This window comes from Microbacterium luteolum, from assembly GCF_039533965.1.
In the GTDB taxonomy this organism is placed as follows: Bacteria; Actinomycetota; Actinomycetes; order Actinomycetales; family Microbacteriaceae; genus Microbacterium; species Microbacterium luteolum.
Genome location: NZ_BAAAUN010000001.1, coordinates 2543249 through 2598961, shown reverse-complemented (window position 1 = coordinate 2598961; position 55713 = coordinate 2543249). Strand labels below are relative to the sequence as shown.

At 68.6% G+C, this 55713-nt stretch carries 55 protein-coding genes and 1 tRNA gene (2 of these 56 only partly in view); 26 read left to right on the top strand and 30 right to left on the bottom strand.

The window, feature by feature from the left end; genetic code table 11:
• The 6 genes from ABD648_RS12535 to ABD648_RS12510 all read right to left on the bottom strand — a co-directional run.
• On the bottom strand, nucleotides 1-803 hold the 5' portion of the coding sequence (locus ABD648_RS12535; RefSeq protein ID WP_282215294.1) for a protein kinase domain-containing protein. The gene continues 940 nt to the left of window position 1, outside the view; only the first 803 of its 1743 coding nucleotides appear in the window; the start codon lies at nucleotides 801-803; its stop codon lies beyond the left edge, outside the window.
• Complete coding sequence (locus ABD648_RS12530) at nucleotides 800-2254, bottom strand: peptidoglycan D,D-transpeptidase FtsI family protein (RefSeq protein ID WP_282215293.1); 1455 nt, start codon at nucleotides 2252-2254, stop codon at nucleotides 800-802. Before ABD648_RS12530 ends, ABD648_RS12535 begins: the two co-directional genes overlap by 4 nt.
• 1 nt (nucleotide 2255) lies before the next feature.
• Nucleotides 2256-3641, bottom strand: coding sequence for an FtsW/RodA/SpoVE family cell cycle protein (locus tag ABD648_RS12525; RefSeq protein WP_282215292.1), 1386 nt, complete (start codon nucleotides 3639-3641; stop codon nucleotides 2256-2258).
• The gene (locus ABD648_RS12520; protein WP_282215291.1) at nucleotides 3638-4957 is read right to left on the bottom strand and encodes a PP2C family protein-serine/threonine phosphatase; all 1320 of its coding nucleotides are present in this window, start codon (nucleotides 4955-4957) and stop codon (nucleotides 3638-3640) included. The genes ABD648_RS12525 and ABD648_RS12520 overlap by 4 nt, the downstream gene beginning before the upstream one ends.
• Before the next feature lie 7 nt (nucleotides 4958-4964).
• Nucleotides 4965-5489: an FHA domain-containing protein FhaB/FipA gene (locus tag ABD648_RS12515; RefSeq protein WP_282215290.1), complete on the bottom strand. Its 525-nt coding sequence runs from the start codon at nucleotides 5487-5489 to the stop codon at nucleotides 4965-4967.
• 112 nt (nucleotides 5490-5601) lie between these two features.
• On the bottom strand, nucleotides 5602-6318 hold the full coding sequence (locus ABD648_RS12510) for an FHA domain-containing protein (protein ID WP_282215289.1): 717 nt from the start codon (nucleotides 6316-6318) through the stop codon (nucleotides 5602-5604).
• A 145-nt stretch (nucleotides 6319-6463) separates the two neighbouring features.
• Here ABD648_RS12510 and ABD648_RS12505 point away from each other — a divergent pair.
• Nucleotides 6464-6546: transfer RNA gene (locus tag ABD648_RS12505), tRNA-Leu, on the top strand.
• A 395-nt stretch (nucleotides 6547-6941) separates the two neighbouring features.
• Here the strand turns inward: ABD648_RS12505 and ABD648_RS12500 are convergent.
• Entirely contained in the window at nucleotides 6942-7883 is a 942-nt protein-coding gene (locus ABD648_RS12500) for a HEPN domain-containing protein (RefSeq protein WP_282215288.1), read from the bottom strand.
• 157 nt (nucleotides 7884-8040) lie between these two features.
• A complete protein-coding gene (locus ABD648_RS12495; RefSeq protein ID WP_282215287.1) occupies nucleotides 8041-8889 on the bottom strand; it encodes a hypothetical protein in 849 nt (282 codons plus the stop codon).
• A 248-nt stretch (nucleotides 8890-9137) separates the two neighbouring features.
• On the opposite strand from ABD648_RS12495, the gene ABD648_RS12490 reads away from it, so the two are divergent.
• The 9 genes from ABD648_RS12490 to ABD648_RS12450 all read left to right on the top strand — a co-directional run bounded on the left by ABD648_RS12490 (nucleotide 9138) and on the right by ABD648_RS12450 (nucleotide 17890).
• A complete protein-coding gene (locus tag ABD648_RS12490) occupies nucleotides 9138-10997 on the top strand; it encodes a patatin-like phospholipase family protein (protein WP_282215286.1) in 1860 nt (619 codons plus the stop codon).
• 23 nt (nucleotides 10998-11020) lie between these two features.
• Nucleotides 11021-11752, top strand: a complete 732-nt coding sequence (locus ABD648_RS12485) for an alpha/beta fold hydrolase (RefSeq protein ID WP_282215285.1) — start codon at nucleotides 11021-11023, stop codon at nucleotides 11750-11752.
• A gap of 98 nt (nucleotides 11753-11850) precedes the next feature.
• A complete protein-coding gene (locus ABD648_RS12480) occupies nucleotides 11851-12615 on the top strand; it encodes a DUF998 domain-containing protein (protein WP_282215284.1) in 765 nt (254 codons plus the stop codon).
• Between the two features lie 22 nt (nucleotides 12616-12637).
• The gene (locus ABD648_RS12475; protein ID WP_282215283.1) at nucleotides 12638-13861 is read left to right on the top strand and encodes a sensor histidine kinase; all 1224 of its coding nucleotides are present in this window, start codon (nucleotides 12638-12640) and stop codon (nucleotides 13859-13861) included.
• On the top strand, nucleotides 13851-14513 hold the full coding sequence (locus ABD648_RS12470) for a response regulator (protein ID WP_282215282.1): 663 nt from the start codon (nucleotides 13851-13853) through the stop codon (nucleotides 14511-14513). The genes ABD648_RS12475 and ABD648_RS12470 overlap by 11 nt, the downstream gene beginning before the upstream one ends.
• A 29-nt stretch (nucleotides 14514-14542) precedes the next feature.
• Nucleotides 14543-15010, top strand: coding sequence for a heme-degrading domain-containing protein (locus tag ABD648_RS12465; RefSeq protein WP_282215281.1), 468 nt, complete (start codon nucleotides 14543-14545; stop codon nucleotides 15008-15010).
• A 277-nt stretch (nucleotides 15011-15287) separates the two neighbouring features.
• Nucleotides 15288-16328: a Gfo/Idh/MocA family protein gene (locus ABD648_RS12460; protein WP_282215280.1), complete on the top strand. Its 1041-nt coding sequence runs from the start codon at nucleotides 15288-15290 to the stop codon at nucleotides 16326-16328.
• A 238-nt stretch (nucleotides 16329-16566) separates the two neighbouring features.
• A complete protein-coding gene (locus ABD648_RS12455) occupies nucleotides 16567-17004 on the top strand; it encodes a hypothetical protein (RefSeq protein WP_282215279.1) in 438 nt (145 codons plus the stop codon).
• 85 nt (nucleotides 17005-17089) lie between these two features.
• Nucleotides 17090-17890, top strand: coding sequence for a siderophore-interacting protein (locus ABD648_RS12450; protein ID WP_282215278.1), 801 nt, complete (start codon nucleotides 17090-17092; stop codon nucleotides 17888-17890).
• 128 nt (nucleotides 17891-18018) lie between these two features.
• On the opposite strand, the gene ABD648_RS12445 is transcribed toward ABD648_RS12450, so the two are convergent.
• Entirely contained in the window at nucleotides 18019-18507 is a 489-nt protein-coding gene (locus tag ABD648_RS12445; protein WP_282215277.1) for a MarR family winged helix-turn-helix transcriptional regulator, read from the bottom strand.
• A gap of 92 nt (nucleotides 18508-18599) precedes the next feature.
• On the opposite strand from ABD648_RS12445, the gene ABD648_RS12440 reads away from it, so the two are divergent.
• From ABD648_RS12440 to ABD648_RS12425, 4 genes are all read left to right on the top strand, one after another.
• Nucleotides 18600-19385 carry an SDR family NAD(P)-dependent oxidoreductase gene (locus tag ABD648_RS12440; RefSeq protein WP_282215276.1) on the top strand — a complete coding sequence of 262 codons (786 nt, stop codon included), beginning with the start codon at nucleotides 18600-18602 and terminating at the stop codon, nucleotides 19383-19385.
• 60 nt (nucleotides 19386-19445) lie between these two features.
• A complete protein-coding gene (locus ABD648_RS12435) occupies nucleotides 19446-20435 on the top strand; it encodes an aldo/keto reductase (RefSeq protein WP_282215275.1) in 990 nt (329 codons plus the stop codon).
• Nucleotides 20436-20528: 93 nt separating this feature from the next.
• Entirely contained in the window at nucleotides 20529-21545 is a 1017-nt protein-coding gene (locus tag ABD648_RS12430; protein ID WP_282215274.1) for a sugar-transfer associated ATP-grasp domain-containing protein, read from the top strand.
• A 39-nt stretch (nucleotides 21546-21584) separates the two neighbouring features.
• Entirely contained in the window at nucleotides 21585-23660 is a 2076-nt protein-coding gene (locus ABD648_RS12425; protein WP_282215273.1) for a bifunctional lysylphosphatidylglycerol flippase/synthetase MprF, read from the top strand.
• Nucleotides 23661-23681: 21 nt separating this feature from the next.
• Here ABD648_RS12425 and ABD648_RS12420 read toward each other — a convergent pair whose 3' ends face one another.
• From ABD648_RS12420 to ABD648_RS12395, 6 genes are all read right to left on the bottom strand, one after another.
• Nucleotides 23682-24803 (bottom strand): amidohydrolase family protein, encoded by a 1122-nt coding sequence (locus ABD648_RS12420; RefSeq protein ID WP_282215272.1) that lies wholly within the window; start codon nucleotides 24801-24803, stop codon nucleotides 23682-23684.
• Nucleotides 24804-24889: 86 nt separating this feature from the next.
• The gene (locus tag ABD648_RS12415; RefSeq protein WP_282215271.1) at nucleotides 24890-26125 is read right to left on the bottom strand and encodes a cation:proton antiporter domain-containing protein; all 1236 of its coding nucleotides are present in this window, start codon (nucleotides 26123-26125) and stop codon (nucleotides 24890-24892) included.
• A 57-nt stretch (nucleotides 26126-26182) separates the two neighbouring features.
• A complete protein-coding gene (locus tag ABD648_RS12410; RefSeq protein ID WP_282215270.1) occupies nucleotides 26183-27940 on the bottom strand; it encodes an alkaline phosphatase family protein in 1758 nt (585 codons plus the stop codon).
• Between the two features lie 27 nt (nucleotides 27941-27967).
• On the bottom strand, nucleotides 27968-28624 hold the full coding sequence (locus tag ABD648_RS12405) for a GCN5 family acetyltransferase (protein WP_282215269.1): 657 nt from the start codon (nucleotides 28622-28624) through the stop codon (nucleotides 27968-27970).
• On the bottom strand, nucleotides 28621-29784 hold the full coding sequence (locus tag ABD648_RS12400) for a glycosyltransferase (RefSeq protein ID WP_344709189.1): 1164 nt from the start codon (nucleotides 29782-29784) through the stop codon (nucleotides 28621-28623). The genes ABD648_RS12405 and ABD648_RS12400 overlap by 4 nt, the downstream gene beginning before the upstream one ends.
• A complete protein-coding gene (locus ABD648_RS12395; RefSeq protein ID WP_282215267.1) occupies nucleotides 29781-30203 on the bottom strand; it encodes a hypothetical protein in 423 nt (140 codons plus the stop codon). Before ABD648_RS12395 ends, ABD648_RS12400 begins: the two co-directional genes overlap by 4 nt.
• Before the next feature lie 182 nt (nucleotides 30204-30385).
• Here ABD648_RS12395 and ABD648_RS12390 point away from each other — a divergent pair, with 182 nt between their 5' ends.
• The 3 genes from ABD648_RS12390 to ABD648_RS12380 are packed head-to-tail and all read left to right on the top strand — an operon-like array spanning nucleotide 30386 to nucleotide 33056.
• The gene (locus ABD648_RS12390) at nucleotides 30386-30697 is read left to right on the top strand and encodes a hypothetical protein (RefSeq protein ID WP_282215266.1); all 312 of its coding nucleotides are present in this window, start codon (nucleotides 30386-30388) and stop codon (nucleotides 30695-30697) included.
• A gap of 11 nt (nucleotides 30698-30708) precedes the next feature.
• Nucleotides 30709-31779 carry an AraC family transcriptional regulator gene (locus tag ABD648_RS12385; protein WP_282215265.1) on the top strand — a complete coding sequence of 357 codons (1071 nt, stop codon included), beginning with the start codon at nucleotides 30709-30711 and terminating at the stop codon, nucleotides 31777-31779.
• The gene (locus ABD648_RS12380) at nucleotides 31776-33056 is read left to right on the top strand and encodes a low temperature requirement protein A (RefSeq protein ID WP_282215264.1); all 1281 of its coding nucleotides are present in this window, start codon (nucleotides 31776-31778) and stop codon (nucleotides 33054-33056) included. The genes ABD648_RS12385 and ABD648_RS12380 overlap by 4 nt, the downstream gene beginning before the upstream one ends.
• Before the next feature lie 3 nt (nucleotides 33057-33059).
• Here the strand turns inward: ABD648_RS12380 and ABD648_RS12375 are convergent, their stop codons facing one another.
• Genes ABD648_RS12375 through ABD648_RS12350 form a run of 6 tightly spaced genes read right to left on the bottom strand, consistent with a single transcriptional unit; the run spans nucleotide 33060 to nucleotide 39864 of the window.
• A complete protein-coding gene (locus ABD648_RS12375) occupies nucleotides 33060-34013 on the bottom strand; it encodes a sugar kinase (RefSeq protein ID WP_282215263.1) in 954 nt (317 codons plus the stop codon).
• On the bottom strand, nucleotides 34010-34654 hold the full coding sequence (locus tag ABD648_RS12370) for a bifunctional 4-hydroxy-2-oxoglutarate aldolase/2-dehydro-3-deoxy-phosphogluconate aldolase (protein ID WP_282215262.1): 645 nt from the start codon (nucleotides 34652-34654) through the stop codon (nucleotides 34010-34012). The genes ABD648_RS12375 and ABD648_RS12370 overlap by 4 nt, the downstream gene beginning before the upstream one ends.
• Entirely contained in the window at nucleotides 34644-35870 is a 1227-nt protein-coding gene (gene manD, locus ABD648_RS12365) for a D-mannonate dehydratase ManD (protein ID WP_282215261.1), read from the bottom strand. The genes ABD648_RS12370 and manD overlap by 11 nt, the downstream gene beginning before the upstream one ends.
• Nucleotides 35871-35929: 59 nt before the next feature.
• Nucleotides 35930-37324, bottom strand: a complete 1395-nt coding sequence (locus tag ABD648_RS12360) for an MFS transporter (protein ID WP_282215260.1) — start codon at nucleotides 37322-37324, stop codon at nucleotides 35930-35932.
• A gap of 42 nt (nucleotides 37325-37366) precedes the next feature.
• Nucleotides 37367-38371: an L-idonate 5-dehydrogenase gene (locus tag ABD648_RS12355; protein WP_282215259.1), complete on the bottom strand. Its 1005-nt coding sequence runs from the start codon at nucleotides 38369-38371 to the stop codon at nucleotides 37367-37369.
• Nucleotides 38368-39864: a mannitol dehydrogenase family protein gene (locus ABD648_RS12350; RefSeq protein WP_282215258.1), complete on the bottom strand. Its 1497-nt coding sequence runs from the start codon at nucleotides 39862-39864 to the stop codon at nucleotides 38368-38370. Before ABD648_RS12350 ends, ABD648_RS12355 begins: the two co-directional genes overlap by 4 nt.
• 92 nt (nucleotides 39865-39956) lie before the next feature.
• Here ABD648_RS12350 and ABD648_RS12345 point away from each other — a divergent pair, with 92 nt between their 5' ends.
• From ABD648_RS12345 to ABD648_RS12335, 3 genes are all read left to right on the top strand, one after another.
• The gene (locus ABD648_RS12345) at nucleotides 39957-40919 is read left to right on the top strand and encodes a LacI family DNA-binding transcriptional regulator (RefSeq protein WP_282215257.1); all 963 of its coding nucleotides are present in this window, start codon (nucleotides 39957-39959) and stop codon (nucleotides 40917-40919) included.
• Between the two features lie 216 nt (nucleotides 40920-41135).
• Nucleotides 41136-41342: a hypothetical protein gene (locus ABD648_RS12340; RefSeq protein WP_282215256.1), complete on the top strand. Its 207-nt coding sequence runs from the start codon at nucleotides 41136-41138 to the stop codon at nucleotides 41340-41342.
• Complete coding sequence (locus tag ABD648_RS12335) at nucleotides 41339-41611, top strand: hypothetical protein (RefSeq protein WP_282215255.1); 273 nt, start codon at nucleotides 41339-41341, stop codon at nucleotides 41609-41611. Before ABD648_RS12340 ends, ABD648_RS12335 begins: the two co-directional genes overlap by 4 nt.
• A gap of 78 nt (nucleotides 41612-41689) precedes the next feature.
• Here ABD648_RS12335 and ABD648_RS12330 read toward each other — a convergent pair whose 3' ends face one another.
• Nucleotides 41690-42874 carry a zinc-dependent alcohol dehydrogenase gene (locus ABD648_RS12330; protein WP_282215254.1) on the bottom strand — a complete coding sequence of 395 codons (1185 nt, stop codon included), beginning with the start codon at nucleotides 42872-42874 and terminating at the stop codon, nucleotides 41690-41692.
• A 168-nt stretch (nucleotides 42875-43042) separates the two neighbouring features.
• On the opposite strand from ABD648_RS12330, the gene ABD648_RS12325 reads away from it, so the two are divergent.
• Nucleotides 43043-43480 carry an SRPBCC family protein gene (locus ABD648_RS12325; protein ID WP_282215253.1) on the top strand — a complete coding sequence of 146 codons (438 nt, stop codon included), beginning with the start codon at nucleotides 43043-43045 and terminating at the stop codon, nucleotides 43478-43480.
• A 6-nt stretch (nucleotides 43481-43486) separates the two neighbouring features.
• Here the strand turns inward: ABD648_RS12325 and ABD648_RS12320 are convergent, their stop codons facing one another.
• From ABD648_RS12320 to ABD648_RS12310, 3 genes are all read right to left on the bottom strand, one after another.
• On the bottom strand, nucleotides 43487-44491 hold the full coding sequence (locus ABD648_RS12320) for a hypothetical protein (protein WP_282215252.1): 1005 nt from the start codon (nucleotides 44489-44491) through the stop codon (nucleotides 43487-43489).
• A 7-nt stretch (nucleotides 44492-44498) separates the two neighbouring features.
• Nucleotides 44499-46340: a substrate-binding and vWA domain-containing protein gene (locus ABD648_RS12315; protein ID WP_282215251.1), complete on the bottom strand. Its 1842-nt coding sequence runs from the start codon at nucleotides 46338-46340 to the stop codon at nucleotides 44499-44501.
• A 62-nt stretch (nucleotides 46341-46402) separates the two neighbouring features.
• Nucleotides 46403-47224 carry a shikimate 5-dehydrogenase gene (locus ABD648_RS12310; RefSeq protein WP_282215250.1) on the bottom strand — a complete coding sequence of 274 codons (822 nt, stop codon included), beginning with the start codon at nucleotides 47222-47224 and terminating at the stop codon, nucleotides 46403-46405.
• A gap of 528 nt (nucleotides 47225-47752) precedes the next feature.
• Here ABD648_RS12310 and ABD648_RS12305 point away from each other — a divergent pair.
• On the top strand, nucleotides 47753-47959 hold the full coding sequence (locus ABD648_RS12305; protein WP_046014597.1) for a cold-shock protein: 207 nt from the start codon (nucleotides 47753-47755) through the stop codon (nucleotides 47957-47959).
• A 93-nt stretch (nucleotides 47960-48052) separates the two neighbouring features.
• Here the strand turns inward: ABD648_RS12305 and ABD648_RS12300 are convergent, their stop codons facing one another.
• Nucleotides 48053-48721, bottom strand: a complete 669-nt coding sequence (locus ABD648_RS12300) for an HAD hydrolase-like protein (protein WP_282215249.1) — start codon at nucleotides 48719-48721, stop codon at nucleotides 48053-48055.
• 145 nt (nucleotides 48722-48866) lie between these two features.
• Here ABD648_RS12300 and ABD648_RS12295 point away from each other — a divergent pair, with 145 nt between their 5' ends.
• Entirely contained in the window at nucleotides 48867-49058 is a 192-nt protein-coding gene (locus ABD648_RS12295) for a hypothetical protein (RefSeq protein ID WP_282215248.1), read from the top strand.
• Nucleotides 49059-49325: 267 nt separating this feature from the next.
• On the opposite strand, the gene nucS is transcribed toward ABD648_RS12295, so the two are convergent.
• On the bottom strand, nucleotides 49326-50021 hold the full coding sequence (nucS, locus tag ABD648_RS12290; protein WP_282215247.1) for an endonuclease NucS: 696 nt from the start codon (nucleotides 50019-50021) through the stop codon (nucleotides 49326-49328).
• 61 nt (nucleotides 50022-50082) lie between these two features.
• A complete protein-coding gene (locus ABD648_RS12285; protein ID WP_282215246.1) occupies nucleotides 50083-50910 on the bottom strand; it encodes a GAP family protein in 828 nt (275 codons plus the stop codon).
• 117 nt (nucleotides 50911-51027) lie between these two features.
• Here ABD648_RS12285 and ABD648_RS12280 point away from each other — a divergent pair, with 117 nt between their 5' ends.
• Both ABD648_RS12280 and ABD648_RS12275 read left to right on the top strand, forming a co-directional pair.
• Complete coding sequence (locus ABD648_RS12280) at nucleotides 51028-52224, top strand: sensor histidine kinase (RefSeq protein WP_344709175.1); 1197 nt, start codon at nucleotides 51028-51030, stop codon at nucleotides 52222-52224.
• A complete protein-coding gene (locus ABD648_RS12275) occupies nucleotides 52221-52871 on the top strand; it encodes a response regulator (RefSeq protein WP_282215244.1) in 651 nt (216 codons plus the stop codon). The genes ABD648_RS12280 and ABD648_RS12275 overlap by 4 nt, the downstream gene beginning before the upstream one ends.
• Nucleotides 52872-52874: 3 nt before the next feature.
• Here ABD648_RS12275 and ABD648_RS12270 read toward each other — a convergent pair whose 3' ends face one another.
• Entirely contained in the window at nucleotides 52875-54110 is a 1236-nt protein-coding gene (locus ABD648_RS12270; RefSeq protein WP_282215243.1) for an MFS transporter, read from the bottom strand.
• Between the two features lie 60 nt (nucleotides 54111-54170).
• Here ABD648_RS12270 and ABD648_RS12265 point away from each other — a divergent pair, with 60 nt between their 5' ends.
• Complete coding sequence (locus tag ABD648_RS12265) at nucleotides 54171-55235, top strand: LacI family DNA-binding transcriptional regulator (RefSeq protein ID WP_282215242.1); 1065 nt, start codon at nucleotides 54171-54173, stop codon at nucleotides 55233-55235.
• Nucleotides 55236-55309: 74 nt separating this feature from the next.
• Here ABD648_RS12265 and ABD648_RS12260 read toward each other — a convergent pair whose 3' ends face one another.
• On the bottom strand, nucleotides 55310-55713 hold the final stretch of the coding sequence (locus ABD648_RS12260; protein ID WP_282215241.1) for a hypothetical protein. 1096 nt of this gene lie beyond the right edge of the window; the window shows 404 of its 1500 coding nt (coding positions 1097-1500); its start codon lies off the right edge, out of view; its stop codon occupies nucleotides 55310-55312.

The window sequence follows — 55713 nt, the reverse complement described above, 5'->3', positions numbered from 1 at the left end:
GCCTGCGCGGCACGGGCGACCGTCGCCGAGGACGACGGGCGATCCGACGGCTTCTTGGCGATCATCGCCATGACGAGGTTCTGCACCGGGATCGGCACGGTCGGCGGCAGCGGCGGAGGCTGCTCGTTGATCTGCGCCATCGCGATCGCGACCTGCGACTCGCCCGTGAACGGGCGCTTTCCGGCCAGGCACTCGTACGCGACGATGCCGAGCGAGTAGGTGTCGGTGGCGGGCGAAGCCGGGTGACCCGACGCCTGCTCGGGCGACAGGTACTGCACGGTTCCCATTACCTGACCGGTCGCGGTGAGTGGCACCTGGTCGGCGATGCGCGCGATGCCGAAGTCGGTGATCTTGACGCGGCCGTCGGGCGTGATCAGCAGGTTGCCCGGCTTGATGTCGCGGTGCACGAGGCCGGCGGCGTGCGCCGCCTGCAGAGCGGATGCCGTCTGCGCGACGATGTCGAGCGTCTTGTCGGCGCTCAGCGCGCCGTCGCGCTCGAGCACGGTCGACAGAGCCTCACCGGGCACGAGCTCCATGACGAGGTAGGCGCTGCCGTTCTCCTCGCCGTAGTCGAAGACGCTGGCGATGCCCTCGTGGTTGACGAGAGCAGCATGCCGCGCCTCGGCGCGGAATCGCTCGAGGAACCCGGGGTCCCCCATGTACTCGTCCTTGAGGATCTTGATCGCGACGGTACGTCCGATGACGTGATCCGTCGCCTCCCACACCTCGCCCATGCCGCCGATCGCGATTCGCGACTGCAGCTCGTAGCGACCACCGAACGACACACCCTGCGTCGGTCTCATCTGCCCAGCACCGCCTCTATGACCTTCTTCGCAATCGGAGCGGCGATGGTGTCGCCGCTTCCGGACTGCCCTTGTCCGCCGCCGTCTTCGACGACGACCGCTACTGCGACCGCGGGGTCGTCCGCCGGTGCGAAACCGGTGAACCACAACGTATGCGGCCTGTTTCCGTTCTCTGCCGTCCCGGTCTTACCCGCCACGTCGATCCCGTCTATTCTTGCACCCTGCGCGGCGCCCGTTGAGACGCTCGCGACCATGGATGCGGTGATCTGGTCGGCTGTCGTCGCTTCCATCGCCCGCCCGAACTCGCTGTTCTCGAAGGAGCGGATGACCGAGAGGTCGTTGCCGATCACGGCGTCGACCATCTGCGGGTTCATGACGACCCCGTCGTTGGCGATACCGGCGGCCAGCATGGCGATCTGCAGCGGCGTCGAGGTGACCTGCCCCTGCCCGAATCCGGAGAGCGCGGTCTGCGCGTCGTCGAGGGCCCGAGGGTAGCTCGACGGCGTGGACTCGAGCGGTGTCGAGAAGCTCTTGTTGAAGCCGAACTTCTCGGCCATCTCGCGGATCCGCTCGTCGCCCAGCTCGACGGCGAGCTCGGCCATCGGGATGTTGCAGCTCAGGCGGATGGCCTCGGCGATCGTGACCGTGTCGCCGGACCCGCAGGTTCCGCCCCAGGCGTTGGACACCGTGTTGGATGAGCCGGGGAGCGTGTAACGGGCGGGGTTCGGCAGGGTCGAGTCCGGGGTCCACTCGCCGCTCGCGTATGCCGCGGCGGCGGTGATGAGCTTGAACGTCGAGCCCGGAGGGTTCAGGTCGCCCCGGATCGCGCGGTTGGAGAGCGGCTTGGTGGGGTCGGACTCGAGCTGGTCGTAGGTCGCGTTGGCGGCATCCGCATCATGGGAGGCCAGCAGGTTCGTGTCGAAGCCCGGAGTCGAGACCATGGCCAGGATGCGGCCGGTCGCCGGTTCGATCGCGACGACCGCGCCCTGGTACCCCTGGAGCGCGTCGTAGGCGGCCTGCTGCGCGGCGGTGTTCAGAGACAGCTCGACGCTGAAGCCGCGCTGCGGCTGACCGGAGAGGATGCGCTCGACCTCGGCGAGGAACGCGTTCGATCCCGTTCCGGAGAGGTCGGCGTTCATCGCCTCCTCGATGCCGGTCGCGGAGCCGAGCGCCGGGTTGAACCATCCGGTCACCGGCTCCCACATCGGCGCGTCGGAGTAGACCCGCTGGAACTGGTACTGGTCGTCGCTCGGGACCGAGGTCGCGATCGCGACGCCGTCGACGATGATCGAGCCGCGCTGGATCTCGTAGCTGTCCAGGCGCGTGCGCTTGTTGTGGCTGTTCTGGGCAAGGCTGTCGGCCTCGACGACCTGGATCCAGCTGCTCGCCGCGAACAGGGCGATGAACATGAACAGCATCACGATGCTGAGGCGGCGGAGTTCCTTGGTCATGTCAGCCGATCACCACCCGCGGCTGGCGGCGCACGCCGTCGGAGATGCGCAGCAGGAGCGCGACGATGAGCCAGTTGGCCACGAGCGACGAGCCGCCGGCCGCGAGGAACGGCGTCGTGAGACCGGTCAGCGGGATGATGCGGGTCACGCCGCCGACCATGATGAACACCTGCAGCGCGATCGTGAACGACAGGCCCGTCGCGAGGAGCTTGCCGAAGTCGTCCTGACCCGCGAGTCCGATGCGCATGCCGCGGCTGACGAAGACCATGTAGAGGCAGAGGATCGCGAACAGGCCGATCAGGCCGAGTTCCTCGCCGAGGCTCGTGATGATGTAGTCGCTGTGCGCGAGGGGCGTGATCTCGGGTCGGCCCTGACCCCAGCCCGTGCCGATGAGGCCGCCGCGGGCGAGTCCGAACAGGCCCTGCATGGGCTGGTAGCCCGGACCGTCGGGGTCGACCTGGTCCGCATCGAACAGGAACAGCCAGTTGATGAAGCGTCCCTGCACGTAGCTGAGGATCTGCGTGGCGAGGGCGACTCCGGCGACCACCAGGGCCAGGCCGATGAGCACCCAGCTGGTCTTGCCGGTCGCGACGTACAGCATCGCGACGAACATGCCGAAGATGAGGGTTCCGGTGCCGAGGTCGCGCTGGAAGATGATGATGCCGAGCGAGATGACCCAGACGACGAGCACCGGTCCGAGCTCGCGCATGCGCGGCCAGGTGATGCCGAGCACGCGCTTGCCGACCGACGTGAGGCTCTCGCGGGTGCGCACCAGGTAGCCGGCGAAGAAGATCGCGAGGGCGATCTTGGCGAGCTCGCCGGGCTGGAACGCGAAGACGCCGCCGAGCGAGACCCACACGGCCGCGTTCGCGTCGTCGATGCGCAGGCCCGGCACGAAGGGGAGCAGGAGCAGCACGATGCCGGTGAGGCCGAAGATGTAGGTGTAGCGGAAGAGGATGCGGTAGTTGCGCAGCAGGATGACCACGGCGATCGCGCCGGCGAGCGAGATCGCCGTCCAGGCGAGCTGCTTGGTCGAGTAGGCGTCCCAGCCCGTGTTCGCTTTCGCGATGTCGATGCGGTAGATCATGGCGATGCCGACGCCGCTGAGCAGCGTCGCGATCGGAACCACGAACGGGTCGGCGTCGGCGGCCACGAACCGCAGCACGAAGTGCAGGGCGAAGGCGAGGACCGCGAGCCCGCCGCCGATGGCGAGCACGACGGGGTCGATCACGCCGAGGGCGCCGAGCTGGACGAGGGTCAGCGCCGCTCCGCTGATCGCGCACGCGAACAGCAGCAGCCAGAACTCGCGATTGCGCTGCGTCTGCGGCATCCGAAGCCGCTTGAGGGCCTTGATGACGCTGGTGTCGGCGGTGACGTCGGTGCTCATCCCTCACCTCCGCCGGCCGGGGTCTCTTCCGGCGTCGGGACGGGCGTGGGCAGCGGGGTCGGGAGGGGGGTCTGCTCGATCGCGTTCGCGTCGGCGCCGGCGCGCAGACGGTCGACGATCGCCATCGCATCGGCGAGGGAACGGGCCGTGATCGTGCGCTCGACGGACGCGCGCTGATACGGCGGCAGGTTCGCCAGGAGGATGTCGGTGTCTTCGAGAGGGGTCGACAGCGTGATCGGGCCGATGTTCTGCTGCACGCCCTGGAAGATCACGACGCTGTCGTCGTCGGCGCCGATGAAGTAGCGCGTCTGCGTCCAGCTGTAGGCCGCGAACGCGGCGACGCCGAGCATGACGAGGACCACGAGCACCCCGGCGATCCAGCCGAGCCGCCGGCGCTTGGCGCGACGACGATCCTCCTCGATGAGCTCCTCGAGGTACTCGGGGGCCGGCTCGAAGTGGCTGGGCTCGTTGGCGGCCTGACGCACCGGGTGCAGCCAGTTGCCGCGGGTCGGGCGCACGGGCGGCACGTACACGCCGGACGGGTTCGACGCCGATCCGACGACGGTCGCCGTTCCGGTGTGGATCGGATGCTGTCCGCCGACGTCGACGAGCACGATCGTGACGTTGTCGGGGGCGCCGCCGTCGAGGGCCTGCTTGAGCAGGTTGTCTGCCGTGCGGCCGGGGGCGAGGCCGAGCTGCATCGCCTTGAGGATGTGCGGCTCGTCGACCACGCCGGAGAGGCCGTCGGAGCAGAGCAGCCAGCGGTCGCCGGGCTGCGTGTGCATGACGAACATGTCGAGCTCGGGGTCCGAGTCCATGTCGCTGAGCACGCGCATGAGCACCGAGCGGCGCGGGTGGTAGCGCGCCTCTTCGGGGGTGATGCGGCCCGAGTCGACGAGGCGCTGCACGAAGGTGTGGTCGGCGGTGATCTGGGTCAGCGCGTCGTCGCGGTACAGGTAGATGCGCGAGTCGCCGATGTGGCCGATGACCGCGTACTCGTCGACCATGATGATCGCGCTGAGCGTGGTGCCGAGGCCGGCGAGCTCCGGTCGGTCCTTCGCGGCGCGGATGAGGTCGCCCGCTGCGGTGGTCGCCGCCGCCTGGAGGGAAGCCTGCGCGTCTTCCGTGGAGGCGTAGGGCTGGTCGAGGGGCTCGAGGCGGTGGATCGCGATGCTCGAGGCGACGTCGCCGCCGGCGTGGCCGCCCATGCCGTCGGCGACGACGAACAGGTTCGCTCCGGAATACCCGGAGTCCTGGTTGTTGGAGCGGACCTTCCCGGTGTGGGAGATCGCGACGCTCGAGCCTTCGAAGACCATGCCGGGGTCAGGCTCGCAGCTCGAAGGTCGTGGCGCCCACCTTGATCGGGGTGCCGAGCGAGAGGTTGACGGGTCCGCCGGTCACGCGCTGTCCGGCGACGAAGGTCCCGTTCGTGGAGTCGAGGTCCTGGATCGCCCAGGCGTCGCCGCGGAGCATGAGGCGGGCGTGATGGCTCGAGGTGTAGTCGTCGCGGATCACGAGCGCCGACTCGCTCGAACGGCCGATCGTCATCGAGTCGGCGCCGAGGGGGAGCTCGAGGCCCGTCTTCGGTCCGGAGGTGATCACGAGGCGCTTCGCCGTCGCGATCGTGGCGGGGCCCGTCGAGGCCTTCGCGGATGCCGGACGAGACGCGGCCGCGGGCTTCGCAGGGGCGGCCGGAGCGGATGCCGCGCCGGCGGTCGCCTCGGCGGGGAGCTTGCGCACCTTCACGCCGAACAGGTCGGCGCGCAACGAGTACACGACGCCGAACACGAAGAACCACATGACAATGAGGAACCCGACGCGCAGCAGGAGGAGGATCAGTTCACTCATCGCGGGCTCACCGCCGTGGGGTCCTGAGCCCGGGTGGGGTCCTGAGCCCGGGTGGGTGCCTGAGTTCGGGTGGGTGCCTGAGCGCGGGTGGGTCCCTGAGCTTGTCGAAGGGTCATCCGAAGCCTCCGAACGCGCGGGTGGCGTCGTCGGTCGGGCGCGACGGCATCGACACGGGGACGATCTTGAACACGAGGTCGGTGCGGCCGATGGTGATCGTGGTGTCGGAGGGGAGCGCGGCTTCGCGGAGCTTCTGGCCGTTGACCTTGGTGCCGTTCGTGGAGCCCAGGTCGCGCATCATGGCGCGCTCGCCGTCCCACAGGATCTCGACGTGCTTGCGGCTCGAACCGGCATCCGCGATCGTGATGTCGGCATCCGACCCGCGTCCGATCACGGTGCGGGCGCGCGAGATCGAGTGTCGACGACCGTCGACGTCGACGACCGCCTGCCAGCTGACGCGGCCCTCGACCGTGCCGGAGTCGACCCGGACCGTTCCGGTGGCGACCTTCTCGTCGGCCTCGAGGCTGATCGAGAGCGGGCCCGAGAAGCTGTAGCCCTGGGACTTGGCGTGCTTGGTCAGGAGTGCGTGGAGCTCTTCGGTCAGGGCGTTCCCGAGCCCGCGCATCCGCTCGGCGTCGTCGGTGCTCAGACGCACCACGAAGCTGTTGGGCGCGATGATGCGGTCGCGGCTGACGACCGCGGCTTTCGTGTCTGCTTCACGACGAACCGCCGAAGCGATCTCCACGGGCTGGATGCCGCTGCGGAAGGTCTTCGCGAACGCGCTGTTGACTGCGCGTTCGAGACCCTTCTCAAAGCTGTCAAGTAGTCCCACTGGGCTCCTCTGGCATGCCGACCGGTAGGGACATCGTAGCCAGGTGACCTGGGGGAACGCCGCCGATGACGCTTTCCGGGTGTGTGAGGAGGCCGAAATCGCGTGATATCCTCGGGAAGTTGAGTTCTTCGGAACGAGACCACTCGCGCGAGTGGCGGAATGGTAGACGCGCTGGCTTCAGGTGCCAGTATTCGCAAGGATGTGGGGGTTCGAGTCCCCCCTCGCGCACAGGACGAAAAAGAGAGCCGGACCCATTGGGTCCGGCTCTCTTTTCGTATCCGGGCACGCGAGAGGCCCCTCGATAACCGGGGCCCACCAGCGCGGAGGCTCCGCGCGTCGCCCGATGCTCCTGCGTTCGACGATGCCGGGAACGTGGCGGCGGGTGGAGTGCGCCGGAGGGACTCGAGTCCCCCTCGCGCACAGTTGGCCCTGTTCGTTTATTCAGGGAAATCTGTTCGTAAATTGAAGCGCCGGTCAGAGCAACTTCTGATCGGCGCTTTCGTATATCCGGCTCGCAAGGTCAGTCCTACGTGGCCGGTGAGGACGCACTACAAGGTCCTCTTGGTGCCAGCCCTTGCCCGCTGGGGCGGTCTCTGGCGAGATGGGGCAGTAGATCTCGATTCTCAGATGCTGTCGGCTGAGTCGGGCGACGTGAACTCGAGGTCGATGAGGTCGCGGGTGAATCGCCCGAGCTCGCTGCCCACGTCCCCGACGTCGCGCCACGATGGAGCATCGCCATGCGAAAGCCGGCTCCGCAACTCGTACACGCGGTCGAAGAAATTGGTCGCCTTCATTCCTCCGTACTCGCGAGGTTCCAGTCGACGGACCAACCGCTTAGCGCCCGCTCGGATCGTTTCGTTCTGTAGTCCCCGGACCCGGTTCGCAAGCGCTGCTCGTCGGTCAGAATCTTGAACGACGTCCGACTTCTCCACCTGCTGAGCGAGGAGCGCGACGAACTCTTGCTCACTCTTCGAGACCTTGGCGGGTACCACCAGCGCTTCAATGGCTGACACCAGTGTGAGCAGGAGCGTATCTGCTCCCTGTGCACGGCTTGCCTGACTGAACAGATCGAATGCCAGATGCGCACGATCCGACGGGACGGCTTCGTGGAGTGCATCGGCGAAGCAGTTCATGATGTTCGTCGGCGGGCTGAGCACGTGCGCTTCGGCGCTCATTGTGAAGGTGACTAGTTCTTCTTCAGACAGGTGGACCCGGACACCGGCATGCTCGTTGATGACGCGGACGTTCTGGGGGACGGTGTCGTTCACGGCCGCCAACGCATGCTCGCTCAGAGCGCTGAAGGATTGTCGTTCCATGAAGTCGACGGACAGGCCCGCGCGGAGCGCGGCGAGGCGGAGCGTGGAGCACAACTCCGTGCCCCGTGCTTCTGCGGCAGTGTCCGTGGCGTAGCCAGAGCCTCGAAACGTAGCTCGGGTCGCGTCCTTCAGTGGGCCGGACGCTTGGATCCAGACGCGCTCTTCATCTGACTCGACGAGCATCAGCGTGTCGCCGTCGGTGTCGGGTCGGGCCCCTCCGAGGGTGACGGGCACGCGGAGGGAGTACATGAGGGGATCGTACTGGCGTGACCTGCTCGCGCGGGTGCCTCGTACATGACGTGTATCGCCGCAGCACGCATAGGTGATCACCGGACGGCGTTCGGTAGACTCAACAGCCGGACCGCGCGGCTGTCCGTGGCACGTCGCCCCGAACCTGCCACACGGATCAACTCGACGGAATGTCGAAAACCGTGAAGTCCAGATCGTTCACCGCCCGTTCGATGACGGAACGGTGGCCAGCCGCAATGTCCTTCAGCTCCACGTAGAGGTCCCATCCATAGCCCGTGGGCGTGGACCCCGCCAACGTGAGCAGGGTCCGGCCGTAGCCGTCCGTTGAGTCGGAGGTGATGACCCCGTAGCCCTCGAGAAGGTGGATGAACTCGTTCACGTCCTCTGGCGGGATGTCCGCGACCTCGCGGAGCCGCGCGGGATCGATGACGACGTCCTTGTCCGGTCCGGAATAGCCCCGCACCTCGCCGTGGATGATGGCAAGCGCGAGAATCTGCCTGGTGCTCGGAGGTATCGCTGCGAGACGGTCAGCGAACGCACACACCATGGGGTGCAGGTCGGCAAATTCCTCATCTTCGGGGCCATACCCGAAGGCTCCCAGGGTCGATGGGTAGGTGGGCGTGGTCTCGAGAGTTGAGTCGCCGATGAGCGCGGTGATGGCCTTCTGGAACTTGGCTTCGTGGGTCGCTTTCATCGCTTCGACGAACTCGACGGGGTACTTCTCCGCAAGGTCGCGGTTGTCGATGTCAGCGTGGTGGAGCTTGCAGAGCAACAGGAGGTTGTCAGCTGCCCGTCGCCGTTCGTTCGTCATCGTGGGGTCGAAGCGGGCCGACTGGGGAAGCGCTCCGCGGATATGGGCGACGTCGCCGTGGAGAGTTCCCTCTGCGGTCAGGATCGGCTCCGCGCACCCGCCGTATGCGCACTGGTTTCCGGAGAGAAGATACAGCTCGCGCAGCGTGTTCTTCTTCGGATTGAGGCGCTTCGGGGCCTCCACGTTGTCGCTCATGTCACCACGATAGGTCGTCGAGTGCTGAGCTCTCCGGGGATTCTGAGGCAGTCCTCTGGCGGCGCGGCGTCCCTCACCTGTCGTCGGCGTCAGATGTGTCTGATCCCGAAGCCGCGAGCCGAAGCGGTGCCCCGGGGGCTCGGCCTTCTGTCGTTCCCCGGTGCGAGGTTGCTTGACGTGCGGGTCCGGCGGGTCGACCATTAGCCATGACCGTCAATGGTGCTGGGGCGCCTGTGGAGTATCCATCAGTGACAAGGCTCTTCAACGGGGTCTTCAAAGGCGGGGGAGCGAAGGGCATCGTGTACGCCGGTGCTCTTCACGAGGTGCGAGCGCGCGGAATCTGGTTCTCCTCCGTCGCTGGAGCGTCGGCGGGCGCGATCACCGCGACCCTGATCGCTGCCGGGTTCGGGCCGGACGAGATCCTCCGACTCGCCCCCGAGGCGCTGCCGACCGTCAAGCTGAACGTCTTCGCGTGGCTGGGGGGACGGGAGCGGAGCCTCTTCACGACGGCCGCGCTGCGGGATTGGATCGAAGGGAGGCTCCGCGAGCGTCTCACGTCGGCACCGGTCGGATCGATCACCTTCAGGCAGTTGAACGACCTGGGGCCGGGCATCGAGCTCAATGTCGTCGCCATGGACCTGGCGCGGAACGAGCCCATCATCTTCAACTGGCGTCTGACGCCCGACTTCAGCATCGCCGAAGCGGTGATCGCGTCATCCGCCATCCCCGTCGCCATGCCGGGTCGGCGGGTCCTGGTCCGCCGCCCAGGAAGGACGAACCAGATCCACCGGCTGGTCGATGGTGGCACCTGGGCCAACTATCCCGCGTTCATCTACCGAGACCCCTCGCTACGCTCCTTCTTCGGCCTCCCAGAGCTCGATGAACCGAACACCCTCGGTTTCGTCATCGAGAGCACCGAGTACGGGCGCGAGCGCGGGGAGCGGCTGTCGCCCAGCGCAGCCGACGCGCCTCCTGGATGGGCGTGGCCGCCTGCTGCCCCGACTCCGCCCCCGGGAAAGGACGACGAGGTGCTCCCATCCTCGCCGATCCGGACACGATTCGATCAGGGGAGCGCGCGCCGCATGGGCATGGCAGGATCCCTCCTGACCTGGGCCGGCCTGCGTTGGCTGATCCTGGCGGCGATCGTCGTCGGGGCCTGGATCCTCGTGGCCACGTGGGGGCAAGGGGTGTTGGCCGGAGACCCGCTCGATCTGCCTTCGGCCTATCAACGTTCCGGAACAGTCCTCCTCCTTGTCACTGTGATCATCGTCGTTTCCCTCGGACTCACGATCGTGCTCGTGACCATCCGTTTCGGAGCGGAGTCGGTCGACGCCGGATTGCCATCGCTCCTCGCCGCAACCTCCGCGTCCATCGGCGTGGCCCGGTGGGTCGGCAACGCGGAATCCGATCCGGTCATCCGTCTCAGTGCGCCGCTGGGCATCTCCGTGGTGGGCTTCAAGGCCGATGCGCAACTGCAGGCATTGGCGGTGATCGTGGCGGCGGAGCAGGCATCGGTCCAGCTCGACGCGCGATTCGACAATCACCGAGACGATGCCACCGCCACCCTCCAGGCGATCACAGGGGTCAGCGATCCCGAGGCCACCTATCTCGAGCGTTACCGGAAGCTGGCGAAAAAGGACGGCACCTCCTCCACCAGTGGCCCGATGTTCCTGGCGCTCTTCTGGGGCATCCTCCTCATCTCCCTCTTCTGGATCTTCCCGTCGGTGACGGCGGTCGTGATGTCGCTGCTGATCGGCATCCCCTTCGCGTGGTGGGTCCTGTTCCTCCTCGTCCGGGGGCGGATGCACAACCAGGCCATGAGCGCGGACGCACCTGTTCCTCCCCACCCTCTCCGACGCCTGATTCCGGGAGTGGTCCTTCTCGCCGGGGGCTACCTCGTTCTGGGCAATCCCCAATCGGTCAGCGACGGCGAGATCATCGTGACGGGAGGACTCGTTCTGGGCCAGTTCTGGGAGTTCGCCGCCGGCGTGTTTCTGATCGCAGGGGTCGCCTGCATCCTGTCGGGACTCTCCCGCATCTCGGCGAGAATCGCAGCGCGGCGATATCGACGAGAGTTGGGAGAGGACTCTCCGCCCCACGTGGCCTGAGTCGACAGGGGAGAATGACTCCCATGCGCCTCCACTCCACCACCTCCGGATCCGGTGACCGCCACGTCGGACTGATCCACGGGCTCGGCGGCTCCGGCGCGACCTGGAAGCCGCTCATCGACCGGATGCTGGCCACGGGCGGCTACACGGTGACCACGCTCGACCTCCGCGGGCACGGCGAGAGCGACCGGGCCCCCTCGTACACGCTCGACGACCTCGCGGGTGACGTCGTCGAAGCCCTCCCGACCGGACTCGACAGCGTCGTGGGCCACTCGCTCGGGGGAGCGGTGCTCGTGCGCGCCGTCGCGCGTCTGCAGCCCGAGCGCGCGATCTACCTCGACCCGGGGTTCGAACTCTCGCTCCCCACGACCGGGTTCAAGGGCCGGGCATTCTGGGCCGTGCCGCCGCTCTCGCTCGGCGTCATGGGCCTGTTGCAGGCACGACGCAGTGCGCCGCAGCGAGCCGCCCTGGACCCCAGCATCCGCGAGCTGATGAAGCGCGCCCAGCAGCAGTTCGACGCGAAGATGGCGGTCGGCATCTTCCGCGAGGTGGCGTTCCACCCCATCGCGATCGCCGCACCTGCCGTCCCGTCGACCATCGTGCTCTCGGACGAGTCGCCGGCCGTGCTCCCCGGTTCGATGGCCGCAGCCCTCGAACGTGAGGGATGGGACATCCGCCGTCTCGCCGGCATCCATCACGACATGCAGATCGAAGACCCCGACCGCACGTTCGCGATCATCGAGGACGTGCTGTGACCGGCTCCACCCCGGCGTAGTACCCGAGTACGACGCCCGAACGAACCCGGCACTTCGGGCCGACGCGGCACCTCCGTGCCCGCTCATACCGTCGGAACATGCCCACAACGCCGACGTCCTCCGCCCCCACTTCCTCCCTCGTTCGCGCCCTCGCCGGCGTCGTCGGCAGCATCCTCGTCGCGGTCGCTCTCACGATCATCTGGGTCGCGCGACTGAGCGTCGACCGGGTGCTGTACGTCAGCGGTCTGGGTGCCGACGGCGAGCCCACGGCGCGCTGGTTCGAGGTGGCGCTGCTCCTCCTCGTCGCCGGAGGCTTCAGCGTCGCCTGGGCGGCACGAGGCATGCGCTCGACCGCTCGACTCCTCGCGCTGTGGACTCCCGCGCTCTCGGTCGCGATCGCATCGTCGCTGTTCCTCATCGCCTCGCAGGTGCCGTGCACGACTGGATGCCCGCTGCCGGTCGGCCCGACCTTCACCTGGCAGGACCTGATCCACACATCCGTCGCCGTCCTGGCCTTCGCCTTCGCTGCCGTCGCGATGCTGCAGACGTCGTTCGTGAAGGGCCGTGCGACACTGCGGGCGCTCTCGATGATCGCCGGCATCTCGACGGCCGTGATCGCCGCGGCAGGCGGCATCCTGTCGCTGCTGCAGTTCCGCACCGACATCGGCAGCATCCTCGAACTGGTCGCCACGACAGTGGGGATGGGATGGCTCGCGATCCTCGGACTCGCCACGGCGCACGCGCACCGGGCTGCGACTGCACGCAGCCGCGATGGCGTCAGGGCTCCGGAGCGCGTGGCTGCTCGACCCATGGCGCCTACACGCACTGCGCCGACAGGGTCGCTCGTCACCGTTCGCGGCTGAGCCGGGTGCGTAGAGTCGTCACATGTCAGAGCCCGTCGCCGTCTCCGAGGCGAAAGCCCTCGCGGTGGATCTGCCGCGGCCGGCGGGGGCCATGCGCCGGTATTGGGGGAGTCACCCGTGGCTCGTCGACTCGCTGCTCGCCGCAGGCTATCTCGCGGTGGGGGCGCTCTGGGCCGTCATCACACCGTTGTCGTCGGGCGACTGGTCGCCGATCGCACCGATCCTCGTCCCTCTTGTGGGAGCGGTCGTCAGCGCGGTCGCACTGCTCTTCCGACGCCATCAGCCCTGGGTGGTCTTCGGCATCATCGGGATCGTCGCCCTCGTGTCCCATCTTCTGGACGCCCCGGCGGAGCCCTTCGGCGTCGGCCTGGCCCTCTACGCCCTCTTCGTCTACCGCTCGAACCGCAGCGGGTGGATCGCCTTCGGGGTGACCGCGATCGTCAGCCTCTTCTTCCTCCCGGCGAGCGTGCTGTTCATCGTGGGGATGCTCGTCGCCGCGCTCCTCGGCGTGACCGTCGGCGATCGACGCCGGTACATCGGCGCGATCGTCGAACGCGCCAACCAGCTCGCCCGCGAACGCGACCAGCAGGCGCGGCTGGCGACCCTCGCGGAACGCGCCAGGATCACCCGCGAGATGCATGACGTCGTGGCCCACAGCGTCTCGGTCATGGTCTCCCTCGCGGACGGCGCGGGAGCCCTCGCCGAGAAGGACCCGCAGCGTTCGCGCGAAGCCATCCGCGAGATCGGCGACGTCGGACGGCAGTCGCTCGTGGAGATGCGTCAGCTCATGGGTGCGCTCGGTGACGAGACAGCGGATGGCGAGGCGCAGAGCCCTCTCCGCCCCAACCCCGGACTCGGCGAGCTGCCGGGACTGCTCGAGTCATTCCGCGCGGCCGGGCTCCCGGTGGCCATGCGGACACAGGGCACTCCTCCGGAGCAGGCGGGACTCCAGAACGCGATCTACCGGATCGTCCAGGAGTCCCTCACCAACGCGCTGCGCTACGCACGAGAGCCGCGTCATGTGCTCGTCGCCCTCGACTTCACCGAGGAACCGCTCACGCTCGAGGTCACGGACGACGGGCGCGCCGGGCCACCCGCGGAATCCGTCGGCTCGGGCAGCGGTCTGGTCGGCATCCGCGAACGGGTTCGCCTCTACGGTGGGACAGTGGATGCCGGACCGGCAGGCGACGGAGGATGGCGCGTGAGAGTCGAGATCCCGAACGAGGGGAGGGGTCATGGTGGCTGATGCGCCGATTCGCACCCTCATCGTCGATGACCACGAACTGATCCGTCGCGGGATGAGGATGGTGCTCGACGCCGAGGACGACATCCACGTCGTCGGCGAGGCCGTGTCGGGAACCGAGGCGGTTCACCTGGCGGGTCAGCTCACCCCCGACGTGATCCTGATGGACATCCGGATGCCGGAGATGGACGGCATCGAGGCGACGCGCCGCATCGTCAGGGAGACGCCGGCGAGCCGCGTGCTGGTCCTCACGACGTTCGACCTGGACGAGTACGCATTCGGGAGTCTTCGCGCCGGAGCGAGCGGCTTCCTCCTGAAGAACACGCCGCCTGCGCAGCTGATGGACGCGATCCGCGCCATCGCTGCCGGCGACGCGCTGGTCTCTCCTCGGGTCACGCGCTCGATGCTCGACCTCTTCGCCTCGCGGTTGCCGCGCCAGACGGCATCCGACGAATCGCGGCTGAGCGTGCTCACCGAGCGTGAGAGAGACGTCTTCCTCGCCATCGCGAAGGGTCTCAACAACACGGAGATCGGCGAGAAGCTCTTCGTCTCGGAGTCCACGGTGAAGACCCATGTGGGGCGCGTCCTCGCGAAGCTGGACCTGCGTGATCGAGTACAGGCCGTGATCCTCGCGTTCGAGGCCGGACTGGTGTGACGCGGAATCGACGGAAGGAAACACGGACCATGATCGACGACGCATGGCTGGCACGGCTCGAAGCCGAGCATCTCGCCCTCGACCTTCCCCGGTTCGACCGGCGTGATGCCTGGCGACTCGGCAGCTCGATCGCCGAGCGCGCGCTCGCCGCGGCGCATCCGGTGGCGATCGATGTGCGCACGGCATCCGGCATCCTGTTCCACGCCTCGATGCCGGGCGCGACCGCCGACAACGACGAGTGGGTGCGACGCAAGGCGGCGACGGCGTTCCGGTTCGAGACGAGCACGGCCCTGCTCGAGGCACGTGTCGTTGCCGGCGGACGTGACATGTTCGAACCGGGATGGCTGGATCCCGCCGAGTACGCCGTCGCCGGGGGAGCGGTTCCCGTGCGAGTGACCGGCGTCGGAGTCGTCGCCGTCGCCACGGTCTCGGGTCTGCCCTCGGCTGAGGATCACGACCTGGTCGTGCAGGCCCTCATGGAGCTGCGGGAGCGCTGATCACGCCACGTCTGGGGCCCAGAAACACCCTCCCAGGCCAACCATGCGGGCAAGCCTCGTCAGCGGTCACCTTTCTCTGCAGCAATCCCTCCTCTGGCGATTGCGTCAGGAGCCTGCTAGGTTAGCCATGTTCACGTAAACATGGGCGCGGGGGTCAGCGGATGTGGAGCGCAAATTTCGATCATCGCGATGTCTCCCGGCGCTGACCACTCATTCAACTCAGCTCGACCTGTTCCATCCCAGATGTGTTGCCATGCCCAGAATCAAGGAGCACCGATTGACGTTCCCCACCACGTTCCCCGAGCCCGAACTCTTCACTCCCGGCGCCGATGCTCCGGCGTTGCGTTGGGGGCTGCTGGCGCCAGGATGGATCGCAGACCTCTTCGTGTCAGCAGTGCACGCGCACACCGATCAGCGATTCGTCGCCGTCGCGTCACGGTCTGCTGAACGATCTCGAGCGTTCTCGGCGCAGCACGGTATCGCGAAGGCGTACGACTCCTACGAGCAGCTCGTCGCCGACCCCGAGGTCGACGTGGTCTACATTGCTGCGCCGCAGAGCGAGCACCTCGCGCTCGGGCTCTTGGCCGTCGCCGCAGGCAAGCACACCCTCATCGAGAAGCCGCTGGCGACGACCTCCGACGAGGCTCGAGTGCTGGTTTCGGCGGCTCGAAGCGCCGGCGTTCTGATGATGGAGGCGCTGTGGAGTCGCTACCTGCCGCAGACCTCGGTGGTGCGTGCGCTCGTCCGCGACGGAGTTCTCGGAGACATCCGTTCGGTCGTCGCTGATCACGGCCAAGCCATTCCCGACTACCCGAACCACCGCCTCCACCGCCGTGAACTCGGCGGAGGAGCGCTGCTCGACCTCGGCATCTACCCCGTCCAATTGGATTCGATGGTGCTGGGCGCGCCGTCGTCGATCACAGCGATCGGCGGCCTCCTCGACACCGGTGTCGACGCGTATTCGACGCTCGTGCTCGGACACGGGCCGTCCGTCCAGTCCACCCTCACCACCACGCTCGTCGTGCGCACCCCATCGACGGCGGTCATTGCCGGCACGGAGGCGAGGCTCGAGATGGCCGGCTCCTTCTACATGCCGACCACCCTGCGTCTCACGGCGAACGACGGTGAGGCGCTTGTGTGGAACGACACGACCGGAGTGTCATCCATGGCCGGGCTGTCCTGGGAAGCGACGGCACTGGCTCGGTTCGTGCGCGAGGGGCGAACGGAGTCACCCGTGCACACCCTCGATGAGACCATCTCCATCCTCGAGACCCTGGACGAAGCGCGCCGACAGATTGACGACGCCGCGACTCGCTGAACAGATACGGGCCTCGGCAGGCCCTGGCCCCGCGCCGACCACGATCCACGCGGGGCCAGCGCTGTGATTCCCCGTGCGCCGATGGCTGTCAGCCGAGGTGGACGCCCGACTCGCCCGTTGTCCCCCGAAGACCCGACAGACAGAACGGAGCGCGTGACCGTACGCTCTCCCTGGTGCGGCTGCGAAGGTCGCGCGGGGGAGAGGCCGGATGAAGGCGGGTCACGCAGGCACAGTTGCGGTGCTCCTTGTCGCGAGCGCACTCGTCGCATGCGCGCCGCTGCCCCAGGACGCGAGGTCCGCACCTCCCGCGGGGCCGAGTTCTGAGCCGTCTGCCGCAGCATCCGCCCCGCCGACGCCGGAGGTGCTGACGGCCTCGATCCCCCGCGACGAGACTCTCCTCGGTGAGCTCCCCGCGAGCAGCGGCTCCGCCCAGGCCGGGCCGTTCGACAATCCGACCGGACGGGTGGCTCTGTACATCCGGTGCGTCGGCGAGGGCGATGTCGTGGTCGAGATCGCCGGGGCGGCTGCAGTCACGCAAGCATGCCAGGCCGATGCGGACGATCCGGGGTCGCGGAACACGCTCGACGTCTGGGCGACCGATGACATCGTGATCACCGGCTCCGCCGAGAGCACCGCGCTCTGGACGGCGGCAGTGACGTCGATTCCGAACCTCTGAGTCCTGCCGGAGAGCCCGGGCGGCCCCGCCCCCGTCGGAGCCGGGCAGACTGGAACCGACCATTCGCCACGAATCCGGAGTCCCGATGACACAAGAGCAGCCGCGCAGAGCTCCCGAACAGGCCGTCCTCACCGTTCAGCAGGTCGAGCAGGTGAGCCCCGACCTGATCCGGATCACGGCCGGCGGCGACGGGTACGACGCGTTCCGCGACAACGACTCGACCGACAAGTACGTCAAGATCCTGTTCGCGGATCCGGCTCACGGGCTGAGGCCGCCGTACGACCTTGCGCAGCTGCGGGAGGAGAGCCCGGAGAAGCTCCCGACGCGGCGGACGTACACGGTCCGCTCGGCCGATCCCGCTGAGCGGCGCCTGGTGATCGACTTCGTCGTGCACGGCGACGAGGGTGTGGCCGGACCCTGGGCGCGCGCGGCGCAGCCCGGCGACACGCTCGTCGTCAGCGGCGCCGGCGGCGGCTACCGCCCCGATCCCGCCGCCCCATGGCACTTGCTGGTCGGCGACCACACCGCGCTGCCCGCCATCTCGTCGGCGATCGAGAGCATGGATGCCGCGACTCGGGGTCACGTGCTGCTCTCGGTGACCGACGCCGCCGACCGCATCCTGCCGGAGGCACCGGCCGGACTGACGGTGACGTGGACGCAGTCCGACGACGAGCTGCTCGCAGCCCTCGGCGCCCTGGCCTGGGCCGATGGCCACCCGCACGTCTTCGCCCACGGAGAGCGCGCGACCATCAAGGAGGTCCGCGCCGTGCTGAAGCAGCGCGAGGTGCCGCGCGAATCCCTGTCGATCTCGGCGTACTGGGCCCGGGGCCGCGCCGAGGATCAGTTCCAGGCGGAGAAGCGCGAGCCGATCGGTCAGATCGAGTAGTCCGCTTCCTGCCGAGCGGCCCCTTTTGTGTGCGAGGGGCCCCTCTGTGTGCGAGCGGCCCCTTTGTGCCCGTCCATAACGGGGTGGCTCGCACAGAAGGGGGCTGGTCGGCGCGGGGGCGCGACGCGTCACACGCGCGGCATCCACCCGTCCTGCTCACGGATCGCACCGGTGATGCGACGGCTCGCGGTGCGCAGCTGCGTCGCCTGTGTCGGCGTGAGCGCATCGAAGACGAGCCGACGCACGAGTGCGACGTGCCCAGGCGCGGCGGCGCGCGCGGCATCCGCTCCCTCATCGGTCAGCGTCGCGAGCGTGATGCGTCCGTCGGTCGGGTCGGGAGCGCGACGGACCCAGCTCTTCGCCTCGAGACGCGCGACGGCTCGAGACAGGCGCGAGAGCGTGCTGTTCGCGTAGCTCGCGAGTTCGCTCATCCGCAGCGTGCGCTCATCGGCCTCGGCGAGGGCGAAGAGGATGCCGTACTCGAAATGACTGATGCCCGAATCGCGCTGCAGCTGCGCGTCGAGTGCGGTCGGCAGCCACTCGAGCAGGGTCGCGAGTGCGGACCAGGTCTCGAGTTCGTCCGGCCCGAGCGCGTCTGCTGATCCCGTGAGTGCCATGGATCCACCCTAGGACATGACTTGCTCAGGAAAGTAAATGGGCTAGGCTTACTTTCCTAGACAAGTAAATGTTGACAGGAACGGACGCACCTATGGATCTCCACATCGCCGGCAAAAGGGTCTTCATCAGCGGCTCCACGCAGGGGATCGGTCGCGCGGCGGCTCTCGCCTGCGCCATCGAAGGCGCCAGTGTCGTCATCAACGGCCGCTCGCAGGCCCGCGTCGCCGAGGCGGTGGACCGGCTCCGCGCCGAAGCGCCTGGCGCCGACATCTCGGGGATCGCGGCGGACCTCGCCGATCCTGCCCAGGTGGACGCGCTCCTGGAAGCCCTCGGGGAGGTCGACATCCTGGTGAACAACGCCGGCGTCTTCGACGTCGCGCCGTTCGCGCAGATCGACGACGCGGAGTGGTCCCGGTACTTCCAGCTCAACATGATGGCTGCCGTGCGCCTGTCGCGCCGGTTGCTGCCGGGGATGCTGGCCAGGAACGAGGGGCGCATCATCTTCATCGGCACGGAATCGGCCGTCGACGTGCCGGCGGAGATGATCCACTACGGCGCCACGAAAGCGGCCGCGCTCGCCGTGGCGAACGGCCTCGCGAAGCTCACACGCGGCACGAACGTCACGGTGAACACGGTGCTCGGCGGACCGACGTACTCCGATGGAGTCGCAGCGGCGGTCGAGAGCATCGCCGCCGCGCAGTCCGTCGACGTGGAGCAGCTCAAGGGGTCGCTCGTGCGCGACACGTCGCTGCTGCAGCGGTTCATCCGACCGGAGGAGATCGCCCATCTGGTCGCGTACCTCGCGAGTCCTCTCTCCTCGGCGACCAACGGCGCCGCCCTGCGTGCGGACGGCGGGGTGCTCACGACCATCCTCTGAGGAACGTGCAAGGCTGGGACGATACGTGCCACCGAGCGCGCGAAGCGAGGGAGAAGACGGATGCTGGAGACGACCGACCACGTACGGCTGGGGAACACCGGCCTCCGCATCTCCCCGGTGGTGCTGGGCTGCATGAGCTTCGGCGCGCCCGACCGCGGCACCCACCGCTGGTCGCTCGACGAGGAGACCAGTCGTCCGCTCATCCGTCAGGCGCTCGAAGCAGGGATCACCACGTTCGACACGGCCGACGTGTACTCCGACGGCACGAGCGAGGAGTTCGTCGGCCGCGCGCTCGCCGACTTCGCGCAGCGCGACCAGGTCGTGATCGCCACGAAGGTGCACGGCCGCATGGGGCCTGGCGCGAACCAGGCCGGGCTCAGCCGCGCGCACATCCTGTCGGGCATCGACGCGAGCCTCCGCCGCCTCGGCACCGACTTCATCGATCTCTACCAGATCCACCGCTGGGACCCGGAGACGCCGATCGAGGAGACCATGGAGGCGCTCCACGACGTCGTGCGCTCCGGAAAGGCGCGGTACATCGGCGCCTCCTCGATGTGGACCTGGCAGTTCGCGAAGGCGCAGCACGTCGCCCGCCTGAACGGGTGGACGCCCTTCGTCTCGATGCAGGACCAGTACAACCTGCTCCAGCGCGAGGAGGAGCGCGAGATGCACCCGTACTGCCTCGACTCCGGCGTCGGAGTGCTGCCGTGGTCGCCACTCGCGCGCGGACGCGTCACCCGCGACTGGGACGAGACGACCGCCCGCACCGCGACCGACGAGTTCGGCGCGACCCTGTACCGCAGGGAAGAGGAGTCGAACCGGGCGATCGTGGATGCCGTCGGTCGTGTCGCCGCGGAGCGCCGTGTCTCGCGCGCGCAGATCGCCCTCGCCTGGGTCGCGCAGCAGTCGGCCGTCACCGCGCCGATCGTCGGCGCCACCCGCGCGGAGCACATCGAGGATGCCGTCGCCTCGGCCGGCATCCGCCTGGAATCCACCGAGCTGGCCCAGCTGGAGAGCGCCTACACGCCGCGGGAGCCGGAGGGCTTCTGAGCCGCAGCCGCCCCGACTCCAGCGCCCGTGTGGTCCCAGGGTCGCTCATCGTGCCCCCCGTAGACTGGTCGGGACCCCTACCCTCGGAGCCTCATGTCACGTCTTTCCCTCGGGACCCGCATCCACTATCTGCTGGGACGCGCGCGTCGCATCGACATCGGATCGGTGATGGAGCGGGCCAAGGAGGCCTCGAAGCAGCACCACAAGGCGGTTCCGGGCATCGTCGTCGACATGCTGTGGTCGGCCGCACGGCACAACGTCGGGTTCCAGGACTACATCGACTACGACTTCGCCATGCTGACCAAGGCGGAGCGCGAGACATTCATGACCCACCCGGTCTCCAACCTGCTGTCGCACCGGTACGACCACCCGGACTTCCGCTGGATCTTCCAGGACAAGGTCGAGTTCGACCGGCATTTCGCGCAGCACCTGCACCGTGAATGGCTGGTCGTGGAAGAGGGCAACGCGGATGCCGTGCGCGAGCTCACCCAGCGCCTCGGCACGATCGTCACCAAGGAGCCGGTCGGCCAGGCGGGGACGGGCGTGCACCGGTACCACGCGGCCGACGTCACGGACTGGGATGACTTCCACCGCGGCCTGCTCGCCCGCGGCGAGCTGCTGATCGAAGAGGTCATCCGACAGCACGACGACCTCGCGGCCGTCTGCCCCGGCACCGTCAACACCACGCGGGTCACCGCGTTCTTCGACGGCGAGAAGGCGCACATCCTCGCGATGGCCCAGAAGTTCGGTCGTGGCGCGGTGAGCGACCAGATGACGTTCGGCGGCTTCTACACGATGCTCGACGAGAACGGCCACGCCGTCAGCGCCGGCTACGACTCGCACGGTCACGTGCACGAGAACCACCCCGACAGCGGCTTCCGCATCGCCGACTTCCAGCTGCCGTACATGGACGAGGTCCGGGCCTTCATCGACGAGGTCGCCCGCGTCGTGCCGCAGGTGCAGTACGTCGGATGGGACATCGTCGTGTCTCCCGACGGTCCCGTCCTCGTCGAGGGCAACTGGGGTGCGGGCGTCTACGAGAACAAGCCCAGCGTCACCGGCATCCGCACCGGCCACAAGCCGCGTTACCGCGAGGTCATCGGGTTCTGACCCTGCGGGACGCGCGCCGGCTACCGATACGCTGAGCGCATGAGCGAGGCCCCCGCGCGCAAGCCCCACCCTGCCCTCTCCGTCGTGCGGCGGATACCCGCGACCCTGACGATGGTGCTGCTGATCCTCGTCGTGGGGGTCGTCTGGCGAGGCCTGTGGACGTCCTTCGAGGACACCGACCTGTTCCGGAACGTGGCCTACGGGTTGCCGAACCTCGCCGAGGGCAAGTGGTGGACGCCGCTGACCGGCACGTTCTTCGTGAACCAGCCCTGGGTCTACATCTTCACCATCACCGGCTTCTGGGGCATGGCGTACGTGGAATTCCGCCGCGGCTCCCGCGTGGCCCTCGCCTATTACTGGATCGGCCAGCTGTTCGCGATCTTCGCCACCGCGCTGCTGCTGTTCGCGCTCTCGCAGTTCCCCTGGGCATGGGCGACCACGCAGGCGCAGGCGCTCGACGTCGGAGCATCCGGCGGCACCATGGCCTGCATCGCCGCTGCCGTCGGCCTGTTCCGGCCGCCATGGCGGGTGCGCGGGTGGTTGATCCTGCTCGGCTTCGTGTTCGTCGCGATGCTTTTCTGGGGCAAGGTCGCCGACCTCGAGCATCTGCTCGCCGTGCTGCTGATCCTGGTCGTCGACCGGTCGATGCGCGTGCGGCACACGACCGTGCGCGAGCAGCGGCTGATCGCCGTGGTCGCGCTGCTGGTGCTCGGCGCCGTCGAGATCATCACGACCTTCGTTCCGACCGACGGCCCGTTCGGACAGACGGAGCCGGCCTCCGGAGGGTTCATCGACCTGGCGATCGACGTCGTCGTGATCCTCGTGATCGTGAACGGCCTGCGCCGCGGACGACGGTTCGCCTGGGTGCTCGCGCTGCTGCTGGGCATCTTCAACGTGCTGGTCGCGGCTCTCGTGCTCACCCTGATCACCGTGTTCAGCCAGGCGCAGCTCGACCTGCGCTGGGACGGAGAGACCGAGCTCGCCCTCGCGAGCGGATTCCTCTGGCTCATCACGCTCGTCTACCTGGTGTGGGTGCGACGCGCGTTCCGCGCGAAGCGCCGCTCGACCCTGGGCGCTCAGCCCGCCCCGACCGTCGACGACGTGAAGAAGGAGCTGCGCGCGCATGGCGGCGGAACCCTGTCGTGGATGACGACCTGGGACGGCAACAGCTACGCGCGGGTGCCCGGCGGAGTGGTCGCCTACCAGCGCCGCAACGGCGTCGCCCTCGCCCTCGCCGATCCGATCGGGCCTGCAGCGCAACGAGCGGATGCCGTCGCCGGCTTCATCAGCGCCGCCGAGCACGCGGGCCTCGTGCCGTGCTTCTTCAGCGCCGATGCGGCGACGCTCGCCGCGGTGCCGTCGACGTGGCGGAGTATCGTCGTGGCCGATGACACCATCGTCGACCTCGCCGGCCTCGAGTTCACCGGCAAGCGCTGGAACTCGGTGCGCTCATCGCTCAACCGCGCGGGCCGCGAGGAGATGACGTTCAAGATGACGCAGCTCAAGGCCGAGCCGTGGGGCGTGCAGCAGCAGCTGCGTGCGATCTCGGAGGCGTGGGTGGGCGACAAGGATCTCCCGGAGATGCGTTTCACCCTCGGCACCCTCGACGAGGCGGAGGATCCGGAGGTGCGGCTGGCACTGGCTCTCGCACCGAACGGCGACGTGGACGGATTCCTGTCCTGGCTCCCCGTGTACGGCGACGAGGGAGTGGTGCGCGGCTGGACCCTCGACCTCATGCGACGACGGGACGGCGGCTTCGCCCCGGTGATGGAGTACCTCATCGGATCCTCCGCCCGGCAGTTCTCGGAGGAGGGCGCCGAGATCATGTCGCTCTCGGGCGCCCCGCTCGCGCACGACTATCCGCCGGACGCCGGCGTGATCGCCGCCCTGAGCGACAAGCTCGCCGAGGCGCTGGAGCCGGTTTACGGCTTCGGATCACTGCACCGGTTCAAGCAGAAGTTCCACCCGCGCTACGAGACCATGTACCTGCTGTTCCGCGACGAGAGCGACCTCACCCGCATCGGCGGCGCACTCACGCGGGCCTTCCTGCCCGATGCGACGCTGCGGCAGTTCGCCGGGGCCGGGCTCGAGCTCGTGCGCGGAAGCAAGGACTGACGAGCCGACGACCGGCCCGCGTCACCGTCGAGGAACGGACTCTCCGACGGATGCGGCGCTGTCGTCGTCGGCCGAGTCCGCGAGCTCGAACACCCGGACGGCGTTGCCGTAGTAGATCTTGTCGATGACGTCGCGCGGCAGCGCCAGGCCCGGCACGTCGGCGTCCAGCGCGTTGACCCGCTGGCTCTCGTCGGTCGCCAGGTAGCGCCAATCCGACGTCCAGATGCCGTGCGCGGCTCGGCAGAACTTCACCGGGTCGGCGCTCGGGTGGAAGGACAGGTCGGTGCCGTACAGCACCCGATCCTGGTACCGGATGAAGAAGTCCCGCACGCGCTCACGGTCCTGCAGCGACTGGAACTGCAGCTGGCTCATCCGCGACGACATGTCGACCGTGGCGTCCGGGAAGCGGTCGAGGAACGCGCCCAGCTTGTCGACGTCGTGCTCCAGGCTGCCCAGGTGCGCGCCGACGAAGCGCAGTCCCGGCAGCGCGGTGAGGAACCGATCGCGCATGGCGATCAGGTCGTCGTGTCCGGGCAGTTCGGGGTGCAGGTACATGTGGTACTGCGGCCGACGGCTGAAGTACCGGCGATCGTTCTCGGTCGTCATCTCCTCCAGAGGCAGCCAGCAGTTGTGCGGCTCGCCCTGATGGCCGATCAGCGCCAAGCCGAGCGCGCGCGCCTGTTCGGCGACCGCCATCAGCTCCGGGTGATCCAGCATGACCAGGTGGCCCTCGGGGTCTTCGGCACCCATGCCGATGTCCTTCCAGAACTTCACCGCGCGCGCGCCCTCGGCATCCGCCGTGGCCAGATCCTCGGTGACGCGCTCGGTCCAGCCCGGCTGTCCGAAGCCGCTCATCGAGAACGACGTCGACCAGTGCACCTCGCCCGGGTAGGCGTCGGCCATCGCGATCGCGATCGCGCGCTGACCGGCGATGGGGGTGAAGTCGGGGGCGTCGACGTTGATCGTCATCAGCTCGAAGCCGTCTTCGAGCGCCAGCTGGACGAGGGCCGGGTCGTCGACGTTGAGGTGCACGTGGGCATCGAACTTGCGGACGCGGGCGAAGTCCGCCATCCCGTAGTGCGTCGAGACCGGGGTGGTGAGACCCTCGCCCTGATCGGACGGGGGAGTGCTGGGAGAGTTCACGCTCCTCATACTGGCAGGAAGCTGTCCTGTCGCGGCGGAGGCGAAGACCGAGAATATCGGGTTCGGCGGGCAGCGAACCGGGGCCGCTAGTGAGCCGCCGTCGGGTGCGGCTCGGAGCCCGACGCATGAGCGCTCCTCGCGCGCACGGCCATCGCCACACCGTGCAGGAGCAGGCTTGCGAGCACGACGACCACCATGACGTAGACCGCGATGTCGCCGTCGTCGTCGTTCATCGCGTTGTAGGCGAGCAGGCCGAACACGATCGACGAGGTGCCTCGAGGGCCGAGCACCCCGAGGCCGATGCGCTCCCGCCACGGGAGGTGGCTGCCGAGCATGGATGCCAGCACGGGCACGAGGCGCACCACGGTGAGGGCGAGCAGCGCGTAGAGGATCCACGTCCACTGGAATCCGATCTCCAGCACCAGGACTCCGACGGCTCCGAAGACGAACCACATGATCATCGAGGTGGTCGTGGCCAGGTCTTCGACCGCGCTCAGCTCCGCAGCGGGGATGTCGGTCTGCCCGTCAGCCCGAGCGTTGCGGCAGAGCTTGTACGCGATGCCGGCGAGGAAGGCCGCGACGAAGCCGTTGCCACCCAGGGGAGTCGCGATGGCGTAGACGATCAGCGGGACCAGCACCATGACGATGCGGACGCCGCTGGTGCGGGTCCAGCCTCGTCGTACAGACACCCAGACCAGGGCTCCGGACGCAGCCCCGACGACCACGCCGACCAGGAGGGCGATTCCGGCTGCCTGCAGTGCGGCGCCGACCGCGGTTCCGAGGTCCTCGGTGTGGGACTGCGAGAGGTAGAGCAGCGCGAAGGCGAACACCGGGGAGAAGATGCCGTCGTTGTAGCCGCTCTCGACGGCCACGGTGTGCCGCACTCGCCGCGGCCACCGCCCGTCTCGCAGCAGACCTGCCGCCGGAGCGAAGTCGATCGGCATCACCACGCAGGCCACGGCCAGCAGGACCGCCCACGACGAACCCCCGAGGAGCAGACCGCCCAGACCGAATGCCAGGAGGATGGTCAGCGGCAGCGCGATCCCCAACAGGCGTCCGACGAGGCCGCGCTCACCGGCGAGGAATCCGCCGCGCACTTCGGTCGCGTCGACGAAGAGCAGCACGGCGAGGATGAGCTCAGCCGTCTTCTCGGCGATGTCGGTGTTCAGGTCGGTCCCGATGTCGGGTCCGACCACGAGGCCGGTGACGATCCCGGCGCACGCCATCGCCACAGGTCCGGACACATGCCATCGCTCGAGCCTGGCCGCCAGCACCGCCCAGATGACGATCGCGACGAGGCTCGCGACGATCACCATCAGCATGGCTCTGACCATACCGGACGTGGGGACGAGCCGGACACCTGAGGACGGATCCCGGCCTCAGGCGCCCATGAGATCCGAGCCGTGCTTGTGCAGCTGCTCGTACGCGTCGGCGTAGGTCTGAGGCTCGGGCGCATCGTGATGTCCGAACCGCGCCTGCAGGAGCCCGATCAGGCCGCGGGCAGGCGGGCTCAGCGGCTTGTCCTTGTGAGCGTGTCCGGGGTGCGGCGGGGCTTCCTGCGGGTTGGCGGGGGTCCACTGCGGCACCGTCGTCGGCCAATCGTCCGGATGGCGCGGAGCGTCGAGGTTCACGATCGACAAGAGGTCGTTGGCGCCGGCGTCGCGACGGGTCAACGGCTCGAGTCCATGCAGCTCGCTGAGCGTCTTGATGACCGAACCGTGGTGCATCTCATCGTTGATGACCGTGCCGCGACGCGTGTAGGCGGACACGGCGATCGCGGGCACGCGGCATCCGAGGCGATCGAAGGAGAAGTCCATCTCACCCGCTTCGGCGTCCGCGTGGGGAGGTTCGCCCGCGGGCGGGGGGACGTGGTCGTAGGTGCCGCCGTGCTCATCGAACGTGATCAAGAGCATGGTGTTCACGGCGTTGGACCCCGTCGCCGACGCGGAGTTCTTGATCGACGTGTAGATGTCATGGATCAGGGCCTCGCCGGCGCGTACATCGGAGACAGCGCTGTCGACCACCTGCACCCCGTCGACCTCACTCTCCCGAAGGGCCCCGAACGGCGGGTGGAAGTCGTTGTGGTTGTACGCCATCCGTGGCTCGATGAAGGCGTACGCCGGGAGATCGCCGTTCGCCACATCCTTGTAGAACTGGTCCATCGTCGCGAAGTGGTCGCTCTTCCAGTACTTCTCCAGGACGGGAGCGTGCAGCACCCCGGTGAAGGAGACGAGCTGGAGCTCATCGAAGTAGATCCGCCAACTCAGCCCCGCGTCCTCGAGCCGGTTGAAGATCGTGGGCGCCTCCGGAGCGTCGATCCACTTGCCGTAGCCGCCGCCGTGTTTGTTGGTCACGAAGCCGTGCGACGTGGATGCGTGGAAGAAGGACCGGTTGCAGAACGTCTGCGACGGCACAGCGCAGAACCAATGATCGAACACGGCGAACTCGCGGGCGAGCGTCGAGAGCACCGGCAGCATCTCGGGAGAGAAGCCGCCCATGATGTGTCGAAGGTCGTCGGTTTGCGGCTCGACGCCTTTCTTCAGTCGCCGGTAGTTGATGAAGTAGTCGTGCACGAAACCCGAGTTCGTCGGAGTTTCGGTGGAACCCGGCCGATTGAAGGGATGGGTCATCTCTTCGACCCACAGGTGTTCGTTGCCCTGTGGCTCGACATGGTCGAACAGCTGTGTGTTGACGTGCGGGAACTCCTCCCCGGGGTCGGGGTTGGGGTACCCCATCACCTTGTCGGTGTCGCCGTTGTAGACATGAGCGGGGATGACGGTCCCGTCCGGAGCCGAGTTCGAGTAGTCGCCGAACGCCAGCCCGTCGAACTGGGCGCCGGTCGGGAGAGTCTCCGGCGTATACAGCCAGCCGAGCAGGTTGTCGAATGCTCGGTTCTCACCCATCACCACGACCATGTGGTCGAAGCCCGGCGCAGACCGGGGCTGGAGCCCCACGAAGTCATCGGCGCCCGCGGCGAATCCGTCGCGATAGCCGACGGCTGCGCCGGCAGCCGCGCCGCCCGCGGCTCCCAGGCCTCCGGCGATGGCTGCGATCCCGCCCGCTTTGAAGAAATCGCGGCGCGAGTGCGTTTTGGGGTCGCGGGGCTGCTCGCTGGCTCTGTCGTGATCTCGCCTCATGGTCCTGCCGTTCGCTCGTGTGCCGGTCTAGTAGTTCTCGGCGGGAACTCTCTCGTACCACCAGAAGGGGTGCGTGAGCACATGCATGAGAGGCTCCCTGCCGACCCACGACCCGAAGTGACCCTCACGCCATCGTCCGCTCGAATCGCTGAGGTACTTCATGGAGGGGTTCATGAACCGCTCCTCATAGGCGTGGTAGCGGAGGCCCCACTCGCGCACCAGTTCGTCCGCGAACGAGGCACCCCCCATCCGCGCCGGCTCATGAAGGCTCAGCCCACTGATCGGGCGCCCGACCGCGGCTTCGAAGATCGTTCGCTGCCGGTGGGCCCAGTCGAGGTTGCTCGATCCGAGCCACTCTCGCAGTCCGCCTTCGAGGTGGAGCTGCACTTCATGCCCGAGTTCCTCGATCTCACGTATCGCCAGCAGCGAAGGAAGGCTCAGGGGGTTGTATCCGTGCGCATGCACACGGATGAAGAAGCTCGACGTGCATCCGTGTCGAGAATCGATCCGCGCCACTTGGACCGCCAGCTCGATGCTGTTGTCGATGTCGTGGCGGAGGATGAGGTGTCGCTCGCGGGCAGCGTCGAGATAGTTCTCGAAGCTCGAGACCGCATATCCCGCGGCGACGTACGCATCCAGCGTCTCCGCATACGACCGCAGAGAGAAGTCGTGTGCGCCGCTCACGTTCCGACCCGGGCAGGGGTGGCCGAGATGACGTCGACGACGCGATCCGCGACGGCCTGCAGCGAGTGATTCTGCGACGCCCACAGGGCGAGGTCTCGACGCTCGTCCGCGGACGGCAGCGACTCGACCGACTCGACCAGTTGAGCGGCGATGGCCTCTGCGTCATAGGCGCTTGCAGCGCCGGCGCGAACCCCTGCGGCACGTGCCTCATCGATGAGGTCGATGGTCGGGCCGGACCCCGCGAAGATGACCGGACAGCCCGTCATGAAGGAGGAGAAGGCCTTGGACGCGTACGAGTACTCGTAGACCGTGTCCGGTTTGATGGTGGCGAGACTCGCAACCGCCGCATTCAGGTGAGGCAGAAGGGCGGCCGGCGTCACGGGCTCGAGAAATTCGATCTGCGAACTCACACCGAGCTCGCGTGCCCTCTCGTCCACGGTGTCACGCGAGGCGCCGTTGCCGATGAACCTCAGCACGTAGCCGGGGTACTGCTTCGAGAAGCGTGCGAAGCCGTCGACCAGGATGTCGGCCCCGTGATACGGCGAGTAGCTGCCCGCATACACGAAGAGCTTCTCGGTCGGCATCTCGAGGTAGGTGAACTGAGTGGCGTCGGCCCCGAAGCCGGTCACCGTGACGGGCGCATGGGAACCGAGCGCGCGGATTCTGCCGACGACCCCCTGCGAGACCGTCACGATGTGCGCGGCGCCGCGAAGTGCGAGCTTCTCGACCGCGCGCAGCACGCGGATCACGACCCCAGGCACCGGCTCGAGCTGAACGGCATCGGACCAGATGTCCGCCGCGTCGTAGACATAGGGGATGCGGCGCAATGCGCATACCGCTCGTACGACAGCCCCGGACGTCGGCGGCGGCTCGACGAGGACGGCATCCGGACGAGGACCGAAGAGCAGCCGGAAGAACAGGGGAACGTCGTAGCTCACGTAGCCCGCGTACCCGCGCACGTATCCCGTCGAGTCGCGCAGGACGGGCCAGCTTCGCACCCGCTCACCCCGCGTCTGCGATGGCGTTCCCAGAGGCGGGGTCGCCGTGTACACGTCGACGAGTATGCCCCTGCACAGCGCGGAATCCACCACCGCACCGAGGAAGATGGAGGCTGCCGCAGGCTCCGGGCGATAGATCCGTGTGACGACGGCAAGCCTCATCGGTTGCGCGTGGCGAAGAACTCTCGGGTCCCCACGCCGGTCCACAGCAGGGAGATGATGAGGATCGGCATCAGGACGTTGTAGATCGCGTGCCAGACCTCGGCGCCGGAGGTGACGAGCCCGACGACCGCGCTGATGATCGCGAGCACCTGCAGGATCGTGACGATCATGCGCGCCGTGCGGCTGCCGCGCAGGATGCCGAAGGCGAAGATCAGGTTGAGGACGGCGATGGCGAGGAGGAATCCGGCGAGCACCGCGATTCCGCTGCTGTCGAGGACCGTCCCCTCGATGGTGGCCGATGACATGTTCCCCGCGCCGATCAGCCCGAGGATGCCGCCGAGGATGCCGACAGCGCCCGAGATGAACAGGAGGACGGCCACGAGGGTGACTCCGAGAGGGCGGGGGACGGCGGTGCTCACGATGTTCTCCTATGGGTAGGCGGTCGGCTCTCCGACCACCCGACCACACGTGCCGAAGAGGGGGCACGGGCACGGCCCGAGTCCGACGAGAATGTTCGGAGAACGGATCAACGTCTGCGCTCAGCGGATAGCGATATATCGGTGAGTGAAAGTGCGTCCTGGCCCTGGCTAGACTCCTCAGCATGACGACAAACTCGCCGAGCAGCCCCCGTCGCGGCCTCGCGATCAGCTCCGTTGTCACGGGTGCTCTCGCCACCGTGATGATCATCGCCTTCTGGCTCATCGCGGGCGGTTCCGACGGGCAGGGACTGTCGACCGGGTCGGTTCTCGCTGTCCTCTTCTTCTATGCGGCGCCTGTCGTCGGTGCGATCGCCGTGCTTCTCGGAATCGTCGCGGCGATCCTCTCGCGGTCGAAGCTCCTGGCGATCGTCGGGATCGTCTTGGGCGCCGTGCCGATCGTCGCGGTCCTCGTGTCGCAGTTCTCCGCGAGCTGAGAAGGAGCAGCGTGGAGCCTGCTCGTGGCACGTTCCTCGTCAGCGGCTCACCGACGGGTCACGCAGACGGGCCCGAAGGGGAGGCATCCCCACCCGGTCCGCCGCTCCTGTCGGCGCGCACGCGCGATGAAGCCGAGGAGCTCATCGAGTCCATCTTCATCCCGCACAAGCTGGAGACGAAGGATGTCGACTCCCTCGACCTGCGCATGCGCTTCGTGGACTCTCCGCGGCTCACCATCGGCCGGGTCGCCTATGGCAGCGAGGTGCGCAAGCTGTGCCCGCCGATGGAGACGTTCGTCCACCTGAACCTCACCCTCGCCGGGAAGACCATCGCACACCAGGGAAAGCATGTCGGCATCACTGCGCCGAAAGCCACGGCGGTGGTCTTCAACCAGGATGAGGAGTTCTCGGTGCGGTGGGCGCCGCGGACTCTGCAGTACGCGATGCGCTTCCCCATCGCGCGGTTGGAGGAGCACCTCGCCCTCATGACCGGCCGGCCCTCGTCGGCGCTGAGGTTCGACCTGGCCTTCGACACGAACACACCCGCGGGCCATGCGCTCGTCGCGGCTGTCGAGCATACCTACCGTCAGCGCGCCACCCTCGGTACCAGCGCTCCCCGGATGCTCGTCGATCAGCTCGATTCGTACCTTTACACCCACCTCCTCCTCACCGCCGAGCACTCGCACTCCGCGGCGCTGCGTTCCGACCCGCTGAGCGCGGGACGGCGTCATGTCCGCCGTGCATGCGAGCTCCTCGAAGCCGATCCGGCGACGTCGTGGAGCACGACCGACATCGCGAAGCGGCTGAACATCAGCGAGCGAGCACTCCAGGCCGGCTTCCGGGCCCAGCTCGGGCTGAGTCCCATGGCGTTCCTGCGCGGCATCCGGCTGCAGCGGGTGCGCGCGCAGCTGCTGGCGTCGGACGGCAGCGTCAGCGTCAGCGAGATCGCTCGCCGATGGGGATTCCACCACCTGGGCCGCTTCTCGGCCTACTACCGGGACGCATTCGGCGAAGTGCCTTCGAGGACCGTGCAGCGTCCCGTCCCGGGCGACGAAGAGACCGGCGGAGGCCGCGAAGCATGAGCACAGAAGACACGCCCTCGGCACCGTCGACCGGCCGGACCACCCTGGCGCATCATCTGACGCGGATGACGGGGCGTGATCCGAACGAGCCGCACCGTGCCGCGACACCCCTCGAGCTGCTCTTCGATCTCGCCTTCGTCGTGACGTTCGTCGCCGTCGGCAACGAATTCGCGCACTATCTCGCAGACGGTCATATCGCCACCGCCATCGGGGGCTTCGTCTTCGTGATGCTCGCGGCGGGGTGGGCGTGGATCAACTTCTCCTGGTTCGCGTCCGCGTACGACACGGACGACTGGTTCTACCGGATCTGCACACTGGTGCAGATGATCGGCGTCGTCGTTCTGGTTCTCGGCATCCCGGCTCTGTTCCACTCCCTCGATGAGGGGCACTATCTCGACAACTCCGTGCTCGTCGCCGGCTACGTCGTGATGCGGGTCGCCCTCATCGCGCAGTGGCTGCGGGCGGCACGACAGAATCCGGCGCGTCGGCGTACGTGTCTGACCTACGCCGGATTCGTCACGGCGGCGCAGATCGGGTGGGTGGCGCTGGCGATCGCTCACACCACGCTCGGGGTCACCATCGTCTGCGCGACCCTCCTCTTCCTGGTCGAGTTCACGGGGCCCTGGGTCGCCGAACGACGCACGAAACAGGGCGGGACCCCCTGGCATGCGCACCATATCGCCGAGCGTGTGGGCCTGCTCACGATCATCGCTCTCGGCGAGGGCGTCTTCGGCACGGTCACCGCCGTCTCGACGGCGATCGAGAGCAGCGGCTGGTCCCTGGATGCCGTCCTGCTCGTGGTGGCCGGCGTCGGTCTCACGTTCGGGCTCTGGTGGACCTACTTCCTCCTCCCCGCGGGAGCGATCCTCCACGAGCACCGCGAGAAGGCGTTCGTCTGGGGGTACGGGCATCTGCTCGTCTTCGCGTCCATCGCAGCGACCGGCGCGGGGCTGCACGTGATCGCCTACTCCATCGAGGGGAAATCCGAGCTGGGCCCGGTGGCCACGGTGGTGGCCGTGGCTCTTCCGGTGCTGCTGCTGTGCCTGGCGATCTACGCGCTGTATTCGTATCTGGTGGCGGAGTTCGACTCGTTCCACCTTCTCCTCATCACGATCACGGTCATCGTGCTGGTCCTCGCCGTCCTCGCCGCTGCCTGGGGCGCCCCGCTCAGCGTGAGCCTCGTCCTCATCGTCCTGGCACCGTTCGTGACGGTGGTCGGCTACGAGACGGTCGGGCATCGGCACGAGGCTGCCGTGCTCACGCGACGTCTGGGCTGAGGCTCAGCGCCGGACCGGGTCCGCGTCGCCGTCGAGGAAGCGAGCCAGGTCGCGCCGCGTCGGCGCTGCCTCCCAATCGCCGGGAGTGAGGCAGGCCATCGCGCCGCAGGCGTTCGCGCGATGCAGCGCCGCGGCGATGTCGAGACCCTCGAGCAGGGCGCTCAGGTAGCCGGCGACGAACGCGTCCCCGGCGCCGACCGTGTCGATCGCGTCGATCAGGAAGCCGGATGCCGCGACCACCGTATCGCCGACGAACACCGTCGCGCCGGACGGGCCCTGTTTCAGGACGGTCGTCGCGCAGCCGGCATCCCGCAGCAGCGCAGCGGCCTCGGCGGCCGACGTGTCGGGGTAGAGGATCGTGAACTCGTTCTCGCCGCCGAACACGATGTCCGCACGCTCGGCGACCTCGCGCAGCACCGGCCCGGCGACGGCCGCAGGAGTCAGCGCCGAGCGGTAGTTGATGTCGAAGCTCACCGTCACCCCGGCCTCGCGAGCGCGTTCAACGGCGGCGAGCACCGCGGAACGGGCCGTCGACGAGAGCAGCGGCGTGATCCCGGTGACGTGCAGCAGCGACGCCTCCTCGATCCAGCCGTCGGGAAGGTCCGAGACCGAGACGCGGGACCCCGCCGACCCCGCCCGGTAGTAGTGCACGGCGGTGGATGCGGCGGAAGGCCGCTCCTTCACCATGAGGCCGGTCGGAGCATCCGCATCCACCACGGCGCGCACCTGCACGCTCTCGGCGCGGATCTCGCGCGCGACGCGCTCGCCGAGTGAATCGTCGCCGACGCGTCCGAGCCACGATACGGCGACACCGAGGCGGGCCAGTCCGATCGCGACGTTCGTCTCCGCCCCGCCGATGCCGAGCGCCATCCCGTGGGCGTGGCGCAGCGATCCGATCTCGGTCGTGCGCACGAGCGCCATGGTCTCGCCGAGCGTGACGACGGCGGGAGCACTCACCGCGCGCACACCTCGACGAACGCCTGGGCCCGGTCACGCAGCGCCACCAGGTCGCCGCCCGCGAAGGCGTCGCCGAGCAGCGGCCCACCGACGCTCACCGCGAGCGCGCCGGCGGCCAGCCATGCCGACGCGCCGTCGAGGTCGACGCCACCCGAGGGCACCGCGACCAGATCCGGGAACGGCCCGCGCAGGTCCTTCAGGTATCCGGGTCCGACCTGTCCGGCGGGGAAGATCTTCACGGCGGATGCTCCCGCCGACCACGAGGCGTACAGCTCGGTCGGGGTCAGGCCGCCGGGAACGATCGGCACACCGGCATCCGTCGCCTGCGCCACGAACGCGGGCGAGGTGATCGGCGTCACGAGGTAGCTCGCGCCGGCGTCGGCCGCTCTGGCGAGATCGATCGCGCTCGTCACCGTGCCGATGCCGAGGTCGGCGACGGCGCCGTACTGCGCGAGCAGATGCGGCAACCGGTCGAACGTGCCCGGAGTGGTGAGCGTCAACTCGACGCTGCGGATGCCGGCATCGATCAGCACGGCGAGAACGGCGTCGTAGTCCTCGGCGCGCTGAGCCCGGGCGACGACGACGAGCCGCGAGTCGACCGTGTGCTGCGGCAGGGCGACCCGGCCGACCTCACCAGTCATGGACCGTGCCGTCGAGCAGACGGTTCACCGGCAGATACGCCTTGGTGTAATCGTGTCCGGCGGCGGCATCCTCGTCGAGGTCGACGCCCAGCCCCGGCTTGTCGCCCGGATGCAGGAAGCCCCTGTCGAACGTGAACGAGGTCTGGAACACCTCGAGGGTCTGCTCGTTGTGCGGCATGTACTCCTGGATGCCGAAGTTGTGGATCGCGAGGTCGAGGTGCAGGGCCGCGGCCATGCCGACCGGCGAGATGTCGGTCGGCCCGTGGATGCCGGACTTGATGCCGTAGATCGCGGCGAAGTCGAGCAGCTTCTTCATGGCCGTGATGCCACCGGTGTGGGTGACGGCCGAGCGCACGTAGTCGATCAGGCGCTCGGTGATGAGCGTCTGGTAGTCGTACACCGAGTTGAACACCTCGCCGATCGCGAGCGGCGTCGTGGAGTGCTGGCGCACCAGTCGCAGCGCGGTCTGGTCCTCGCCGGGCGTGCAGTCCTCGAGCCAGAAGAGGTCGTAGGGCTCGATGTCCTTCGCGAAGCGGGCGGCCTCGATCGGCGACATGCGGTGATGGCCGTCGTGCAGGATCCGCAGGTCGGTGCCGAAGTCCTCGCGGATCTGCGAGAAGATCCCCGGCATGTGGTGCAGGTAGTTGCGGGTGTCCCAGGTCTCTTCACTCGGACGATCGCCGGATCGCTTGGCGGGCTCGTAGTCGTAGCGCACGCCGGGGCCCGTCGACGAGACGCCATAGATCTGGCCGAGACCGGGCACTCCGGTCTGCACGCGCACCGCGGTGTAGCCGAGTTCCTCGTAGCCGGTGATCGCGTTCTTCAGCGCGGCGTAGTCGGTGCCGGAGGCGTGGGCGTACACGCGCACGCCCTCGCGGCTCGCGCCGCCGAGCAGCTGGTACAGCGGCATCCCGGCCTTCTTGGCCTTGATGTCCCACAGCGCCATGTCGACGGCGGCGATCGCTGCCATCGTGACGGGACCGCGGCGCCAGTACGGTCCGCGGTAGAGGTACTGCCAGGTGTCTTCGATGCGGTCCTCGTCGCGACCGATCAGCATCGAGGCGACGTGGTCGGAGAGGTAGGAGGCGACAGCGAGCTCGCGGCCGTTCAGGGTGGCATCCCCCAGGCCCACGATGCCGTCGGCGGTCGTGATCTTCAGCGTCACGAAGTTGCGGCCGGGGCTGGTGATGTTGACGTCGACGAGCTCGATGGTCATGTCGGTTCCTCAAGAGAAGGGGGTGCGGCTGTTCGGGCAGCCGCACCCCGGGTCGGTGGTCAGATCGCGTCGCGCGGATCGGTGAGATCGCGACCGGCGACCTCCGGCATCCAGATCGACGCGATGAGAGCGCTCAGCGTGAAGATGAAGAGCATGATGATGATCGGGATGAACGAGCCGGTGACGGCCGAGACCCAGGCGGCGGCGATGACCGGGCCTGCACCGGTGGCGATGATGGCGGCGATCTCGCGAGCCATGGCCGTGAAGGTGTAGCGGTTGCGGGAGCCGAAGAGCTCGGGCAGCGTGAGGTTCTCGAGCGACGCGAAGCTCATCACCGCGAGGTTGTGCAGCACGACGTAGCCGATGAAGACCTGCACCGTGACGCCGCTGCTGATCATGAGCATCGTCGGGATGATGATGATGAGCGCGATGACCGCCCAGATCATGTACATGCGCTTGCGGCCGAACTTGTCACCGAGCCAGCCGGAGAGCGGAACGGTGATGAAGGCGACGAGCGACGAGACGATGACGGCGTTGACGCCGATCGAGCGGTCGAGCAGCAGCACGACGGTGATGTAGCTGATCAGGTAGGTCTGGATCATGCCGGAGTTGCCCGCCTGGCCGAAGCGCAGCAGCAGCGCGATCGAGAACGCCTTCCAGGGCTTGCGCTCCATCGCTTCGAGCGTGCGCACGTCGCCGGTCTCGGTGGCGAGCTGGATGGTCTCCGCCTTGGAGAGGGCCTTGCCGTCGACGACGTCGTCGCGTTCCTCGAAGACCGGGGTCTCCTTGAGGTTGAAGCGCACCCAGATCGCGAAGAGCATGATGATCGCGCTGCCGATGAAGGGGATGCGCCATGCCCAGGCGATGACTTCCTGCTCGCTGTACGCGACGAGGAGGATCGCCCAGATGCCGGAGGCGAGCAGGGTCCCGCAGTTGGTGCCGAGCGCGACGAGCGAGGCGATGATGCCGCGGCGCTTCGCCGGTGCGTACTCGGCGAGCATGACGCCGGCACCGGAGATCTCCGCACCGGCGCCGAAGCCCTGCGCGATGCGGAGCAGGACGAGCAGGATCGGCGCGAGGACGCCCACCTGGTTGTACGTCGGCAGGAAGCCGATGAGAGTGGTCGCGAGCCCCATCAGGAGGATCGTGTAGAACAGCACCTTCGTGCGGCCGGTCTTGTCACCGAGGCGGGCGAAGAAGAACGCACCGACCGGGCGGGCGACGTAGCCGACGCCGTAGGTCGCCATGGCGGCGACGACGGCGATGGCCGGGTCCTCCGCCGAGAAGAACAGATCGGCGAAGACGAGTGCGGCGGCCAGCGAGTAGAGCTGGTAGTCCATGAACTCGAGGGCGGTGCCGAGCCATCCGGAGATGGCGGCGCGCACGAGGTCGCGGACCGACCTCTTCGCGGCGGGATCGTCGACGGCCTGAGCCGTCGTCTGCGGTTCGGACATGGGAGGTACTCCTTCGGACCAGGAACAGGGTGGGGGGTATCGCTAGAGGGAGAGCAGGACCTTCGCCGAGGCGGACGAGTCGCGAGCGAGCTCGAACGCCTGGACGGCGTCGGATGCCGGGATGACGTGTGAGACGACGGAGTCGAGCGCATCCGATTCGGCCAGCATGCGGACCGCGTCGTCGATCTCGGTGGAGAAGCGGAAGGCGCCGCGGATCGTCAGCTCCTTCGCGAGCATCGGCGCGAGGTTCACTCCGATGTCGGCGTTCGGGAGCATGCCGACCTGGACGATCGTCCCGGCGCGACGCGCGGCCCGCACGGCCTGCGTCAGCGCCACGCCCACGCCGGAGCACTCGAACACGACGTCGTACGACTCGTCGTCGATCGTGTCGCGGCCGACGAGGGAGACCTCGGTCGCGCCGAGCGCCTGAGCGCGCTCGAGCGGTTCGGTGCGCACGTCGCTCGCGCCGACGACCCCGGCTCCCGCGTGCACGGCGGCCGCGACGACCAGGAGGCCGATGGGCCCGGCGCCGATCACGAGCACGCGCTTCCCCGCGACGCCATCCGCCAGGCTCACGGCGTGGATCGCGACGGCCAGCGGCTCCGCGAGGGCTGCCCGCTCGAGGGGCAGATTCTCCGGGAGCACACGGACCATCTGCTCCTCGACGATCAGGAACTCGGATGCTCCGCCCTGACGGTGCGGGTTCGCCGCCGCGCTGCCGAAGTAGTCGCCGCCGGGGCGCAGGTGCGGGCGGTCCTCGAGTCCGGGGATGCTGGGGCCGTAGCGAGCGGGGTGCACGGTCACCGGGGTACCGGACGCCAGGCGGCCGGAGGGGTCGAGGTCGACCACGCCCGACAGCTCGTGCCCGGGGGTCAGCGGCTCGCGGATCGTGTACTCGCCGTTCGCGCCGTGGAAGTAGTAGTGCAGGTCGGATCCGCAGATGCCGACGTAGTTCACCCGGAGGCGCACCTCGCCGTCACCGGGCGCCGGGACCTCGCGGTCCTCCCAGCGGATGTCTTCCTTGCCGTGGATGGCGAGAGCCTTCATGGCTGCATCTCCTTCGCGATGGTGGGTGATGATGCGCTGGTCCGGGATGCCGAGACGGCATCGGCGATGGCCGAGCCGACGCCCTGACGCTGGATCGTATCGATCAGCTCGCCGACGCGGGCGATGAAGGCGTCCTGCTCGGCGAGCCCGTCGCCGAAGAGCTGGAGTTCGGCGATCACGCGCTCGGCGAGTTCGCGACCGGTGCGGGCGGTGGCCGCGAGTGCACCGAGGCGCTCGCGCGCGGCATCCGTCATCGCCGCCGCATGCGCGCCGGGATCGAAACCGGGAAGCGGAGCGATGCAGGAGAGGTAGCCGGCGACCGTGAGGGCGATCAGATGCGGCATCTCGCCGCGATCGAGGGCCTGCAGGGCCGGCTCGGGGATGCGCTGGCGCAGCTTGACCGAGCCGTCGGTCCCGACCTGGGTGGTGCGGTGGCCGAGTGCGCTGTTGCCCCAGCGCTCGAAGAGCTCGGTCTCGTAGGCGCGGATGTCGACCCCGGACGGTACCTCGATCGACGGCTCGTACTCGCTGCGGAGAATGGAGAGCGCGGCGCGGGCGATGTCGTCGAGACCGATCGCCTCGGGGATCGTCGCGACCCCGTGGAGGGCTCCGAGGTAGGCGATGAGCGAGTGCGTGCCGTTGAGCAGCCGCACCTTCATCTGCTCGTACCGACCGACCTCGGTCGTGAACACGGCTCCGCCGGCTTCCCAGGCGGGGCGTCCGCCGGCGAAGCGGTCTTCGATGGCCCACATCGTGAACGGCTCTGCCGGCACCGGGATCTCGTCGCGCGCACCGAGGAGGGTGCTGACGCGGGCCCGCAGCTCGGGCGTCGTCGACGGCACGATGCGGTCGACCATGCTGGAGGGGAAGGTGACCGCCTGGTCGAGGTAGGTGAGCGCGTCCGCGCCTTCGCCCTGCGGGAGCGCCTGCAGGAACTCGCGGACGAGCTTCTCGGTGTGGGCGCCGTTCGCGGAGAGGTTGTCGCAGCTGAGCACGGAGATCGGGGCGCCGCCGGCCGATGCGCGCGCCTGCAGGCCGCGAGCGAGCTGTCCGATCGTGGAACGCGGGGCTCCGCCGCCGAGGTCGGCGCGCACGGTGGCGTCATCGAGGTCGAGGTGCTGGGTCGCGGCGGAGTAGCTGTAGCCGTTCTCGGTCACCGTGAGGGTGACGATGCGGATGCCGGAGTCGGCGATCTGCGACACGACGCGCTCGGGCTGCTCGGCGCCGACGAAGGCGTCGGTGTGCACGCCGGGGATGGTCAGCGAGGTGCTGTCGGGCGAGATGGTGGCGACCGAGTACAAGAGGTTCTGCGCGTGCATCGCGTCGACGACCATGCGAGAACGCGAGGCGACGCCGACGATGCCCCAGTCGCCGCCCGCGGCCGGCAGAGCGGCGGCGGTGTAGACGGCCTGGTGCGCCCGGTGGAAGCTGCCGAGACCGAGGTGCAGGATCCCTGCGCGCTCGGGCCGGGGGTGATCGGCGATGATCGTCATGTAAAACAGTGTGAATGGTTTGTACAAACTTGTCAACCCGTTTCACCTGGGGATGCATGATCATAGGATGACGGGACGAGGGAAAGGCGATCGTGGCAGCGACGTTGACGGATGTGGCCAAGCACGCGGGAGTGTCGATCGCGACGGCATCTCGCGCCTTCGGTGAACCCGATCGACTGGCGCACGGCACGTTGGAGCGGGTGCTTCGCGCGGCGACCGATCTCGGGTACGCGACACCGCAGTCGGCCACGGCCACCCGCACTCTCGGCGTGGTGGTACCCGATGTCGCCAACCCCGTCTACGCCACACTTCTCAAGGCGATCCAGGGGCAGGCCTGGCATGGGCGGCACCGTATCGTGCTCTTCGACGCGGATGAGGATCTGCGCCGGGAGCGTGAGCAGATCGAGCAGGCCCGCAAGCTCGACGGCATGCTGCTGTGCTCGCCCCGCCTTCCGGATGCCGATGTTCTCTCACTGGTCGGGACGACTCCCTACGTGGTCATCAACCGGCAGATCGACGGCGCCTCCTGCGTGCTCATGGACACGGAGCACGGCCCGACGCAGGCGATCGAGCACCTCGTGGCGCTCGGCCACACGCACATCGCCTACGCCGCGGGTCCGCGCGGATCCTGGGCCGACGTACGCCGAGCAGACACCATCGCGAGGGCGTGCGAGCGGCACGGCATCCGGCTCACCCCGCTGAGTCATCACGCCGCGTCCATCCAGGGTGGGCGTGCCGCCGCAGCACCCGCCGCGGCGAGCGGCGCCACGGCCGTCGTCGCGTACAACGACCTCGTCGCGCTCGGCCTCGAGGCGGGGATGATCGAGCTCGGTCGCCGGTGCCCCGCCGACATCAGCATCGTCGGCATCGACGACATCGACCTCGCCGGCGCGGTGACGCCTGGCCTCACCACCGTGCGGATGCCGATCGCTCGCAGCGGCGAGCTGGCGGTCGATCTCCTCCTTCAGGCGATGTCGGGTTCCGCGATCAGCGACGTCGTCACGCTCGGCTCGCAGCTCATCGTGCGCGCGTCGACGGCGGCCCCGCGCGCCTAGCGGAGCCTTTCTCCGCGCTCCGCCCAGTCCCAGCGCCATCTGCAGGCGACAAAGACGGATGCAGGTCGAATCGGCCCGATCCGACCTGCAACTGTGATCTGAGCCTGCACAGTGGCCGCGACCCCGCTCGCTACCCCCGGTGCCGCCCCGTGTCAACGGACCTCCCTCGGCGCGGCATCCGTTCGATGCTGGAGTTCCCAACCAGAGGAGAGCACGATGTCGAACCCCGAAGGACTCATCAACAGCATGGACCCGGTCGACGGTGCCTTCGTCTTCCCGACCGACGTCGAGCAGCCGGAGACGCAGGGCGACGAACCCCTCGAGGCCGAGCTCGGCGAAGACGGTCAGGGCGATCTCGCCGCCGAGGACGAGGGCGGTCCGCACAGCGGCGACGCTCCCACCGACCTGCGGACGTCCGAATGAGCGGCTCGAACGCCGCGTCGCCCGCAGAGTCCGACGCGCAGGCGCGCATCACGGAACATCTCCAGGCGCGCGAGGGCGAAGGTTCCGGTGAACTCCTCTACGTCGGTGAGACCCCGGCCGGAGGCGGCGGGGCCGACTCGGGTGCCGCGGATGCCGTGGGCGTCGACGACGCCACGGAGGAAGCGGCTACGAAGGAGGCCCGCTCCTACGACTCCGAGCACAACGACGAGCCCGGCGTGGGCAACCGCCCGGGTGAGTCGGGCGACTGAACTGCTGCGAGGCCGGGGAGGAGCCCGTCACACCCTCCGTGGCGCGTCTCCCCGACCTCGCATGTCTGTGGGCGTCGACTACGCGGTCGACGGATGCAGGACGACCTTGATGCAGCCGTCCTCCTTCTTCCTGAAGGTGCTGTAGAGCGCGGGAGCATCTTCAAGCGGCGCATGATGCGTCGTGAGGTCCATCACCCCGAGCGGATCGGAGACGTCTTCGACGAGCGGCAGCAGGTCGTCGACCCAGCGCTTCACGTTGCACTGGCCCATGCGCAGGGTGATCTGCTTGTCGAAGAGGGTCTTCATGGGCATGATGTCGGCATCACCGGCGTAGACGCCACTGAGCGACACGGTGCCCCCTCGCCGCACGGCGTCGATCGAGGCGTACACAGCCGCGAGTCGGTCGATCCCGGCCTTGTCGAGCACCTGGCGCGCCGCCGCGTCAGGGAGCAGCCCGACTGCTCTCTGCATGAAGGCCACCCCGCCGTTGCCATGCGCCTCGAGGCCCACGGCATCCACCACCGAATCCGCGCCGCGCCCCTCCGTGAGGTCTCGCAGCTCCTCCACGATCGTGTCGGTCAGGTCGAAGGTCTCGATGCCGTGCCGCTCCGCCATCTCGCGTCGCTCGAGGACCGGATCGACCGCGAGCACGCGATACCCGCGGAGGCGCCCGATGCGGGAGACGAACTGACCGACCGGCCCCAGCCCCATCACGGTGAGCGTCCCGCCCTCAGGGACCTGGGCGTACTCGACGCCCTGCCACGCGGTCGGAAGGATGTCGCTGAGGAAGAGGTACCGCTCGTCCGGCAGATCCGGCCCCACCGGAATGTGGTTGTAGTCGGCAAGGGGGACCCGCAGGTACTCCGCCTGCCCGCCGGGAACCTGACCGTAGAGCTTCGTGTATCCGAACAGGGCCGCGCCGCTGCCGTATTCGCGCACCTGCGTCGTCTCGCACTGCGACTGCAGGCCCCGGCGGCACAGGAAGCACTCGCCGCAGGAGATGTTGAAGGGGATGACCACCCGGTCGCCGACGCGGAGCTTCGTCACCGCCGAGCCGACCTCGACGACGACGCCCATCGGCTCATGGCCGAGGATGTCGCCACGGTCGATGAACGGTCCGAGCAGCTCGTACAGGTGCAGGTCCGAGCCGCAGATCGCCGAGGACGTCACCCGGATGATCGCGTCCTCCGGCTCACGGATCACGGGGTCGGGGACCTCCTCGACCGTCACCGTGCGCTTCTTCTGCCAGGTCAACGCCTTCATCGTTTCCTCCATCTCGTCCCGCCCTGCCACATTCCCCGCTGGCGACGGAATCGAACAGCGGGTTGACAAGACGGCCGGCGCCCGACGAGCGAGACCGTCCGCCCGCTTGTCAAGCACCTCGCCGCACGTGCTCGCAGGGCCGCACGATGAGGGCGGAACGGAGACAGGATGGCGACCAACACTCGCGCGATGGACTGCACACCCGACGACGTGTTCCGCGTGCTCGGAAACGGCTGGCTCTACCCGGCATGGGTGGTCGGCGCCTCTCGCATGCGGGATGTCGACGAGGCATGGCCGAGCCCCGGGGCCGAGCTCCATCACTCGTTCGGGGTCTGGCCCGCCCTGCTCGACGACACCACGCAGATGAAGGAGTGGGATCCGCCCCACCGCGCGGTGCTCCGCGCCCGCGGCTGGCCGGTCGGGGAGGCGGAGGTCACGATCCGCGTACGGACGCTCAGCTCCGGCTGCCTGGTGCGCATCGACGAGGACCCGGTGAAGGGCCCGGCCACGGTCGTCCCGCGTTTTCTCACGACGCCGATGCTGCGCTGGCGCAACGCCGAGACGCTGCAGCGACTCGCGTACCTGGCCGAGGGGAAGGCCGGCTGACCCCGGTTACTCGCCGGCGCTCTTCTTGAACTGCCGCTCCCAGTCGCGCAGCTCGGAGCGTCCGATCAGCGAATCCAGAGACACCTGGAACAGCAGACCTTTGCGGGCGTTCACCTGCTTGATGTTGTCGACGATCTGCGTCGTGACGGCCGAGAGCGCCTCGCGCACCTCACCGACGCGCTCGTCCGGCGCATCCCAGAGATCGGGACGCGTGAGCAGATCGAGAAGGTAGTCGCGGTCTAGCGCGGCCACCAGTCGGGCGAGCTTGTCGGAGTACTCCGCCTCGGCCAGCACGCTCTGGTCCTCGCCGGCCTTCGCGTCGAGGCGCACGAACAGCTGCTCGACGTGCGAGGCGAGGGAGTCGATCCCGACGGCCGTCTCGGCCGCGACCGGGTTGCCGGGAAGGGCGGCGTAGTCCGCGCGCAGTTCCCGCAGACGGTTCACCCGCAGACGGATGCCGGCCGGCACCGGGTCCGCGCTCGCCGCGGGCTTCCTGCGGCGCCGGGCGATCAGGCCGATCGCGGTGCCGATGCCCGCGACGATCACCACGCCGCCGATCACGACCGGCAGGAGGAAGTCCGCGCCCCCGCCGACCGAACCCCCGGGAGATGACGGGGTCTCCGCGGCGATCTGCTGCACCGTCTCGACGAGTGCCGTCTGGGTGTCGCCGCCCGCCGCGCTCTCGCTCTCGTTGGCGATGCGCAAGGCCTCGGTGCTGTCGATCACCGACGAGATCGCCTGTACGTCGTCGCCGATGGCGAGAACGAGGGTCGGCTGATCAGAACCCTTCGCGATATCTGTGCGAACCTGGCCGGCATACTCGTCGCTGTCGTCGGCCTGCGCGGGCAGGACGACGATCGCGATCGAGCCGTCGCCCGGCACGACCTCCAGCAGCTGCGCTTTCAGTGATTCGGCTCCGGGAACGCTCGGATCGACGTAGACATTCTCGGCGTCGAGCCCCGCGACGGCGTCGTCCACCCAGGGGTTGCCGGACGCGGAAGCGATGTACATCTCCACCTCAGAAGTTGTTGATCACGGAGGCGAAGACGAGGTCGATGCGCTCGGCGTCGGAGGCGTCGAACATCTGGCCGCCGGTGGCGTCCGCGATGCGCTGCAGCGCCGTGGGGTCGGCCCCCTCGCCGTACGCGATCGTGAAGATGCGCACGGGGGCGTCGTCGCCGCCCTCCTTCGAGCTCTTGCCGATCTTCGCGATGAGCGAGTCGAGAGAGGTCGTGGAGTCGGTGTCGTCTCCGTCGGAGAGCACGACGATCGCGTTGATGCGACCGGGCTCCGCGCGCTCGCTCATCGCCTCGTATGCCGTGAGGACCGCGTCGTACAGCGGCGTGCCGTTGCGCTGCGCGTAACGCAGGTCGTCGAGCGACGAGTCGAGCTTCTCGCCGTCGGACCCGAGCGCCGTGACGTCGCGCAGCACCTGGATGCCGTCGCCCTCGTCGGAGGAGATGCCGGTCGTGAAGGCCCAGACGCCGACCTCGTCGGAGGAGCGGAAGTGACCGAGCGTCGTCTGCGCGCCCTCGATCGCGCCGTCGAGCCGGGAGCGGCCATCGCCGATCGGGTCATCCATGGAACCGGAGATGTCGATGAGCTCGAGCACCGACGAGGGCTTGCGCACCTGCGTCCACTGGTCGATCGCGGTGGAGATGACATCGACCTCGGGCTTCGGCAGCGTGACGGCGGGCTGCGCCGGGTCCACGCCGAACTTCGCGCTGAACAGGTCGCCGAGCGGCACAGACTCGTCGAGCGGGCGGAACCCGTACTCGGGCAAGAGCTTCTGCGCGGGCGTGGACTGCAGGAACTCCGCGAATGCCTCGCCGGCCGTGCGCTGCTCGGCCGTGACCCAGTCGGCCCCGAGGACCGTGACCGGGTTGTCCGACCACATCGACCCACCGGAGGGATACACCGCGACGAGCTTGGTCTTGGGCGGGGTCAGCGTCTCGCCCGGCTGCACCGTGTGCGAGTCGGGGTTGCCCTGGTTGTAGTTCAGCAGCGACGTCTCCTCGAGCGCCACCGCCGAGACGTAGGCCGAGCCGTTCGCACCGTTCTGCGTCTCGTCGTACAGGGTCGAGAGCACGTTGCCCGTCGTGTCGCCGTAGTGGATCACGCACTCCTCGAACACGCGCGAGAAGTCGGCCGCGGCATCCACGTCTGCGGAGGTGAGGCCTTCGGCCTTGCCCGAGGCCTCGTACGACTGCATGAGGATGGTGGAGAGGCCGGTCGTCGAGGTGTTCGGGTTCGTCTTCGAGATCTTGAAGGCTCCCCAGATGTCCTTGCCGACGCTGCCCCAGCCGTTCGGGTCCTGGCAGAGGCCCTCGAGGTCGGTGATGCTGATCGGCTTCTCGGGGTAGCCGAGCGCCTTCGCCATCGGCTCCGGCATCCCGAACACGACGGGCGTGCGCGTGAACGAGGCGGGCTCCCCGACGAGACTCTGCGACGCGGCGGCCGCCACGCGGTCGGTCCAGACGGTGGAGGCGGGGGACCAGAGGGTGGGCCACAGGGCGCGGTCGTCGCTCGGCCAGTCGTCTCCGGCGGTGAGGTAGCGGGCCGCGTTCCCCGACGAGACGTTCGTCGGCCGCACGGTGGCGCAGGTGTCGAGTCCTTCGTGTTCGGGGGAGTCCTTGAAGGCGGCGGCCAGCTCGTCGAGCATGTTCACCTTCTCCGACGAGGTCGCGATGGTGATGTGCGTGCACCCGTCGTCGGGGAAGCCCTGGCTCCCGTCCGTCGTCGTGCCCTCTTCGCCGCCGCCGGTGCACGCCGCCAGCACGAGTGCCGCGATCGCCGTGGCGGCGAGGGCGGCGGTCGTCCGCCGGGCGATGGACCGTGGGGCGATGCGAGGCGCGCTCATGCGCCTAGGCTACCCAGGTATCGCGCTCCCGATCACGAACTTCCGCGTATCCGACGGATCGTTCACGGCGCAGCGCGCACGAACTCCTCGGCGGCCCGCACCTGCTCGTCGGACGGACGGATGCCGGTGTAGAGCACGAACTGCTCCAGCGCCTGCAGCGTCGCCACCTCGGCACCGGTGATCACGGTCTTGCCGGCCGCGCGGCCCGCGGCCACGAAGGGCGTCTCGGCGGGGAGCGCCACGACGTCGAACACGACGGATGCCGCGGCAATCGCGTCCGCGCTGAACGCGAGCGCGTGCTCCTCGGCTCCTCCCGCCATGCCGATCGGCGTGACGTTCACCAGGACATCGGCGGTGGCGTCGTCGGCATCCGGCAACCACGCGAATCCGTAGAGTCCGGCCAGCGCGCGTCCGTTCGCCTCGTTGCGCGCGACGATCGTCACGTCGGTGAACCCCGCGTCGCGGAATGCGGCAGCGGTGGCCTTCGCCATGCCGCCCGAACCGCGCAGCAGCACGGAGGAGCCGGCATCGAGTCGGTTGCGTTCGATGAGCTGCGCGATGGCGGAGTAGTCGGTGTTGTAGGCGGTGAGCACGCCGTCGTCGTTCACGATCGTGTTGACCGAGTCGATCGCGGTCGCCGAGGGATCCATCCGGTCGACCAGCGCGATGACGTCCTCTTTATAGGGCATCGAGATCGCGCAGCCGCGGATGCCGAGCCCGCGCACCCCGGCGATCGCCTGGCCGAGGTCGGTCGGGGCGAAGGCCTTGTAGATCCAGTTGAGCTCGAGCGCCTCGTAGAGGAAGTTGTGGAAGCGAGTGCCGTTGTTGCTCGGCCGCGCCGACAGCGAGATGCACAGCGTCATGTCCTTGTTCAGCATCGTCACCGCATCAGCGTAGTCGTTCGGGTCCGTGGCGCGGATCGCGTGACCTCCCCTATGGTGAAGGTGCGTGCACAAGGGGATCGATCGTCTCCGTCTCTCCCCAGAGGACGGGCTGCCTTCCCCAGAGGCAAGACGATCCGTGCGCGTGATTGGGCCCCCTCGAGTAGTTCAGTCCCCAATGGACTATTCGAGGGGGCCGCTATCCCATCGTCCTGCCGATTTTCGGTTTTGTCCCCCAAAAGGGGGACAAGGACCTGGAAAAAGGGCTAGGCTGTTTCTGACGCACCCTCCGGTCGTCTTCGGCCCTCATCGCTCCCCCCGCGGTGAGGGCCACACCATTTTCCGGGCACCTTCGCCGTGCCCGATGTCGCCGGTCCCCGATCCCGCGGTGTGACGACCGGATGCCGCTCATGCAACATTTGGGTTACCTTCTTGCCCGCGCTCTTCCCCTCGGGGCCGCCTCCACTACCGTTAGCGATGTCGGGGCATACCTGCGTCGGCTTCTTCATCAGTAGAACGAACAGGCAGTACATGAGCACTCAGGGCACGGTCAAGTGGTTCAACTCGGAGAAGGGCTTCGGCTTCATCTCCCCCGACGACGGCGGCGCTGACGTTTTCGCGCACTACTCCGCCATCGAATCATCCGGCTACCGGTCTCTCGATGAGAACCAGCGAGTCGAGTTCGACGTCGCGCAGGGCCCCAAGGGCCTGCAGGCAGAGAACATCCGTCCGCTCTAAGAGCGGGCGTTTCACAGAACTCCCCGTCCGGATTCGCCTCGTGCGACATCCGGCGGGGAGTTCTGTGCTTTTCGGGCCGGTTCGCGGCCGCGCTCAGGCGAGGAGCAGCGCCCGCAGCTCGTCGACGGATGCCGCGCGGAACGCCGCCTCGTCGCCTTCGTGATGGTCGCTGAAGCCCCATTCGACGAAGATCACGGGCACGCCGTTGGCGTTGCCGCCTTCGACGTCGTGGTGGCGGTCGCCGACGAGCACGGGGCGCGAGGTGTCGGCGCCGAGGTCGCGCAGACGGCGCAGCGCTTCTGCGACGATGTCGGTCTTGGAAGCCAGGGTGGACTCGTCGGGCGTCGCCCCCACGGTGGTGAGGAACGACGGGCGCAGACCGAAGTGGTCGATCAGGGCGTCGACCTGGTTCTCCGGCTTCGAGCTCGCCGTCGCCTGCGGAATCCCCGCGGCGTGCAGGTCGTGGATGAGCTCGACGACGCCGGGATAGGTGGCGGCATCGGTCGTGTACCCGTCGGCCTTGCCGAGCGTGCGGTAGAAGGCGACGGCATCCGCGGACTCCGCAGGCGTCATGCCCGCCTGGTCCTGGAACGACTGGAACATCGGCGGACCGATCCAGTGCGTCAGCTCCTCGCGCGTCGGCGCCGGCCGGCCGAAGTGGGTGAGGGCGACGTTCAGACGTCGCAGGATGCCGACGGAGGCATCGACGATGGTGCCGTCGACGTCCCACAGCACGCACGAATAGGGAGAAGAAGAGGGCATGCGTCCAGCCTACGGGCCGTGGGCGGACGTCATCTCCTCCTGCACAGGTGTGCAGCGGATGGTGTTCTCCACGGTTTGCGCACCGCCCTCGAGAGGGCCTCTATAGTCCGAAGAAACTGCGAAGAGACATGGACAGGAGCCGGAAGTGCTGATGGAGCTGATCGTGATCGTCGTCTGCCTCGGATTGACGCTCGTCGCGTTCTTCTGCTCGCTGGGCTGGATGTTCGCACGTTCGGATGTGCGCGTTGCCGAAGCGCGATCCGTTAGCCAGGACAAGCAGATCGCCCGTCTTCACGCAAGAATCGACACGCTCGAACGTCGGCTCACTCGGCGTTGACTGCCGACGGTTGAGTTCATCGCGCCGGGAAGTCGGCCAGATCGCGCTCCCACTCGCCCGCCGCCCCGGTGAGAGCGCGGCGCGAGACGCGGAGCGCCATCGCGCAGCCGCGGTCCCAGCGGTCCTGAGGGGCGATGCTCGGCGGAGCGGCTTCGCCCCTCAGAGTGAGGGTTATGACGATCTCGTCTCCACCGCTGGGGAACTGGTAGCCGACCCACGAAGCTCGAGGAAGTCGCCGTCGAGTGATGTGATCCGCATCGTCGAACTCTAGAAGAGCCGGGGGATGCCGGACTCGATGCCCTTCATGTCGTCGTAGTCGAGCACGAGGCAGCGGATGCCGCGGTCCTCGGCGAGCACGCGCGCCTGCGGCTTGATCTCCTGCGCGGCGAAGACGCCCTGCACGGGGGACAGGTGCGGGTCGCGCCCGAGAAGCTCGAGGTAGCGCGTGAGCTGCTCGACGCCGTCGATGTCGCCGCGGCGCTTGATCTCGACCGCGATCGCGACGCCGTCGGCATCCCGCACGAGCAGGTCGACCGGACCGATCGCCGTCGGGTACTCGCGACGCACGAGGGTCGCGCCCTCGGAGATGCGCTCGACCTGCTCGGCCAGCAGCCGTTGCAGGTCGGCCTCGACGCCGTCCTTCTGCAGGCCGGGGTCGATGCCCAGTTCGTGCGAGGTGTCGTGGATGATCTCGTAGATCTGCACCCGCAGCGCATCGCCGGTCTTCTTGTGCGTGACGCGCCAGACCTCGACGACGCCGGCGCTCGCCTCCTCCTCGCCGGGCTCCTCGCTGGAGAGCGAGCAGGGCGGGCTCATCCAGTTCAGCGGCTTGTAGCTGCCGCCGTCCGAGTGCACGAGCAGACTCCCGTCTCCCTTGTGCACGAGCAGACGCGTGGCAAGGGGGAGATGGGCATTGAGCCGACCGGTGTAGTCGACCGAGCAGCGGGCGATGACGAGGCGCACCCGTCGAGCCTAACGGCATCCGACCCGGCAGACCGACGCGTGCCGGAGCGGCGCGCGGTGCTCAGCCGCCCAGCCGGGACAGCGCGTCGAAGATCCCGAGCTCGGTGGCCGCGGAACGCGCGATGAGGAAGCCGATGATGCCGATGATCCACGCCGTGTTCTCGGCCCCTGTCCGCTCCATCCAGGCGGCGAAGCGTTCGAGCGGTCGTTGGACGAGAGGAGCCGCGACGAGCCGGAGCACCAGGAGCACGACGGCCGGAAGGACCATCAGGGCGCAGTAGCCGACCAGTGAGAGCACGCGAAGGGGAGTGCTCACTCCGGCATCCGCCAGCATGGTCATCGCGACGATGTAGGGGAGCATCGTCGCGACCTCGACCAGGCCGGCGGCGATCGCGACGGCCATCACCGCCGTGCCGCGCGTGCGCGGATCCAGCAGGCGCTCGCGCCAGCGGGTGATGCGCCCGGGAGACGGGGTCGTGGCGTCGCCTGCGGGCGGAGCGGTCGAGACGGTTCCGGACGCGGGCGTCGGCGCAGCCATGGCGCCGGCCGTTGCCACGGCGGGCACCTCTGCTTTCGAGCCGGTGGGCATCACGAAGGCGGTGATGAGCAGTGCCGCCCCCACGACCAGGCGTGTGATCAGTCCCGCGGGCGACGCGAGGAAGTCCGCGGCCACATCGACCAGATTCACCAGGCCCCACAGGAACAGGAGCCCGACCACGAGATAGAACCCCGCGATGGTCGCCAGGTAGAGGAGGATGCGTCCCGCCCTGACCCGCCCCGGATTGAGAAGGAGGAACACCGGGATGAGCAAAGTGCCGACGCTGAGACCGTCGATGAGCGCCAGCACGGCCAGGGAGAGAGGAAGCGGGAGTCCGCCGAAGAGTTCCATGGCTCCACGTTCGACGACGCGCGCGCGCCACGGATCGGGCGAAAGTCCCGTTCCGCCCGACCGCCCTCATCCCTTCGTCGGATGCGCCACCGTCGTCGTCGTGATTGCATGAGGACCATGCAGGAGGCGACGGCGGAGCGGATCCGCACCTGGTCCCGGGCTCGCCGTCCCCTGATCGATGCGGTCCTCATCGGACTGTTCTGCGTGCTGAGCGCCGCGCTCGGATTCAGCGGGATCTGGAGCATCTTCTCGCTCCTGGACGCCGGCATCTCGCCCTGGTGGACGCTGGCGACAGCCCTACCCGGGTGCATCGCCGTGCTCATGAAGCGGCGCTTCCCGATGCTCTCGCTGGTCGCCGCCGCCATCCTGTTCACGGTCGACCTGCTGACGATCGGCGGCCTCGGGCCCGTGATCATCCTGCTGGACGTGCTGTGGACCGCCGCCTTCCTCGCCTCACCGCGCGCACGCACCGGTCTGCTCATCGCCAGTGCGATCGCCGTGGTCGTGATGTTCTTCGGCGCCCTCGCGCTGTCCGACGCCGCCGTACCGGTGGCCTTCCTCGTGGCCGCGCAGTTCGGCGCGTTCGTCGGCACCGACTACTGGTGGGCGGTCGCTGTCTCGCAGGCGAACGAGCTCGCGGAGCTCCACCGCCAGCGCGCCGACGACGCGGCCGCGGTCGCGGAGCGGGAGCAGGCGGAGGCCGTCCGGCGCGAGCGCGAGACCATGGCGCGGGAACTGCACGATGTCGTCGCCGGGCATGTGATGGCGATGGCCATCCGCGCCGAGGCGGCGCTGACGAGCCCTCCGGATCCGGTCACCGACCGCGATGCACTGCAGGCCGTGCGCGACGCCGGGCTCGACGCCCACGGGGCACTGCGCTCGATGATCTCGGTGCTCCGCCGGGGCGACGGCACGCTCGCACCCACCCCCGGATGGTCCGACCTCGAGGGCATCGTCGATGAGGCGCGGCGCGCGGGTCTCGGCATCCGCTTCTCCTCCGTAGACGTCTCGGGCGTCGGCGGTGCCGCAGAGCAGGCAGTGGTGCGGGTGGTGCGGGAGGCCCTGGCCAACGGCATCCGGCACGCGAGCGGCGCAGACGTGGACGTCGTGATCGACGTCGCGGGCTCGGACGTGCAGGTGGCCGTGCGGTCGCGCGGCGGAGTCGCCCGCGCCTCCGCCACCCACGGCGGACAGGGATGGGGGCTGCAGATGCTCCGGGAGCGCGTGGAAGCGCTGGGAGGCGCCTTCGCCGCCGGACCCGAGTCCGACGGATGGTCGGTCGCCGCCCGCGTTCCGGTCGGGGTGCGCGCATGACCGCGCCCACGGTGCTGCTGGCCGACGATCACGGTGCGATCCGGACGGGCCTGCGCATCATGCTGGAGGCGCACGGCATCGTCGTGGTCGGCGAGGCGGCCGACGGAGACGTCGCGGTGCGCAACGCATCGGCCCTACGACCGGACGTGGTGCTGATGGACCTGCGGATGCCGGGACGGGACGGCATCTCCGCCACTCGGGAGATCGTCGAGCGCGGTCTGAGCGACGTCCTGGTGCTGACGAGCTTCGACGAGGACGATCTCGTGCTCGGGGCGATCAGGGCGGGTGCCGCGGGATTCCTCCTGAAGACGGTCGATGCGCCGGCGCTCGCCGCGGCGGTGCGTGCGGTGGCCGCCGGCGAGGGCGCCCTGGATCCGCGAGTGACCCGCAGGGCGCTCGCCGCTGTCGCGCAGAGCGTTCCCGCCTCGACCGCGCCGACTCCGGATCGTGGTGACCAGCCGGAACTCACCGTTCGAGAGCAGGAGATCCTCGACGGCATCCTGCAGGGCTGGTCGAACGCCCAACTCGCAGAACGTCTGCACATCTCCGTCGCCACGGTGAAGACGCACGTGTCGAACGTGCTGGCCAAGCTCGGTGCACGCAGTCGCTCGCATGCGGCGGCGCTCGTCCGGCGCCGAGGCGCCTGAGACTCAGCCCTCCTGCGCGGCGGTCGGGATCTTCTCGTCTTCGCGCAGCGGTCGCGCGGCGCCCGAGAACAGTCCGGAGGCCACGACCAGGCCCACCAGGATGAAGAGCGTGTTCAGCAGTCCGATGTGCTCGCTGATGATCCCCAGCACCGGAGGGCCGCCGAGGAACGCGACGTAGCCGATCGTCGCGGCGGCGCTCACACGGGCGGCGGCCTTGGCAGGGTCGTCGGCCGCGGCCGACATGCCCAGCGGGAATCCGAGCGAGGCCCCGACGCCCCAGAGCGCTGCGCCGACGAGCACGAGCGGCAGACTCGGCGCGAGGATGAACAGCACGATGCCGGATGCCGCGGCGACGGCGAGGATGCGCAGCACCAGCACGCGGCCGAAGCGATCGACGAGCGGTCCGCCGAAGAGGCGCACCACGGTCATGCCGACCGAGAACACGGCGAGCGATACCGCGCCGGTCCCTTCGGCGAAGCCGTGACCCTGCTCGGTGCCGAGAGCGATCCAGTCGTTGGCGCCGCCCTCGGCGAACGACATGCCGAGCATCACGACGCCGAGCAGATAGGTGCGCGGCTCGCGCCACGCCTCGAGGGCCGTGTGCATGCGCCGGCGGAAGGGGGGCTTCTCGTGATCCTCGGGGTCGAGCGCCGCCTCACGCGACGGCACCTGGAAGAAGCAGACCACGGCGACCACCAGGATCAGGGCGCCGACGGCGCCCGCGTGGGTCGCGACGTCGACGGAGAGGCCGGCGGCGAGAGCGCCGATGCCGGCGCCGATCACGGTGCCGAAGCTGAACAGCGCGTGGAAGACCGGCAGGATCGTCTTGCCCATCTGCTGCTCGATCGCCGTCGCCTCGACGTTCATCATCACGTCGACGCATCCGTTGCCGAAGCCGAACAGGACCATCCCGAGCAGCACGATCGGCACCGAGCCGAAGACGTTCGCACCCAGGCCCACGAGAGCGATGCCGACCGCGAACATCAGCATGGTGAGCAGCATCCCGCGCCGAGCTCCGGTGCGCGCCATCACGGCGGGACTCGTCGAGATGCCGATGATCGACGCCAGGCCCATGCCGAGCAGGATCATGCCGACCTGCGCGTTGTCGAGGTCGAGGGCCTGCTTGATGCCGGGCACACGAGACGCCCACGTGGCGATCGAGAGTCCGCTGGCGAAGAAGATGGCGAAGATCGCTGCGCGCCAGCGCACGAACTGCGAACGGGTGAGGGCGGTGTCCATGCCGGACAGCCTATCGAATCGATTCGACTCACCGCGACCGAATCGGGTTATCCTCGGAGTATGAGCACTCAGGAGACTCCGCGTCGAGCGACCATCGCCGACGTCGCGCGCGCCGCCGGAGTGGCGACGTCCACGGCATCCGTCGTGTTCAGCGGCAAGGCCAAGGTGGCTGCCGCGACGCGCGAGCGCGTGCTCGCCGCAGCGGCCGAGCTCGGCTACGCCGGGCCCGATCCGCGGGCGGCTTCGCTGCGACGCGGACGCAGCGGCATCGTGGCGGTCGTGCTCGAGGGCCATCTGCGGGCGGCCTTCCTCGACCCGGTGACCACCGCCATGATGGACGGACTCACCGACGGCCTGGCCGAGCTCAGCGCCGGCATCCTCCTGCTGCGCGACGAGCCGGGGGAGGAAGGATCCGCCCTCGCCAACGCCCCCGTCGACGCGTTCGTGCTGATCGGATGCTCGGGTCGCACGCGCGCCTCGCTCGAGGTGGTGCGCGGCCGCGGCCTCCCGGTGGTCGTGATCGAAGGGGATGCCGGCGACGGGATTCCGCGCATCACGCTCGACAACACCGAGGCCTCCGCCGACGTCGCGCGCCACCTGCATGACCTCGGGCACCGCGACGTCGCGCTCGTCACGCTCCCGCTGGACACCGAGCGGGAGCGCGTGGCGGTGACCCCCGACCGCGTCGCGACGGCGACGGTCGACGTCACGGTCGACCGGCTCGCCGGCCTCCGGGAGGTGTTCCCCGATGCACCGGCGATCTCGGCATCCGGCAGCCTCATCGACGAGGGCGTGCTCGTCGGCCGGATGCTGCTCGCGGATGCCGCCGCGCGGCCCACGGCCGTCATCGCCCAGAGTGATCTGCTCGCGGTCGGGGTGATCCGCGCCGCCGAGGAGCTCGGCCTCCGCGTGCCGGAGGACCTCTCGGTCGCCGGCTTCGACGGGATCGCCGTCGACGGGCTCGCCGACCTGACGCTCACCACGAGCGTGCAGCCGGCGGTCGACAAGGGGCGCGCGGCGGGGGAGCAGGTCGCACGGATGCTGCGCGGCGAGCCCGGCATCACCCAGCACCTCACCTGCCGGTTCCGGGCGGGGACGACGACGGCTGCGCCGGCGGGCCGCTGAGTCGGGTTCTGGGTTGCTGAGCTTGTCGAAGCATCGGTGACGGGCCCTTCGACAGGCTCAGGGACCCAGCGGCTTCAGGAGTGGGGTGGGCCGAGGGGGAGGGTCGTGTCGCCGAAGTCGAGGATGCGGTAGCGGCCGCAGTCGACGACCTCGTCGGGGACGACCGCCACGGGCAGCTGCCACCGCACGGTCTGCGCGTCCTCGATGAGGAACGACACCTCGCCGACGTCGAAGTCGCGGCGGTTCACGAGCCACGCGTAGCCGTTCAACTGGTGATCGACCTGCACGAGCTGTGCGGGATCGTCGAGGTGCAGCTTCGGCAGGCGCGCGGTCCAGAACTGTCCGGCACCGGTGCGCCCGGACGCGTCCACCCAGTCGGTGACGCACAAGAGATCGGGATCCGCTGAGGCGGCGGCGGCACCGAGACGCGGCACGCTCAGCCCGCTCCCGACGAGCACGAGCACGGCTGCGACGGCGG

Coding starts and splice junctions, on each gene's coding strand:
- ABD648_RS12530 (WP_282215293.1), bottom strand. CDS start 2,254: ATGACCAAGGAACTCCGCCGCCTCAGCATCGTGATGCTGTTCATGTTC.
- ABD648_RS12525 (WP_282215292.1), bottom strand. CDS start 3,641: ATGAGCACCGACGTCACCGCCGACACCAGCGTCATCAAGGCCCTCAAG.
- ABD648_RS12520 (WP_282215291.1), bottom strand. CDS start 4,957: ATGGTCTTCGAAGGCTCGAGCGTCGCGATCTCCCACACCGGGAAGGTC.
- ABD648_RS12515 (WP_282215290.1), bottom strand. CDS start 5,489: ATGAGTGAACTGATCCTCCTCCTGCTGCGCGTCGGGTTCCTCATTGTC.
- ABD648_RS12500 (WP_282215288.1), bottom strand. CDS start 7,883: ATGTACTCCCTCCGCGTGCCCGTCACCCTCGGAGGGGCCCGACCCGAC.
- ABD648_RS12495 (WP_282215287.1), bottom strand. CDS start 8,889: ATGAGCGACAACGTGGAGGCCCCGAAGCGCCTCAATCCGAAGAAGAAC.
- ABD648_RS12485 (WP_282215285.1), top strand. CDS start 11,021: ATGCGCCTCCACTCCACCACCTCCGGATCCGGTGACCGCCACGTCGGA.
- ABD648_RS12480 (WP_282215284.1), top strand. CDS start 11,851: ATGCCCACAACGCCGACGTCCTCCGCCCCCACTTCCTCCCTCGTTCGC.
- ABD648_RS12475 (WP_282215283.1), top strand. CDS start 12,638: ATGTCAGAGCCCGTCGCCGTCTCCGAGGCGAAAGCCCTCGCGGTGGAT.
- ABD648_RS12470 (WP_282215282.1), top strand. CDS start 13,851: ATGGTGGCTGATGCGCCGATTCGCACCCTCATCGTCGATGACCACGAA.
- ABD648_RS12465 (WP_282215281.1), top strand. CDS start 14,543: ATGATCGACGACGCATGGCTGGCACGGCTCGAAGCCGAGCATCTCGCC.
- ABD648_RS12450 (WP_282215278.1), top strand. CDS start 17,090: ATGACACAAGAGCAGCCGCGCAGAGCTCCCGAACAGGCCGTCCTCACC.
- ABD648_RS12445 (WP_282215277.1), bottom strand. CDS start 18,507: ATGGCACTCACGGGATCAGCAGACGCGCTCGGGCCGGACGAACTCGAG.
- ABD648_RS12440 (WP_282215276.1), top strand. CDS start 18,600: ATGGATCTCCACATCGCCGGCAAAAGGGTCTTCATCAGCGGCTCCACG.
- ABD648_RS12435 (WP_282215275.1), top strand. CDS start 19,446: ATGCTGGAGACGACCGACCACGTACGGCTGGGGAACACCGGCCTCCGC.
- ABD648_RS12430 (WP_282215274.1), top strand. CDS start 20,529: ATGTCACGTCTTTCCCTCGGGACCCGCATCCACTATCTGCTGGGACGC.
- ABD648_RS12425 (WP_282215273.1), top strand. CDS start 21,585: ATGAGCGAGGCCCCCGCGCGCAAGCCCCACCCTGCCCTCTCCGTCGTG.
- ABD648_RS12415 (WP_282215271.1), bottom strand. CDS start 26,125: ATGCTGATGGTGATCGTCGCGAGCCTCGTCGCGATCGTCATCTGGGCG.
- ABD648_RS12410 (WP_282215270.1), bottom strand. CDS start 27,940: ATGAGGCGAGATCACGACAGAGCCAGCGAGCAGCCCCGCGACCCCAAA.
- ABD648_RS12400 (WP_344709189.1), bottom strand. CDS start 29,784: ATGAGGCTTGCCGTCGTCACACGGATCTATCGCCCGGAGCCTGCGGCA.
- ABD648_RS12390 (WP_282215266.1), top strand. CDS start 30,386: ATGACGACAAACTCGCCGAGCAGCCCCCGTCGCGGCCTCGCGATCAGC.
- ABD648_RS12380 (WP_282215264.1), top strand. CDS start 31,776: ATGAGCACAGAAGACACGCCCTCGGCACCGTCGACCGGCCGGACCACC.
- ABD648_RS12370 (WP_282215262.1), bottom strand. CDS start 34,654: ATGACTGGTGAGGTCGGCCGGGTCGCCCTGCCGCAGCACACGGTCGAC.
- manD (WP_282215261.1), bottom strand. CDS start 35,870: ATGACCATCGAGCTCGTCGACGTCAACATCACCAGCCCCGGCCGCAAC.
- ABD648_RS12360 (WP_282215260.1), bottom strand. CDS start 37,324: ATGTCCGAACCGCAGACGACGGCTCAGGCCGTCGACGATCCCGCCGCG.
- ABD648_RS12355 (WP_282215259.1), bottom strand. CDS start 38,371: ATGAAGGCTCTCGCCATCCACGGCAAGGAAGACATCCGCTGGGAGGAC.
- ABD648_RS12350 (WP_282215258.1), bottom strand. CDS start 39,864: ATGACGATCATCGCCGATCACCCCCGGCCCGAGCGCGCAGGGATCCTG.
- ABD648_RS12340 (WP_282215256.1), top strand. CDS start 41,136: ATGTCGAACCCCGAAGGACTCATCAACAGCATGGACCCGGTCGACGGT.
- ABD648_RS12335 (WP_282215255.1), top strand. CDS start 41,339: ATGAGCGGCTCGAACGCCGCGTCGCCCGCAGAGTCCGACGCGCAGGCG.
- ABD648_RS12330 (WP_282215254.1), bottom strand. CDS start 42,874: ATGAAGGCGTTGACCTGGCAGAAGAAGCGCACGGTGACGGTCGAGGAG.
- ABD648_RS12325 (WP_282215253.1), top strand. CDS start 43,043: ATGGCGACCAACACTCGCGCGATGGACTGCACACCCGACGACGTGTTC.
- ABD648_RS12320 (WP_282215252.1), bottom strand. CDS start 44,491: ATGTACATCGCTTCCGCGTCCGGCAACCCCTGGGTGGACGACGCCGTC.
- ABD648_RS12315 (WP_282215251.1), bottom strand. CDS start 46,340: ATGAGCGCGCCTCGCATCGCCCCACGGTCCATCGCCCGGCGGACGACC.
- ABD648_RS12305 (WP_046014597.1), top strand. CDS start 47,753: ATGAGCACTCAGGGCACGGTCAAGTGGTTCAACTCGGAGAAGGGCTTC.
- ABD648_RS12300 (WP_282215249.1), bottom strand. CDS start 48,721: ATGCCCTCTTCTTCTCCCTATTCGTGCGTGCTGTGGGACGTCGACGGC.
- ABD648_RS12285 (WP_282215246.1), bottom strand. CDS start 50,910: ATGGAACTCTTCGGCGGACTCCCGCTTCCTCTCTCCCTGGCCGTGCTG.
- ABD648_RS12280 (WP_344709175.1), top strand. CDS start 51,028: ATGCAGGAGGCGACGGCGGAGCGGATCCGCACCTGGTCCCGGGCTCGC.
- ABD648_RS12275 (WP_282215244.1), top strand. CDS start 52,221: ATGACCGCGCCCACGGTGCTGCTGGCCGACGATCACGGTGCGATCCGG.
- ABD648_RS12270 (WP_282215243.1), bottom strand. CDS start 54,110: ATGGACACCGCCCTCACCCGTTCGCAGTTCGTGCGCTGGCGCGCAGCG.
- ABD648_RS12265 (WP_282215242.1), top strand. CDS start 54,171: ATGAGCACTCAGGAGACTCCGCGTCGAGCGACCATCGCCGACGTCGCG.